The sequence below is a fragment of the Dinoroseobacter shibae DFL 12 = DSM 16493 genome, from assembly GCF_000018145.1.
Taxonomy (GTDB): Bacteria; Pseudomonadota; Alphaproteobacteria; order Rhodobacterales; family Rhodobacteraceae; genus Dinoroseobacter; species Dinoroseobacter shibae.
Genome location: NC_009952.1, coordinates 329,280 through 372,500, shown reverse-complemented (window position 1 = coordinate 372,500; position 43,221 = coordinate 329,280). Strand labels below are relative to the sequence as shown.

Sequence of the window (43,221 nt, the reverse complement as noted above, 5' to 3'; positions counted from 1 at the left end):
TGCATCCTCGACGGCGCGAAGGGCATCCTGATCACCGCGTCCGATACCTCGTCTATCACCGGTGCCGTGCAGCAGGCCCGCGATGCCGGGCTGGTGGTGATCGCACTCGACACCCCGCTGACCCCTGCGGATGCGGCGGATGCCACCTTTGCCACCGACAATTATGTCGCCGGGTTGCTGATCGGCCAATGGGCGCGCGCCCAGATGGGCGATGCCGCCGCCGATGCCAAGATCGCCATGCTCAACATCCAGGTGTCGCAGCCCACCGTGGGCGTTCTGCGCAACCAGGGCTTCCTCGAGGGCTTCGGCATCGACATCGGCGATCCCAACCGCTGGGGCGACGAGACCGATCCGCGGATCGTGGGCCAGGACGTCACCCAAGGCTCCGAAGAGGGCGGCCGCGCCGCGATGGAGAACATCCTCGCCGCCGATCCGATGGTCAACGTGGTCTATACCATCAACGAGCCTGCCGCCGCCGGGGCCTACGAGGCGCTCAAGGCGATCGGACGCGAGAACGACGTGCTCATCGTATCCGTCGATGGCGGTTGCCCGGGCGTGCAGAACGTGGCTGACGGCGTGATCGGCGCCACCTCGCAGCAATACCCGCTGCTGATGGCCTCGCTCGGGATCGAGGCGATCAAGACCTGGGCCGAAACCGGCGAGAAGCCCGCACCCACCCCGGGCAAGGACTTCTTCGACACCGGCGTGGCCCTGGTGACCGACACCCCCGCTGACGGGGTCGAGAGCATCTCGGTCGAAGAGGGCCGGAACCTGTGCTGGGGCTGACCTGACACTCCCGGGGCCGGGCACCCGTCCGGCCCCCCTCCGTCGCCCCGGCACCTGCCGCGGCCCGTCCCCTGACGACCCAACCGGAGACACCCCATGACCGAACCGCGCCCGCAAGGCCAGGACTACGAATCTGCCCTCAAGGACAGCGCCGCCGCGGTGGCCGAGTTCGACCATGGCCCCCAGGGCTTCACGCGGAAGTTCCAGCACGCCCTGCACCAGACCCCGGCGCTGGTGCCGCTGATCGTGCTGGTGGCGGCCATCGCGGTGTTCGGGCTGCTCCTGGGCTCGAAATTCTTCTCCCCCTTCGCGCTGACCCTGATCCTGCAACAGGTGCAGATCGTCGGCATCGTCGCCGCCGCCCAGAGCCTGGTGATCCTGACCGCCGGGATCGACCTGAGCGTGGGGGCGATCATGGTGATGAGTTCGGTGGTGATGGGCCAGTTCACCTTCCGCTACGGGCTGCCGGTCGAGGTCGCGGTCGCCTGCGGGCTGCTCTGCGGCACCTTGCTCGGCTTCATCAACGGCTGGCTCGTGGCCAAGGTCAAGCTGCCGCCCTTCATCGTCACCCTGGGCATGTGGCAGATCGTGCTGGCGGCCAACTTCCTTTATTCCCGCAACGAGACCATCCGCTCCCAGGACATCCGCGACCAGGCGCCCCTGCTGCAATTCTTCGGCACCACGCTGGAGATCGGCGGCGCGCGCCTGACCTACGGCGTGATCTTCATGGTGCTGCTGGTGATCGTGCTGGCCTATGCGCTCAGGCACACCGCCTGGGGACGCCATGTCTACGCCGTCGGCGACGACCCGGAGGCGGCCGAGCTGTCCGGCGTCCAGGTCAGCAGGACCCTGATCTCGGTCTACATGCTGTCGGGACTGATCTGCGCCTTCGCGGGCTGGGCCCTGATCGGACGGATCGGGTCGGTCTCGCCCACCTCGGGCCAGCTGGCCAATATCGAAAGCATCACCGCCGTGGTGATCGGGGGCATCTCGCTCTTCGGCGGGCGCGGCTCGATCCTGGGCGCGTTCTTCGGGGCGTTGATCGTCGGCGTGTTCACCCTGGGGCTGCGCCTGCTGGGCGCCGACGCCCAATGGACCTTCCTGCTGATCGGGCTTCTCATCATCGCCGCGGTGGCCGTGGACCAATGGATCCGAAAGGTGTCGGTATGACGGACACATCGCAACAACCGATCCTCGCCGGTCGCAACCTGGTCAAACGCTACGGCCGCGTCACCGCACTCGATCATTGCGACTTCGAGCTCTACCCGGGCGAGATCCTCGCGGTGATCGGCGATAACGGGGCGGGCAAGTCGTCGCTGATCAAGGCGGTCTCCGGCGCGGTCATCCCCGACGAGGGCGAGGTCTTCCTCGAAGGCAAACGGGTCAGGTTCCAAAGCCCGCTCGACGCCCGCGCCGCCGGGATCGAAACCGTCTACCAACAACTCGCCATGTCCCCTGCACTCAGCATCGCCGACAACATGTTCATGGGGCGCGAGCTGCGCAAACCCGGGTGGCGGGGCAAATGGCTGCGCCAGCTCGACCGCGCCGCGATGGAGAAATTCGCCCGCGACAAGTTGAGCGAGCTGGGCCTGATGACCATCCAGAACATCAACCAGGCGGTCGAAACCCTCTCGGGCGGCCAGCGCCAGGGCGTCGCCGTGGCCCGGGCGGCGGCCTTCGGCTCCAAGGTGATCATCCTCGACGAGCCGACCGCGGCCCTGGGCGTGAAGGAAAGCCGCCGGGTGCTGGAGCTGATCCTCGACGTGCGCGCCCGCGGCATCCCGATCGTGCTGATCAGCCACAACATGCCCCATGTGTTCGAAGTGGCCGACCGCATCCATATCCACCGGCTGGGCAAACGGCTCTGCGTGATCGACCCCAAAGACCACGACATGTCCGACGCGGTGGCCTTCATGACCGGCGCGAAAGAGCCCGAGAGCGCCGCGGCCTGACCCCCGCGTTCCGCCCCGAACGGCGCGACCAGAGTCCCCGGGACTGGCCCAGCCCCCGCGCCCCCTTCATCTGTGCCGAAATACTCCGGGGGGCGGCCCGACAGGGCCGTGGGGGCGGCGCCCCCGACCACGCCCCGCCAAATGACAAAAACCGCCGGGTGTCCCGCGGCGGCTTCGTCACTCGATGGCTGGTTCTGCGGCGGGGCTCAGCCCTGGCGTGCCTTGAACCGGCGCTGGGTCTTGTTGATGACATAGACCCGACCCTTGCGGCGCACGACGCGACAATCGCGGTGGCGCTGCTTGAGCGAGCGGAGCGAATTCTTGACCTTCATGGGTCTTCTCCTGATCGCGGCGCGCACTGCGCCAAGGTGGATGGCCTGCCCGAAGGCGAACCGGCATGGTGGGCGGTACTGGGATCGAACCAGTGACCCCTTCGATGTCAACGAAGTGCTCTACCGCTGAGCTAACCGCCCGATGATGGTTCCGCACGACCCCCGCACCCCACAAGCCGGTGGGCCGGGCGCCGCTCGGTTGGGGTGCTATAAAAGGAGTCGCAAAGGTGTTCAAGGGCTTTTGGCCCGCCCGACAATCGCGCTATCATATGCGCGATGATGCACACCGCGTATACCCTCGGGCTGCCCCAGCCCTGCACCACCTCGGTGATTTTCGCCTCGCCCCATTCCGGGCGGGCCTACTCGAAGGATTTCCTGCGCAGCACGGTGCTGGATACCCAGACGATCCGCTCCTCCGAGGACGCCTTCGTGGACGAGCTGATCGCCTGCGCCCCGCGCTACGGCGCGCAGACCATCGCGGCCACGGCGCCCCGGGCCTATATCGACCTGAACCGCAATGCCGACGAGCTCGACCCGGCGGTGGTCAGCGGGCTGCGCCGCGTGACCCACAACCCGCGGATCAGTTCCGGGCTCGGCGTGGTGCCCCGGGTGGTGGCCAACGGGCGCGCGATCTACCGCGGCAAGATGCACCTGAACGAGGCCAAGGCCCGGCTCGATGCCTATTGGCACCCCTACCATGACCAGCTCCGGCGCATGCTGGACGTGACCCGCAACGCCTTCGGGCAGGCAATTCTGGTGGATTGCCACTCCATGCCGCACGAGGCGATCGATGCCCTGCACCAGCATTCCGAGGCCCGCCCGGACGTGGTGCTGGGGGACAGGTTCGGCGCGGCCTCCGCGGCCCATATCGTCGACCAGGTGGAGGCGGCCTTCAAGAATGCGGGGCTGCGCGTGGCGCGCAACGCGCCCTTCGCCGGGGCCTTCATCGCCCAGCATTACGGGCGACCCTCGCGCAACCAGCATGTCGTGCAGATCGAGATCGACCGCGCCCTCTACATGGACGAGGAAACGATCTCCCGCGGGCCGCAATTCCGCGCCTTCCAGCGGCTGATGGAGCAGGTGATCTCCGAAGTGGCGGATTTCGGACGCGCCTCGCAGATGCCGCTCGCCGCGGAATAACGTACCGACCCCGCATCCCGCGCGCCCAAGGATTTTCGAAAATCCTTGTCAAAAATCTTACGCAAGATTTTTGCCCGCTCAGCGCAGCGCGCGGCCCTTCACGATCGCCGTCTCGCCGAACCGGGCCCGGATCGCATCCGTTGCCCGCTCCGCCCGCGCGCGCCGCACCGCGCCCGGGTCCAGCAGATCGCCGGACAGGTCCCCGCCATCCTCCGGCACCAGGTCGCTCAGCCCCACCCCCAGCAGCCGGTAGCTCTGCCCGTCGGGCACCGCACGAAACAGGGCCATGGCCTCGCGGAACACCCGGTCCGCGATCTGGGTGGCATCGCGCAGGGCATGGCGCCGGGTGATCAGCCCGTGATCGGACTTCTTCAGCTTCAGCACCACGACCCGCCCCGCCAGCCCCTGGGCCTTGGCCCGCCCCGCCACCTTCTCGGCCATGCGCCAGACATGCCCCTCCAGAAGGTCCGGATCGGCGGTATCCTCGGAAAACGTGGTCTCGTTCGAGATGCTCTTGACCGGGCTGCGCCCGGAGACCGCCCGCGCATCCTCGCCCCGCGCCAGGTGCCACAGCCGCAGGCCCATGGACCCGAACCGCGCCACGAGATCCGTCTGCTCCCAGCGCGCAAGGTCCGTGAAGGTGCGGATGCCCGCCGCCTCCAGCGCGGCCTGCCCCGCCGCCCCCACACCCCAGATCATCCGCACCGGCTTGTCCGCCAGGAAGTCCAGCGTTTCCGCCTTGCCGATCACCGCGAACCCCCGCGGCTTGTCGAGATCCGAGGCGATCTTCGCGAGGAACTTGTTGTGCGACAACCCGATCGAGCCGGTCAGACCCAGCTCGTCCTCCATCCGCTTGACCAGTCGCGCCAGCATCACCGCCGGCGGCGCCCCGTGCAGCCGCGCGGTCCCGCCCAGATCCATGAACGCCTCGTCCAGGGACAGCGGCTCCACATCCGGGGTCATCTCGTCCATCATCGCCCGGATCGCCCGGCTCGCCTCCACATAGGCCTCGAAACGTGGCTTGATCACCACCGCATCCGGGCAGAGCGCCAGCGCCTTGAACATCGGCATCGCCGAGCGCACCCCCTTGATCCGCGCCACGTAGCACGCGGTCGACACCACCCCGCGCCGCCCGCCGCCGATGATCACCGGCCGGTCCGCAAGCGCGGGATTGTCCCGCTTCTCGACGCTGGCAAAGAACGCGTCGCAATCCATATGTGCTATGGTGAGCGTGTCCAGTTCCGCATGGGCCACGATCCGGGGGCTGCCGCAACGGGCGCAACGCGCCCCTTGCAACGCACGTTCCTGGCAATCTCGGCACAAGCTGGGCATCTGGACGAACACCGTCTAAGCGGGGATAGTGACGGGTACAGGTTAAACGGATTCTTCTTGCCACAACAGAACCGAAACACGGATTTCCAGGGGGTGACGCTCGCTGCACTCCACGCGGACAAGGTGGCGGTCACCTGTCTGCCGCCAAAGGCGCGCCCCGACGCCGGAGGCCCGGTCTGGACCCTGCCCCAGCTCGACCGGACCGACGGCGAAAGCCCCGCCGACACCGCCCTGCGCCTGGTGCGCCAGACCCTCGGCTTCCCGCTGCCGGTGACCCGGCTGAACTGGCCGATCCTGCGGCTGGCCGAGACCGACGCGCCCGACCCGCGCCCGGACTGGTTCTTCGCCGCCTGGCTCAGCCCGATGGAATGGGAGGTGCTGTCGCGCGATGGCGGACCCCGCGACGCGCTCATGCTCAGCATCGAAAGCTATCTCAAGGCCCCCACCGCCATCGCCGCCCAGCAGGACAGCCTGCGCCACTACCTGCGCCAGAAAAAACGCGCCCCCGGGGCCTGAGCCACCGGGAGCGCACGCAGCACCGACCCCACCATCACGAAAAGCCGGGCTGCCGGGTTGCGCCACCCCTGTACCGAGGGGGGAGATTCCTCAAGCGGCGCAACACGTATCGAAACCGTCCCTAGGACAGAGCACAGCGCGGCCCCGCCACCTCCGGCGCGGGCACAGCCACTGCCATCGGGGCGATACCGGCGGTCGTGAAGTGCCGCCGCAACCGGGCCACCGCCCCCGCGATCCGACGCCGCGCCGCCCAGAGGCCGAGCCGACGGCCCGCCGCCGCCCCGAGCACACCGCCAAGACACAAGGCCAGCGCCGCGGCAGACCCGCCCAGACCCGCGGGGCCCAGCCCCCAAGCCAACGCCGCCCCGGCGCCCAGCACCGCGGCCGCCATCGTCTCCGCGCCCGCACGGCTCAGATACGCGCCGTCCAGCGCGCGCTGAACCGCGAGGGTGTCGTGCGGGGCAAGCCCCGGCACCTGAACGCTGAAACCCGCCAGCTTGCGGCGGCGCCCGCGCTGCAGGTCCTCTTCCAGGGCTGCCAGATCGGTTTGGGTCGCGAGAATGACGACGGGGCGGGACTCGGCCATGAATGCTTCCTTCGGCAAGGCACTGGCAGAATGGCCAGCGCGTCTTGCCTCCGGTCTAGAACCCGAGGTGTCAGCTTTCCGTTAAGGCACCGTGAGCCTGCCCCGCCCGCCGCCGAGTTTCCCGTCAGTCGTAGCTGCGGGTGTCCTCGATCACCAAGCCGTCATTGGGCAGGCTGCCGGGGGCGACCACCTCGACCGCGCCCTTGAGCTTCAGATGCGTGGCGACCGAGGCGGCATAGGCCGCCGCGTCGCCGCCTGGGCTCTCGATCAGTACGCGCATCGTGTCCATCTCTCCGTCCCGACCCGCCACCACGCGGGCGCGTGTCACCTCCCCATGGGCGGCGACGAGCGCCGCGACCTGCTCGGGGCGGACGAACATGCCCTTGATCTTGGTGGTCTGATCCGCGCGCCCCATCCAGCCCTTGATGCGCTGGTTGGTGCGCCCGCACGGGCTCTGCCCCGGCAGCACCGCCGACATGTCCCCGGTGGCGAAACGGATCAGCGGATAGGCGGGGTTGAGCGAGGTGACGACCACCTCCCCCACCTCCCCCTCGGGCAGCGGATCGCCGGTGCCCGGGCGCGCGATCTCGACGATCACCCCCTCGTCGACGATCAGCCCCTCCATCGCCGGGGATTCGTAGGCGATATTGCCCAGATCGGCGGTGGCATAGGCCTGCAGGCAGGTGATACCCCGCTCCGCATAGGCCTGCCGCAAGCTGGGAAAAAGCGCCCCACCGGACACCGCCGCCTTGGCAAAGCCCAGGGTCACGCCCATCTCGTCGGCCTTGTCGAGGATCACCTTCAGGTAATCGGGCGTGCCCGCATAGGCGGTGGCGCCCAGATGGGCCGCCGCCTGGACCTGCAACTCGGTCTGGCCCGTGCCCGCGGGCAGCACCGTGGCGCCGACCGCGCGCGCGCCGCTCTCGAACATGATGCCCGCCGGGGTCAGGTGATAGCCGAAGCAGTTCTGCACCAGGTCGCCCCGCCCGATCCCCGCCGCATGGAGGAACCGGCCCAGCCGGAACCAGTCCCCGTCGATCCCGCCGGGCTCGTAGATCGGGCCCGGCGACTGGAACACGTGGGAGAACCCGGTGACCGGCCCGGCGAACCCGCCCAGCGGGGTATCGGGTGTCTGCGCGCCGGTCAGAGCGGATTTGCGCAGCACCGGCAGGTCCGTCAGCGCCGCGGCCGAGGTGATCGCCGCCGGATCGACCCCGGCCAGGCTGTCGGCATAGCCCGGCAGGGCCTGCGCCCGGGCGATCTGCACCGGCAGGTCGCGGGCGAGATCGGCGGCGCGCTGCGCGGCATCGCGGGTTTCCAGGGCGTCATAGGGGGAGGGGCTCATATCGGTCCTGCCTGTTCGTTCAGGGGCGCGGAGGGCACTCAAACGGAGCGCCTCCGGCGCGTTGTCGGGTTCTGCGCCCTTCGGGCGGTGGGGGCGCTGCCCCCGGCGCAAAGCGCCTCCCCCGGAGTATTTTCGCACAAAAGAAAGGGCGGCGGATCAGCTCAGCCAGCGTTTGCGGCGGCGGTAGGAGCGCACGTCGCGGAAGCTCTTGCGCCCCTCGTCGGACATGCCGAGGTAGAATTCCTTCACGTCCGGGTTCTCGCGCAACTCGGCCGCCGGGCCTTCCATGACCACCCGGCCGGATTCGAGGATATAGCCGTGATGGGCAAAGCGCAGGGCGACATTGGTGTTCTGCTCTGCCAGAAGGAAGGACACGCCTTCGCGTTCGTTGAGGTTCTTCACGATGGTGAAGATCTCTTCCACCAGCTGCGGCGCCAGCCCCATGGACGGCTCGTCCAGCAGGATGGTCTCGGGGCGCGACATCAGCGCCCGGCCGATGGCGCACATCTGCTGCTCCCCGCCGGAGGTGTAGCCCGCCTGGGATTTGCGGCGCTCCTTGAGGCGCGGAAAGTAGGTGTAGACCAGTTCCAGGTCATCGGCGATCGCCCCGCGTCCGTCGCGCCGCGTATAGGCGCCGGTCAGCAGGTTTTCCTCCACCGTCAGATGCTCGAAGCAGTGGCGACCTTCCATCACCTGGATGACCCCGCGCTTGACCATGTCCGACGGGCTGAGGTCCTGCACCCGGTCGCCGCGGTAGCTGATGGTGCCCTTGGTGACCTCGCCGCGCTCGGAATGCAGCAGGTTCGAGATCGATTTCAGCGTCGTGGTCTTGCCCGCGCCATTGCCGCCCAGCAGCGCGGTGATCCCGCCCTTGGGCACGGTCAGGCTGACGCCCTTGAGCACCAGGATCACGTGATTGTAGATCACTTCGATATTGTTGACCTCGAGGAGCGTTTCCTCGGTCCGGCCTGTATCGAGCATGGGCTCTCTCCCTTGCGACGATCCCGGCCCGGAGCAACGCGCCCCGGGCCGGGGTTTCGGTATCAGTTACACCGCGTCTCGATGTTGTTTTCGGCGGCGAAAGCCTCGCTGTCGGCGGTCACGAGCGCGTTGATCACCTCGGCATCGGGGGCGATCCAGTCGGAGATCACGGTCCAGGTCTGGGTGTCGGCATCCCATTGCTGGATCTTGGCCGCGCCGGAGCCGCCGTGATCCTCGCAGCTGACCGAGAAGGCCGGGCCGAAATCGGGCATGCCCAGTTCGGCCATGCGGGCCTCGGTGATTTCCAGGGCCTCCATGCCGTCGCGCATCATCGCCGGGGTGATGTCCGCGACCCCGTGGATCTCCTGCGCCTTGCGGGTGGCCTCGGCCGCGAGCATCGCCGCATAGAGCCCGCGATTGTAAAGCACCGTGCCATGCTGGTCCCCGGCGCCGGCCGCGAGGCCCTTGTCGAAGACATGGGTCTTGAGGTCCTCGTAAATCGGGAAATCATCGCCCACGCTGTGCATCGCCAGCGACTTGTAGCCATCGGCGGCCATGCCCGCGGGGATCACGTCGTTCTCGGACCCGGCCCACCAGTTGCCGATGAAGTTCTCCATCGGGAAGCGGATATTGGCGGCTTCCTGCACCGCGACCTGGTTCATCACGCCCCAGCCCCACATCACCACGTAATCGGGCCGCTCCCGGCGGATCTGCAACCACTGGGATTTCTGCTCCTGGCCCGGGTGATCCACCGCGATGGTGGTCAGCTCGAACCCGTGCTTGGCGCTCAGCTCTTCGAGGGTCCGGATCGGCTCCTTGCCATAGGCGGAGTTGTGGTAGAGCAGCGCGATGGTCTTGCCCTCCAGCGACTCGTACTCGCCTAGAAGGTGGTTCACCGCCACCGAGGCCGCATCCCAGTAGTTCGCCGGGTAGTTGAACACGTGGCTGAACACCGTGCCATTGGCCGCAGAGGTCCGCCCGTAGCCCATGGTGTGCAGCGGGATGCCATCGGCGGTGGCCTTGGGGATCAGCTGATAGGTGATGCCCGTGGACAGCGGCTGATAGACCAGCGAGCCCTCGCCCTTGGTGCTCTCATAGCACTCCACCCCCTTCTGGGTGTTGTAGCCGGTCTCGCATTCCAGAACGCGGGTCATCACGCCACCGATCCCGCCATCGCGCTCGTTCAGTAGGGTGAAGTAATCCGCGTAGCCATCGGCGAACGGGATGCCGCCCGCCGCATAGGGCCCGGTCCGATAGGACAGGGACGGGTACACCAGGTCCGCCATCACGGGTGCGGCCACCATCGTGGCGGCCACGGCCATGCTCGTCAGGGTCTTCTTCATGCGATTTCCTCCCATTGGTTCTCGCGTCTCGTTGTCTTGTCTCGCCCGCTCAATGCGGGAACGGCCACAGCCGCAGTTTTTCCTTCGCCAACTGCCAGAGCCGCGCCAATCCATGCGGCTCCACGATCAGAAAGAAGATGATCAGCCCGCCCAGCACCACGAACTCGAAATGCGCCGCAATCGCCGTGTCCCAACCCAGCGAACCCACCATCACGTTCTTCAACAGCACCGGCAGCAGCACGATGAAGGCCGCGCCCGCAAGGCTGCCGAAGATCGAGCCGAGCCCCCCGATGATGATCATGAACAGCACCAGGAAGGACTGGTTGATCCCGAAGGCCTCGCCGACCTCCACCGCACCCAGGTAGACGCTGAAAAACAGCGCGCCCGCCACGCCCACGAAGAACGAACTGACCGCGAACGCCGTCAGCTTGGCCTTCAGCGGGTTCACACCGATGATCTCGGCGGCGATATCCATGTCGCGGATCGCCATCCAGCTGCGCCCGATGGTCCCGCGCGTCAGGTTCCGTGCCAGCCAGGCGAGTACGAACAGGAACGCAAGGCAGAACAGGTATTTGGGCGCCGCATCCGCGTTCGGCCCGGTGATCGCGTAGCCGAACATCGTCCGCTCCGGCGCGTTGATCTGCCCCGAGGCCGAGTAGTTGTAGAACCACGGCACCTTGTTGAAGAGCCACACCAGAAAGAACTGCGCCGCCAGGGTCGCCACCGCCAGGTAGAACCCCTTGATCCGCAGGGACGGCAGGCCGAACAACACGCCCACGGCAGCGGTGATCACCCCGCCCAGCAGCACGCAGATCGCGATGTTGAGGTCCGGAAACGCCGTCATCAGCTTGTAGCAGGCATAGGCCCCCACGGCCATGAACCCGCCCGTGCCTAGGCTCACCTGCCCGCAGTAGCCGGTCAGGATGTTCAGACCGATCGCCGCGATCGCCCAGATCAGGAAGGGCACCATCACGGCACTGGCCCAGTAATCATTGATCACGAAGGGAATGATCCCGACCGCCACGGCCAGAACCAGGTAGTACCGCATCCGGTCGAACGCGATGGGGAAGGTCTGGCTGTCCGCGACATAGGACGTCTTGAAGTCCCCGGCCTCACGATAGAACATGATGTGCTCTCCCCATGGGCGCGGGGCAGCCCCCCGCGAAAAAACGAACGCCCGCGCGGCCCCGACGGGCCCCACGGGCGGTGATGCGAATGGTCATGTCTGCGCGGGCCTGTGCCGCCCGGCGGGGCGCGGTCAGGAGTGTACCTGCTCCGCGTAGGGGTCCTCGCCCTGCGTCGGCCGCACATGCAGCCCCTTCTTGATATCGTGGGTCATGGCGTTGATCTGCATCCGCGCATAGGTCCCGAGACCCAGCCCGACCATCGCGATGATGGTGCTGGTCCAGTCGAAGGGCCGCTCCCCGAGCATCGCAGCCAGGGCCAGGAATCCGAAGATCCAGAAGGCGGTGAACGCAATCACGCAGGCGATTGCCCAGAACTTTTTCATCATCGGTCGTCTCCAAACGGGGGCCGCAGCCCTGTCGGGCGCGCATGTCTGCTGCATAACAAAGCGCATTTTCGGGCTGCGTCAATATGTATCTCGCAGCCTGAATATCCCCGGTGCGGCAAATACTTGGCCCGGCCCAGATGGTTCTGCACCGCGGCAAGGCCCGGCGCGCAGGCCGCGCGCCGGTCGCAGTTTCGCCACATCCCCTTGCGAGAGTGGCGCGCACACCACCGCAGAGAGGCGCCATGACACTTGCCAGAGAACTCGAAGACATCGAAGCCCGCCGCGCCGCCGGCACCCTGACCGAGGCCGATGCGGCGCTAGCCAAGGACGCGCTGTTGCGCGGGGCCGACCCCGCACCGCGCCGCGGGCGCAACCCGGTGCTGCTGGCGGGGCTGTTTTCCAACCTCATGCTCACGTTGGTGATCCTCTGTGGCCTCGCGGCGGCGGTATTCATGTTCGTGCCGCTCACCCTGGCCATGCCGATCATGATCGTGCTGGCGCTCTGCCTGCCCGTGATCTGGTTCTGGGACTGGTTTACCGACCTGTTCTGAGGGAATCCGGGCACCGCTAGACCCTCTCGATGATCTTCTCGCCGAACAGCCCCTGGGGCCGGAAGACGAGGAACACCAGGGCCAGCACATAGGCGAACCAGTTCTGCGTGGCCCCGCCCAAGTAGGGCTGCCCGATCAGAAACTCGAAAAGCTGCTCGCCCATCCCGATGATCAGCCCGCCGACGATCGCCCCGGGGATCGACGTGAACCCGCCCAGCATCAGCACCGGCAAAGCCTTCAGCGCGATCAGCGACAGCGAGAATTGCACCCCCGATTTCGCGCCCCACATGATGCCTGCGACCAGCGCCACGAAGCCCGCGATGGACCAAACCAGCACCCAGATGAAATTCAGGCTGATGCCTACCGACAGGGCCGCCTGGTGATCGTCGGCCACCGCCCGCAGGGCCCGGCCCTGTTTTGTGTATTGCGAGAAGATCACCAGCCCCGAGACCAGCACCGTGGCGATGATCGCCGCCGAGATATCCAGGTTGTCGATGAAGAACCCGTAGCCGAACAGGTTGAAGGTGGTCTCGTCGATGGCCTCGTTGAGCCCCTGGGGCAGGCCCACATCCAGCTTCTTGATCTCCGCGCCCCACATCAGGTCCGCGGTCCCTTCCAGGAAATAGGCCAGCCCGATGGTCGCCATGAACAGAATGATCGGCTCCTGGTTCACCAGGTGGCGCAGCACGAAGCGGTTCACCGCCCAGGCGAAGCCGATCATCACGAAAACCGTCAGCAGGATCGCCAGCAGCGCCGGCACCTGCCAGCCGAAATAGTGGATATTGGTGCCGAAAATCGCGTTGATCAGATGGGCGAAGGGCACCTGCCCGTTCTGGATCCCCACCAGCGTCATCGCCGCAAAGAGCGCCATGACCCCCTGGGCGTAGTTGAAGATGCCGGAGGCCTTGAAGATCAACACGAAGCCCAGGGCCACGAGCGCATACATCACCCCCGCCATCAGCCCGTTGAGCGTGACCTCCATCGCGAAGAGCAGTTGATCAGGCATGGTCGCGCCCCTCCCCAAGGCCGTGGGCCGTGCCGCGCGGCGGCGGGCCCAAAATTCCTGACAGTTTTACGAGGCATACACTTGCCCGACACTTGCCCGACGTTTTGCCGACGCCGATCCGACCGCCGAAAGACGCCCTTTTTTCAGTCATGGGCCACCCCCAGATAGGCGTCGATCACGTCCTGGTTGTTGCGCACCTCGTCCGGCGTGCCGTCCCCGATCTTCTTGCCGTAATCCATCACCACGACCCGGTCGCTGAGGTCCATCACCACCCCCATATCGTGCTCGATCAGGGCGATGGTGGTGCCGAATTCATCATTGGTATCAAGGATATAGCGGGACATATCCTCTTTTTCCTCGACATTCATACCCGCCATCGGCTCGTCCAGCAGCAGCAGCTTGGGCTCCGCGGCCAGCGCGCGCGCCAGCTCCACCCGCTTCTTCAGCCCGTAAGGCAGGCGTCCAACGGGCGTCTTGCGGATGTTCTGGATCTCCAGGAAGTCGATGATTTTCTCCACTTTTTCCCGGTTTTCCGTCTCTTCTTTCTGGGCTTTCCCCCACCAGATCGCCTGGTCGAGCATGTTCGATTTCATATGGGTCAGACGCCCGGTCATGATGTTGTCGAGCACCGACATCCCCTCGAACAGCGCGATGTTCTGAAACGTCCGCGCGATCCCCTGCCGCGCCACCTGGTACGGCTTCATCTTCGGCCGCGGCGCCCCGCGAAACATCACCTGCCCCTCCTGCGGCACGTAGAACCCCGAGATCACGTTCAGCATCGAGGACTTGCCCGCCCCGTTCGGCCCGATGATCGCCCGGATCTCACCCTCGCGGATGTCGAAGGAGATGTCCTTGATCGCCGTAACCCCCCCGAATTTCAGGGTAATATTGCGCATCTCCATCAGGACCCCGCCGATCTTGCGGCCGTCCTCGGTGGTGTAGCCCTCATGGGACATGTCGTTCATGTCTGCTCCTTTCGTGCCCTGCGCCCGGCGCGAAACAGCAACGCCCCGATCATCCCGTACGCGCCCAGAACCACCAGCGTCAGCAACAGCCCGTCATGCAGAACCGCCGGCATCCCGAACAGCAATCCGCCCACGCCGCACAGCGCGATCGACAGCCCCTGGGCGATGTCGCCATACTTCCCGATCCGCCGCCCGATCACGTAGGACGCCGCGAAGCCCAGCCCGAAAAAAAGCACGCCGATCAAGGTCATGTGCGCACCCCCCGCGGGATGGCGGGCGGGGCGACAGCGTCAGCTGAGCGCCGCGCGATCATTCCGCCGCCACCGCCTGGGGCGCGGCCGCGACCACGCGCACGTCGCGGATCTCCAGCGTCGCCTTGATCGACCCCTTGCGCCCGTCCTCATAGGTCACTTCCGTCTCCGTCGAGACCCGGGGCGAGCCGTCATAGAGCGCGGTGACCAAGTCGGCATATTTCTCCTCGATGATCCGGCGGCGCACCTTGCGGGTCCGGGTCAGCTCGCCATCATCCGCGTCCAGCTCCTTGTGCAGCACCAGGAACCGGTGCACCTGGCAGCCCGACAGCATCTCGTCCTGCGCGACGCTCTCGTTCACCTCGGCGATGTGTTTCTGAATGGTGTCCAGAACCTGCGGATGCCCCGCCAGTTCCTGGTAGGAGGCATAGGCGATGTTGTTGCGCTCCGCCCAGTTGCCCACCGCCGTCAGGTCGATATTGATGAAGGCGCAGCACATCTCCCGATCCGCGCCGAAGACCACGGCCTCCAGGATGTTGGGAAAGAATTTCAGCTTGTTTTCAACGTATTTCGGCGCGAAGAGCCGCCCATCGGCCAGCTTGCCCACATCCTTGGCCCGGTCGATGATCCGCAGATGCCCGGTCTCCGGCTCGATGAAGCCCGCATCCCCCGTGGCCACCCAGCCCTCGGCATCCTTGGTCGAGGCGGTGCTCTCGTCGTTCTTGTAATACCGCACGAACACCCCCGGGGAGCGATAGAAGACCTCGCCATTCTCGGCGATCTTCAACTCCACCCCCGGCGTCGGCGTGCCCACCGTGTCGGCGCGCACCTCGTGATCCTTCTGCTGGGTGATGAAAACCGACGCCTCGGTCTGGCCGTAGAGCTGTTTGAGGTTGATCCCCAGCGAGCGATAGAAATCGAAGATTTCCGGTCCGATCGCCTCGCCCGCGGTATACCCCACGCGCACCCGGCTCAGCCCCAGCGTGTTCTTCAGCGGCCCGTAGACCAAGATGTTGCCCAGGGCATATGTCAGCTTGTCCATCGCCCCCACGGGCTCGCCATCGAGGATCTTCGGCCCGACCTTGCGGGCATGGGCCATGAAGGTGTCGAAGAGCCATTTCTTGATCCGGCCCGCATCCTCCATCCGGATCATCACCGTGGTCAGCTGGGTCTCGAAGATCCGCGGCGGCGCGAAGTAATAGGTCGGCCCGATCTCGCGCAGGTCCGTCATCATGGTCTCGGCGCTCTCGGGGCAGTTCACGCAGAACCCGGTCCAGTAGGCCTGGCCCACGGAAAAGATGAAATCCCCCACCCAGGCCAGCGGCAGGTAGGCGAGGATGTCGTCGTCCTGGCGCAGGTGATCGAACTCGCCGGAGTTCTTCGAGGTCAGGATGATGTTGTCATTGGACAGCACCACGCCCTTGGGCCGCCCGGTCGTCCCCGAGGTATACAGCATCACGCAGGTGGTCTGACCGTCCTGGCGCGCCAGCCGGGCCGCCATTTCCTTCTCCAGCGCCGCATGGGCGCCGCGCCCGATGGTTTGCACGTCGGAGAAGAGGCGCAGGTGGGTGTGGTCGTATTTCCGCATCCCCCGCGGGTCGAGATAGATCACCTCCTCCAGCGTGGGCAGGCGGTCCTTGACCTCGATCACCTTGTCGACCTGCTCCTGGTCCTGGGCGACCACGAAGCGCGCGCCGCAATGGTCCAGCACATAGGCGATCTCTTCGCCGACACTGTCGTGATAGAGCGGCACGGGCACGGCGCCGCACATCTGCACCGCCACCATCGTCCAGTAGAGATGCGGCCGGTTCGGCCCCAGCAGCGCGACGTGGTCGCCCTCGGCCAGGCCCATTTCGAGCAACCCGTAGGCCAGCGCCTCGATCTCGGACTGGGTTTCTGCCCAGGTCCAGCTTTGCCAGATGCCGAACTCTTTTTCGCGATAGGCAGGCTTGTCGCCGAATTTCTGCGCATTGCGTGCGAGCAATTGCGGAAACGTCTCGAGCCGGCGCACCGACGCCGCATCCACCATACGATTGTCCTCCCTGACCGGACCCCCGGTTTGCCCGCTCTATCCGGCGAGTCTCGACAATAGTGTGATGGCTTGGCGCAGCAGGTCAATTCTTTTTTTTGAACGACCGTTCATATAATGTGACAGGACCCTGCCGGGCCGGGGTCATCGGCGCATGACGTCGGCCTCTGCCTCGGTCACATCGACCCCCAGGGCATCGAGACCGCTTTCCAGGTAGTCCGCCAGAAGCGGTTGATTGGAAAGGTATTCCTCCGTGGGCGCAGAGGCTTCGGCGAGCGCGGTCCGCTTGGCCTCGGCCAGATCCTCGGGATCGAAATCCTCCCGCCCGATCCACATCACCGCCACGAGGGAGGCCTGTTCGTCTTCGTTGAGATTGGCGATGAACCCGTGCAGTTGCCCCTCGGCCATCTTGCCCTCGCGAGACAGCATGATGACCTGGGCGATTTTCGCATTGCTGATGTCGAGCATGGCGGCCTCCCTTCAACCTGGAAGAGAGTGTTTCCCAGGTTGCGCCCGCTGGCAAGGGTGCGATGCGTTCAGGACGGTCGTGCCGCACCCTGCGGCGGTCTCAGGCGAAGATCCGGTAATAGGCCCAGTCGGGCAGGAACTGGCTGAGCCGGAAGAAGCTGGCGAAGACCGTGGGGAAGCTGCGCTTGAAGCTGTCGGTCAGCATCAGTTCCACCATCTCGCGGGCGGCGTCCTCGGGTTCCATCAGGAAGGGCATGTTGAAATCGTTCTTCTCGGTCAGGCGGGTCCGGATGAAGCCCGGGTTGGCCACCTGCACATCGACGCCGGTCTTGCGCAGGTCGCAATGCATGGCCTCGGCCATGGCCATCACCCCCGCCTTGGACGGACCGTATCCCGACGCCCCAGGCAGGCCGCGAAACCCCGACAGCGACCCGGTCAGCACGATATGGCCCGCATCCCGCGCCACCATGCCCGGCAGCACCGCACCGACGCAGCGCGCCGCCCCGGTGAAGTTGATGTCGCACATCGCCTCGACCTTCTCGGCGTCCCATTCGGTCGCCTTCAGCGGCCAGTAGACCCCGGCGAGAAAGACCATGCCGTCGATCTGACCCGCGGCCTCGGCGGCGGCGGTCACGCTGGCGGTGTCCGAGATATCCACCGGCACCGCATGGGCCTTGCCCGGCAGGCTCTCGGCCAGTTCCTTCAGCCGGTCCTCGGACCGTGCAGAAAGCACCAGTTCGACGCCCATCCGGCTCAGATGCTCCGCCAGGGCCCGGCCGAGCCCCTCGCTTGCCCCGACCAGCCAATAGCGTTTTCCCGTCAGTTCCCGCACGATCTTGCCTTTCCGTGATTATTCCGCAGCTTCCAAACGCGCGAGCTTGGCATCCGGTTTCCTGCGCATGGTCGCCACCAGTTCCGCCACCGGCAGGCCGAACTTGCGGAACTGGCTGCGATTGATGATCGCGCCGTTCTCCATCAGGTACATCCAGTCGGTCACATCCAGCACATGGCCGCCTGCGTCCTCGGTCAGCCTGATCCGGTAGTTGAGCAGGACGCTCGCCCCGGTCTGCCGTCCGCTGCCGGCCCCCACGAGGTCGTCGGCCTCGGCCCGGATCCGGCCGTCGCCGTCCAGGGTCAGGCGCCATTCGCGGGTTTGCGTCGTGCCGCTGTCATAGCGGAATTCCTCGCGCATCACGCCCGTGTCGCCGTCCCAGCTGGCCTCGAAATCCGCCACGAAGCGCGAGGTCACGCGGCCCGTGGGGCCGTAGATCACGCCCTCGCACAGGATCGGGCCGTTGAGTTGTTCGCGAATGTCGAAATCCGGGCCGCGGTCGGCATAATCCTCGGGCTGCTGGGCGGCAAAGCTGAACTTGGCCCGCCACAGGCCAAACAGGGCGAGGGTCAGGAGCACGCCCAGGAGGGTGTAGAGGATGGGTTCCATCAGTCGTCTTCCTCCAATCGGATGGCGGTCAGAAGGGTGATCGCCACCAGTTTCAGAACACAAGGCACCACCGCATACAGAATGGTCAGCATGCGCAGCGCTTGCGGGTCGTTATCGGGACCTGTCGTAAATCCGGTCGTCTCTAGGAGCGGAAGTAGAGCGACCGCCGCAAAAGCCAGAGTAAACTTGGACACCAGCGACCACAGGCCGAAGCCTTCGGCCGCCGTGGGCGCGATCCTGGCCATGCGGCGGGCGAAAATCGCGGGCAACAGCGTCAGATCCGCACCCAGTGCCGCCCCCGAGCCGAGGCAGACCAGCGCAAAGAGCGCGGTGTCCCCCGCCCCCAGCAGGGCCGCGCCCGCGAAGGCCACGATGGACAGCACCATGCCCGACAAGAGGCTGCGCTTGGCCCCGAACCGCGCCGCGGCCCTGCCCCAGAGCGGGGCGGAGGCCGCCGCGGCCAGAAAGAACAGCAGCAGCAGCGGGCCTTCCATGCCCGGCGCGTCCAGGCGGCTTTCGACGAAGAACAAAAACAGGGTGGAGCTGACCGCGACCGGGGTCGCGTTGACCAGCGCCAGCACCAGAAGCCAGCGCGCCGTGGGGTCGCGCAGCACGATGCGAAAGCCGCTCTCGGGGGACGTGGGCAGTGCGACCGCACTCCACTGTCCGCGCATGGCCCAAAGCGCCCCGCCGCACAGGATGGCAAAGCCCAGCGCGAAGGCCGTGAAGGGCGCCTGGGTGCCCATCAGGAGCGTCGGCGCCACGGCCGCCACGCACACGCCCAGCAGAGCGCCGGTCTCCCGCCAGCTGGCGAGCCGCGTGTGCCCCTTGGGCCCGAGACTGTCGGCGGCCTGCACGCCCTGGGCGTAAAAGCTGATGGTCAGGAAGCTGAAGGCCGAAAAGAGCCCGGTCAGGGTCAGGGCGAACCACCACAGGGGCGCGATCGGCGGCGCGACCGCGAACAGCCCCAGCATCGACAGGGCCAGCAGCGCCACCGCCCCCGTCACCATCGCCGCGCGGGCCTTGCGCGTGCGCTCCGACAGCCAGCCCAGCAAGGGGTCCTGCGCGAAATCCAGCATCCGCAGCACGAACAGAACACCGCCAAGCGCCGCAAGGCTCACCCCGTAGGTGTCCACGTAGAATTTCGGCGCATGGATGTAGATCGGCAACCCCGCCGCCGCGATCATCGCCGCGAAGACCGCAAAGCCCGGAAGGCGCGGCTTGTCCGCTGCGATCACCGTGGCGGCTGCATCGGTCACCTGGAGATGTCCTCCACCGGCGGTTCCGGGCGGCTGCGATAGATCGCGCCTTTCCACCACAGCTTGAGCGCCTGCCAATGGATGAGCCCCAGCACCCGGCGCGAGCCCAGCGGGCGCCGCAGGCAGGCCTTGAGGATGCCCAGGCTCGTCATCGGCTTGCGCATTCCGGTCAGCGTGGCGATCAGACCCTCGTTGCCGGTGGTGTAGTCGATCCAGACCCCGACACGGTCGGGCCGCATGTCGAAGCGGAAGGTATAGCTGCCCTCGACGGGCTGGAACGGCGAGACATGGAAGATCTTCTGCGCGCTCAGGATGTCCGAGCGGGTGATCGGCGCCAGGTCGTCGCGGTGACAGAGATAGCAATGCCGGTCCCCGAAGGTGTTGGAGACCTCGGCAATGACCACCCGCAGCGCCCCGTCCATGTCATGGCACAGCCAGAAGGAGACCGGATTGAACACATGGCCGAGGATACGCGGCTGCGCCAGCAGCAGGATCTGGCCGTCCGCGACCTCCAGGTCCTGGATATGCAGCAGGTCGCGCACCCAGTTCGCCCCGGTCCCCTGCCCCGGTGCCCCGCCATGGTCCCGGTCCCGCAGGGAGGCGAGATTGGCCCGGTTGCGCGAGAAGAAAAACGGCGTCTTCGGCTCCGCCTCCGGGTCGATCAGCAGGTAGTCGATGGAATAGCGGAAATCGTTCTCCACACCGCCCCGGCGCCCGTGAAAGGTCTGCGCCTCGATATGGTCGAGCACGCTCATGCCGCGGCCACCTTGTTCGGGGCCCGGTTGCGCGCGTTCAGGACCGCGACCGCGTCCACGGCACTGGCGAACCCGTCCTCATGGAAGCCGTTGCGCATCCAGGCGCCGCAGAAATAGGTGTTGCGCATCCCCTGCATGGACCGCAGCGCCTCGCGCGCATGCTGCGCCGGCATGTCGTAGACCGGGTGGTGGAAGGTCACCGTGTCATAGATCAGCGCGTCGCGGATCGGCCTGGTGGTGTTGAGCGTCACGAAGAGCGGATCGTCGTTGGGGATCGATTGCAGCTTGTTCATCCAGTAGGTCAGGTCGATCCGGTCGGCGGTCTTGCCGCGTTCTTCGACATAGTTCCAGGCGGCCCAGATGTTGCGGTGCTGCGGCATGGTGCTGGCATCGCCGTGCAGGATCGCCTCGTTCGCCTGGTACTTCACCGCGCCGAGCGCCGCGCGCTCTGCCTCGGAGCTGTCGGCGAGCATGCCGAGGGTCTGATCCGAATGGGCGGCGAAGACCACGTCGTCGAACGGCTCCCAGTCGCCGCCTTCGACCTTGACCAGCACCCCGTCCTCGATCCGCTGCACCGCGGTGACCTTCGCCGGGGCGCGCATCTCCACCCCGGCCTCGTTCAGCGAACGCGACAGGCGCGAGACATATTCGATGGAGCCGCCGTCGACCGTGTACCACTGGTGCTGCCCGGTGGCGCCCAGCAGGGCGTGGTTTTCGAAGAACTGCACCATGGCGCGGGCCGGGAAATCGAGGATCTTCGACACCGGCGTCGACCAGATCGCCCCCGAGAGCGGCGTGATGTAGTAATCCCGGAACCACGGCCCGGTGCCGAGCTTGTCCAGGAACTGCCCGATGGTGATCTCCGGGTCGTCGGCCACCTCGACCGCGCGGCGGTTGAAGGTGGCGATATCCTTGATCATCCGCAGATAGGCCGGTCTGAACAGGTTACGCTTCTGTGCGAACAGCGTTCCGAGCGTGCGCAGCCCGTATTCCAGCCGCCCGCCGTCGATGGAGGCCGCAAAGCTCATGTCCGACTTCTTCACCGGCACGTCGAGTTCGTCGAAGAGTTTGGTCAGGTTGGGATAGTTGGCATAGTTGAACACGATGAAGCCCGTATCCACCGGCTGGTCCCCGAAGCGCCCGGCCGTGACCGTGCGCGCGTGGCCTCCGAACCGGCTCTCGGCCTCGAACACCACGACGCTGTGATCCTTTGCCAAAAGATGGGCCGCGCCCAACCCGGATATACCCCCTCCGATCACCGCGACTCGCCGCGATGCCCCTCTTGTCGTCTCGAATGGCATGAACTGGTTCCCTCGTGTCCTGTCTGGTTGACATACGCACTGACAAGCGCGTTGGATTTGTCTTTCTTCCAAAGATGCCAAAAAAACCGTCAGGACCAGCCTTCGGCGGGATTTAACTTGCGGTCCACACGGATATTTTTGGTGCATAGCCGGGGATCGCTCTCTAAAGTGTGCCGGTGGGACGGAAGCGGTCAGGAAAGGACCCGGGTGGCACTGGCGCACAAGACGACGATGGAGCGGCCCCTCGACATGGAATGGGTCTCGGTCATGCTGGCCATTCGCGACCGGCAGGATACGGCTGCATTCGCGCGCCTGTTCCGGCACTTCGCGCCGCGCATCAAGGCCTTCCTGATCAAGTCCGGCGCCTCCGACACCCTGGCCGAGGATTGCGCGCAGGACGTCATGACCACGGTCTGGCAGAAGGCGCATATGTTCGATCCCAGCCGCGCGAGCGTAGCCACCTGGATCTTCACCATCGCCCGGAACCGCCGGATCGACATGCTCCGCAAGGAACGCCGCCCGGAACCAGAGGAGCTTCCCTGGGGTCCGGAACCCGAGCCCGACCAGGCCGATGTCCTCATGCTTCAACAAGAAAGCGAAAAACTTCAGGCCGCACTGATCCAGTTGCCCGAGAAGCAACGTATACTTGTTGAACGTTGCTATTTCGGGGATATGTCCCACAGCGAGATTGCAACCCAAACGGGTTTACCCCTTGGCACGATCAAGTCGCGACTTAGGTTAGCGCTGGACAAGCTGAGGCATGAATTAAAGCAGTAGAACGCCATGACCGGTATCAAGCACCACCTGAACGACGCACTCCTGATGGCGTATTCCGCGGGCACCTTGCCCGAGGCGTTCAGCCTCGTGGTCGCAACCCATATCTCCATGTGCGATGACTGCCGCGCCGCCCTGGCCGCCCATGACGCGGTCGGCGGGGCGCTGCTCGAGGATACCGCCGAGGTCGAGCTGGCGCCCGAGGCGCTGGACAAATGCCTTGCCGCGATCCAGGCGCTGCCGCCCAAAGGGCCGATCAAGCTGCCCAAATCCATGACAAACGGGTCCGCGCCGCGCAGCTCCGTCTTCCCCAGCCCGCTTGCGGAATACGTGAAGGGCGATGTGGAGGATGTGAATTGGCGCTCTGTGGGTCTCGGGGTGCGACAGGCGATCCTGCCGACCTCCAAGGAAGCGTCCGTGCGGCTGCTCTATATCCCGGCCGGGGCCGAAGTGCCCGATCACGGCCATCACGGGACCGAGCTGACCCTGGTGCTGCAAGGGGCCTTCCGGGACGAATTCGACCGGTTCGGCCCGGGCGACATCGAGGTGGCCGACCCGAATGTGGAACACACCCCGGTGGCCGAAGCGGGGGAGGCCTGCATCTGCCTCGCCGCGACCGACGCGCCGCTGAAATTCCGCAGCATCCTGCCGAAAATCGCGCAGCCCTTCCTGCGCATCTGACACGCCCGGCCCGCGACCGGGGCGGTCAGCGCGATGGATCCGCCACCGAGATCAGCTGCGGTCCGTCATTCTGTTCGTCGAAATCGAAGCTCTCCAGCCGCCCCGCGCGCTTGCCTGCGCGCTCGGCGGCCGTGGTGATCCCGTCGAGGTCCTGGCGCGCCTGGTTGAAATGGGTGTCGAGCTTCGCCACCCGCTCCAGCACGATCTCCACATCCCGGTGCAGCATTCCCAGGGTCTTGCGGATCGCCCCCGCCTGCTCGCGCATCCGCGCATCCTTCAGCACCGCGCGCATGGTGTTCAGCGTCGCCATGCAGGTGGTGGGCGACACGATCCAGACCCGGGCCGCGAAGCCCTCGCGCACCACCTCCGGCAGGGAGGCGTGCAGTTCCGCATAGACCGCCTCGGACGGCAGGAACATCAGCGCCCCGTCCGCGGTCTCGCCTTCGATGATGTAGCGCTCGGCAATCGCCTTGATATGGGTGCGCACCGCGGCCTTCATCTCCCGCAGGGCGAGCGTCTGCTCCGCCGGGGTGCCGGCGGCGCGCAGCTTCTCGTAGGCCTCCAGCGGGAACTTGCTGTCGATGACGATGGGGCCCGGCGGGTTCGGCAGCCCGATCAGGCAATCCGCGCGCTTGCCGTTGCTCAGCGTCGCCTGCATCGCATAGGCATCCGCCGGCAGCGCCTTGGACACGATGTCATGGAGCTGGATTTCCCCGAACGCGCCGCGGGTCTGCTTGTTCGACAGGATATCCTGCAGGCTCAGCACATCGCCCGACAGCTTCTCGATATTGGTCTGGGCCTTGTCGATCGTGGCCAGCCGCTCCTGCAACTGGGTCAGGGATTTCGTGGTTTTCTCCGAACTGCCCGACAGGGTCTCGTTCATCCGCGTCTGCATCTCCGACAGGGCATTCGCGGATTTCAACGCATTGGCATGGAGCGTTTCGGTCATCTGCTGCTGCACATGGGCCAGGCGGGCCTCCATGGTCTGGACCATGTGCATCTGCGCCGTGGCCTGGGCGTCCGACACCGATTTCAGCCCCCCCGACAGCGCGTGCTGCCCTTGGCCCAGCGCCTCGACCGCGCGGCCCAACGTGTCGACCTGCACCACCAGCGGCTCGGTCGCCCGGGCCGAGCGTCCGGCGGCCCGCACCGCCACCACCAGCAGGATCAGCATCGACAGCAGCACGATGCCCAGCGCCGCCGCCCCGGCCAGCACCAGTTCCTGTTCGCTCCAGACCCTGCCCGCGATCTCGATCATGTGCGCCCGAAGAGCCGCTCGATATCGGCCAGTTTCAGCTCCACATAGGTGGGCCGCCCGTGGTTGCACTGGCCCGAATGGGGCGTCGCCTCCATCTGGCGCAAAAGCGCGTTCATCTCCTCCCCGCTCATCCGCCGCCCGGACCGGACCGAACCGTGGCACGCCATGCGCGACAGGATCGCCTCGATCCGCGCCTGCAGCGCATCGGTCTGGCCCAGGTCCGAAAGCTCGTCCAGGATATCGCGCAACAACGCCTCGGCCTTCACCGGCCCCAGCAGCGCCGGTGTCTCACGCACGGCCACCGCACCGGGCCCGAAGGGCTCGATCCGCAAGCCCAGCGCGGCAAGTTCTTCGGAACGGTCCAGCAGGGTCCGCGCGTCGGCCTCCGACATCTCGACGATCTCGGGGATCAGCAGGGCCTGGGACGGCACGCCGTTCTCCGCCATCAGCGCCTTGAGCCGCTCATAGACCAGCCGCTCATGGGCCGCGTGCTGATCGACCAGCACCATGCCGGTCTCGGTCTGGGCCACGATGTAATTCTCGTGGAGCTGCGCACGCGCCGCCCCGAGGGGCCGCGCGATGGCCTCGACGGTCTCGGCAGGCTCCACCCGGGCCGACGGCGCCTCGGCAAATCCGAAGCCCTGCGCCGCGGTCTCCGGGGCCTGCCAGGCGGTGCTGCGCCCCAGGGCCGCCGCAGAGGGTCGGTCCATCTGGTAGATCCGCGCGCCGCTCCCGACCGCGTCCGGCGCCCGGAACGCGCCCAGGGTGGCATCGGCCACGGTGCTCGACGCCCGGTGCCCGGCCTCGGCCAGGGCATGGCGCAGGGCGGTGACGATCAGCCCGCGCGCCACCCCGGGCTCGCGGAAGCGCACCTCGGACTTGGCGGGATGGACGTTCACATCCACCCGCTCCGGCGGGCAGTCGACAAAGAGCACCGCCGCCGGATGCCGGTCCCGGCTCAGGAAATCCGCATAAGCCCCGCGCAGCGCGCCCACCAGCAGCTTGTCGCGCACGGGCCGCCCGTTGACGAAGAGAAACTGCGCCACCGCCGCGCCGCGCGAATAGGTCGGCAGGGCCGCATATCCGGACAGGCGCAGCCCCTCCCGCTCCCCCTCGATCCTCAGCGCATTCTCGGCGAACTCCGAACCCAGAACCCTGCCCAGCCGCCGGTGCAGCGCGTCGAACAAATCACCCTGCTCCGGCGCCACGCGGAAGGTCACCCGCCCCTCGCCGCCCCCGGAGACATCGCGCAGGGTGAAGCCCACGGACGGCTCGGCCATGGCGAGGCGGCGCACGACCTCGCCGATCGCCTGCACCTCCGCCCGGTCCGAGCGCAGGAATTTCAGCCGCGCGGGCGTGGCGGAAAACAGATCGCGCAAGGTGACGACCGTGCCGCGGTTCAGCGCCGCGGGCCGGACCGGGCCCATGCGCCCGCCCTCCACCGTGACCTCCGCCGCCTCCGCACCCGCCGCGCGCGAGGCGATGGTCAGCCGCCCGACCGCGCCGAGCGACGGCAGCGCCTCGCCCCGGAAACCGAAGGTATGGATGTTCAGAAGATCCGCGCCGTCGATCTTGGACGTAGCGTGCCGCGCCAGCGCCAGCGGCAGATCCCCGGCGGCGATCCCGATGCCGTCATCGGTCACCCGCAGCAGGGTCTTGCCCCCGTCCGCATAGGCAATCTCGATCTGCCGGGCCTGGGCATCGAGCGCGTTCTCCACCAACTCCTTGACGGCGGAGGCGGGGCGTTCGATCACCTCGCCCGCGGCGATGCGGTTGATGGCGGCCTCGTCGAGCTGCCGGATCACCGGGCGCGCCGCAAGATCCGGGTGCGAAGGCATGATATTGGGGTTGGGCGCGGACATGCCACCGGATGTAGCATGACCGCGCCGAGTCGCCTAGGGCTAGTTGGAGGCCTCCAGCCCCTCGGGCATCCCCACCACCACGAAGCGCAGATCCTCCGGCCGCAGCAGCCGCGCCGCCACGCGGGCGATATCCTCCAGGGTCACCGCGCGCACCTTGTCGTTGCGCGTGGGGATGTAGTCGATGCTCAGATCGTCCTGCTGCATGCCGACAAGGATGCTGGCGATCCGCCCGTTCCCGTCGAAACGCAGCGGATAGGCCCCGGTCAGGTAGACCTTCGCCTCGTCCAGCTCCTCCGCGGTCACCCCGTTGGCGGCGATATCGGCCCATTGCTCGCGGATCACCGCAATGGCCTCGGCGATGCGGGTGTTGTCGGAACTGAACTGCCCGATATAGAGCGCCGCGTCGTCCAGCGGCAGCAGGTAGGAGCCGATGCCATAGGTCAGGCCCCGCTCCACCCGCACCTCCTGCATCAGGCGGGAACTGAACCCGCCCCCGCCGACGATCTGGTTGAGGATGAAGGCCGGGAAGAAGTCCGGGTCGTCCCGCGCCAGCCCCTCATGGCCGAACCGCGCCACCGATTGCGGCGAGGCGAAGGGCACCACCGTTACCCCACCGGTCAGCGCGACCTCGGTGTCTTCGGGCAGGGGCGCGCCGGTCTCCGGCAACGCGCCCAGAAGCGCGTCGAGCACACCGCCCAACTCCTCGGCGGTGATATCGCCCGCCGCGCCGACATGGATCCGGTCGCGGGCGAGAATCGCGCGGTGCGACGCCACCAGGTCGTCGCGGGTCAGCCCCGCGACACTCTCGGCGCTGCCCTCGTAGGGTGTGCCATAGGGGTGATCGGGAAAGGCCAGCGCATCGAACCGCGCGCCGACGATGGCGTTGGGGTCCTGCGCGTCCGAGGCGATGACCGACAGGATCTGCGCCCGCACCCGCTCGATCGCCTCGTCGTCGAAACGCGGCTCCTGGATGGCCAGGCGCAGATGCTCCAGCGCCTCGTCCCGGTTCTCGGTCAGAAACCGCGCCGAGATCGCCAGGCTGTCGTCGGAGATGTCGAACTCGAAACTCGCCGCCAGCGCCTCGGTCCGGGCCGCGTAGCCGCGCGCGTCATACTCCCCCGCGCCCTCTTCGAGCAGCCCGCTCATGAAATAGGCCGCCCCCCGCTTGCCCTCGGGGTCCAGGGCGGCCCCCCCCTCGAACCGGATCTCCAGCGCGGTGAAGGGGATCGAATGATCCTCCACCAGCCAGGCCTCGATCCCGCCGGGGGAGGTCACCTCCTGGATGTCGACGATTGCCCAGGCCGGAACGGCCCAGAGGATCAGCGCGGCGAACCCGCCCAGAATACGGCTCATTGCATCAGCTCCTCTTCCCCGTCGCGCATGAGCCAACCGGTCACCGCCTTGCGTTTGTCGAACACCATCTCGGCGGCCGCCTTGATATCCTCGGCCGTCACGGCGGCCAGCACCTTGGGCCAGGCCTGCACGTCCGCCACGGTCAGCCCCGAGGTCAGCGCCGTGCCGTATTCCCGCGCCCGCGCATCCACGCTGTCGCGGCCGTAAATCTCCGCCGCGCGCACCTGCATCTTGATCCGGTCCAGCGCTTCGGCGTCGATCTCGGAGGCCATGAACTGCTCCAGCACCCGGTCGAGATCGGCCTCGGCTTCCGCAAGGCTCACATCCTCGGCGGGCACCACGATCAGCCCGAAGGTCGTGTCATCCAGCGACACGCCGGAATAGAAGGCCGAGGTATAGACCGCGCGGCTTTCCTCGAATTCCAGCTTCTCGCCCAGAAACGACGTGGCACTCGACCCACCCAGAAGCTCTGCCAGCAGGGTCAGCGCCGCGGCGGTCTCCTGCGCGCCGCTGTCCCGCTCCGGGGCCAGGTAGGTCCGGATCACGTAAGGCTGCGCCACCCGCGGGTCCGCATAGGCGATGCGCCGCTCGGCCACCTGCGGCGGCTCCACCGGGCGCACGCGCGCGGGCAGGTCCGGGTTGGCCGGGATCGGGCCGAAATACTGCTCCGCGAGCCGCTTGACCTCCTCGGGCTGCACGTCGCCCGCCACGATCAGGATGGCGTTGTTGGGCGCGTAATAGGTCTCGTAGAAATCCAGCGCGTCCTGTCGGCTCAACTGCTCCATCTCGTGCCGCCAACCGATGATCGGGACGCCGTAGGGATGGTTGAGATACTGCGCCGCGCGCCGCTGCTCGCCGAAGATCGAGCCCGGCGAGCTGTCGACGCGCTGGCTGCGCTCCTCGAGGATCACGTCGCGCTCGGGCAGAACGATCTCCTCGCTCAGCTCCAGGTCGACCATGCGGTCGGCCTCCATCTTGATCATCAGCTCCAGCCGGTCGGCGGCCACGCGCTGGAAATATCCGGTGTAATCCCAGGAGGTGAACGCATTGTCGGACCCGCCATTGGCCTGCACCGTGGCCGAGAATTCCCCCGGCGCCAGCTCGTCGGTGCCCTTGAACAGCAGGTGTTCGAGGTAATGCGCAATGCCCGACTTGCCCGGCGGCTCATCGGCGGCACCGGTGCGGTACCACACCATGTTGGTCACTGCGGCGGCCCGGTGATCCTCGATCACCACGATCTCCAGCCCGTTGTCCAGCGTGTAGGTCGTCACGTCCTCGGCGGCTTGGGCCGGGGCAGCGACCGACAGGGATACTGCCAGCCCGGCCGCGGCCAGGCGCGGAAAAAACCATCGCGTCATTCGCGTCTCCATCCTTGGTTGGCCTAAAGGTACGTGCGGAACGCCCAGGTTCAAGGCATGGTGGCGCGGACGTGAGCGCCCGGTCAGCCCCCCGGGGTGGGCGCGGGCGGGGCCGAGACGTTGCGCACCCCGCCCCGGCGCAGGCGTTCGAGCTCCGCATCCTGGTCGAGCGATTGCGGCTCGTAGGCATCGAAATAGACATTCGCGCTGAACCACCGCTCCAGCAGCCGCCCGTTGTTGCGCTGCCGGAATTCCAGGTCTTCGGCGGCCAGCGTGGCGCGAATATCCCCGCCAAAGCCGTAGCGGTTGGCATAGGCCAGCAGGCCCCGGTCGCTGCTCGGCACGTCGCCACCGGGCGCGGCCCGGTCCGGGCGCCCGCCCAGGGCCGCGATCGCATCGGCCCGGGGCGAGGGGTCGGTGCGGTTGGCCGCCCCCGGCGTGGGCGCGGGCAACGACGACAGGTTCTGCGGGATCTCCAGCGGCTTGTTGGGCAGGATCGCGAACTCGTCCGGCCCGGTGGTGGTCGAGCGCACATTCATCAGCACCGGCGCCTCGTCGCCCGAGCCACAGGCGCTGAGCACGATGCAGGCCAGCAGCACGGTGCCCAGGCGTTTGGCTGTCGCGTCCATCTCGATCTCCCTACCCGGTCGCGTTCCCGACTTAGCGTATCTCGCCCCCGGGGTCACGAGGGGTTTTCATCCGTCTTGCCGGTGAACAGCACCAGCCCCAGCGCCCCGGCGAAAATCGCCACATCCGCCAGGTTGAAGGTGAACGGGTTGCGGATGCCGCAGCAGCTCACGTTGAGGAAATCCGCCACCGCGCCGTAGATCACCCGGTCGAGCACATTGGCCAGCGCGCCACCGACCAGCAGGCCCGCGCTGACCATCACCCGCGTCCCGCCGCCCTCGCGCCGCACCCAGATCACCACGCCCGCGCAGATCGCCAGCGCCAGCACGATCAGGGCCCAGCGCATCGCCTCGCTGTCCGAGCCGAACAGGCCGAAATTCACCCCGTGGTTCCACCCCATCCGGAAGTTCAGGACAGGTGGAAGCACGTCGATCGCCCGGATCTCCTTGAGGTTCAGCCAATGCACGACGACCAGCTTGCTGAGCTGGTCGATGGCGAAGGCGACAACCGCCGAGAGGGCCAGCGCGCGCATGGGCTCAGTGCCGGAAATGGCGCATGCCGGTGAAGACCATGGCCAGCCCGGCCGCGTCGGCCGCCGCGATCACCTCGACATCGCGCATCGACCCGCCCGGCTGGATCACCGCCGTGGCCCCGGCCTCGGCCGCCGTCAAGAGCCCGTCAGGGAAGGGAAAGAACGCATCCGACGCTACGACCGAGCCCTGGATCAGCGGCGTCTCGAGGCCCAGCGCCTCGGCCATGTCGGCGGACTTGCGCGCGGCGATCCGGGCGCTGTCCACCCGGCTCATCTGGCCCGCGCCCACACCCACGGTGGCGCCGTCCTTGACATAGACGATGGCGTTGGATTTCACATGCTTGGCGACCTTCCACGCGAACAGAAGGTCCGCGATCTCCGCCTCGCTCGGCGCGCGCTTCGTGACCACCTTCAGGTCGTCCCAGCCGATATTGCCGTTGTCCTTGTCCTGCACCAGGTAGCCGCCCGACACCTGCCGCACGGTCAGCGCCGGGGCCTTGGGGTCCGGCAGGCCCTCGGTCGTCAGCAGGCGCAGGTTCTTCTTGGCGGCGAAGACCGCGCGCGCCGTCTCATCGGCCCCCGGGGCGATCACCACCTCGGTGAAGATGCCGGAAATCGCCTCGGCCGTGGGGCCGTCCAGTGGCCGGTTCAACGCGATGATTCCACCGAAGGCCGAGGTCTGGTCGCATTGGAACGCCTTGGTATAGGCCTCCGCCAGGGTGGCACCCCGCGCCACGCCGCAGGGATTGGCGTGCTTGATGATCGCGCATGCCGGCCCGTCCTCGGGCGCGAACTCCGCCACCAGCTCGAAGGCCGCGTCCGTGTCGTTGATGTTGTTGTAGCTCAGCTCCTTGCCCTGGTGCTGCACCGCCGTCGCCACCCCGGGCCGGTCCGAGCCGTCCACGTAGAACGCCGCCCCCTGGTGCGGGTTCTCGCCATAACGCAGGGTCTGCGCCAGCGTGCCCGCCACCGCCCGCCGCCGCGGCGCCACCTCGGCCAGCGCATCGGTCATCCAGCCCGACACCGCCGCGTCGTAGGCCGCCGTGCGCGCATAGGCATTGAGCGCCATCTTCTGCCGGAACGGATAGCCGGTGGCCCCCTCCCGCGCCTCCAGCTCCCCCAGCAGGGCCTCGTAATCCTCCACATCCGTCAGCACCGTGACGAAGCTGTGATTCTTCGCCGCCGCCCGGATCATCGCCGGCCCGCCGATGTCGATATTCTCGATGCAGGCCGCGTAATCCGCGCCCGCCGCCACGGTGGCCTCGAACGGGTAGAGGTTCACCACCAAAAGGTCGATCGCCCCGATGCCGTGCCGCTCCATCGCCGAGACATGGGCCGCGTTGTCGCGCAGCGCCAGAAGCCCGCCATGGACCTTGGGATGCAGGGTCTTGACCCGCCCGTCCATCATCTCGGGAAAGCCCGTTACATCGGACACGTCCACCACGTCCAGCCCGGCCTCGCGCAAGGCCTTCGCCGTCCCCCCGGTGGACAGCAACTCCACCCCCCGCGCGGCCAGCGCCTGACCCAGGGGCACAAGCCCGGTCTTGTCGGATACGGAAAGCAGCGCGCGGCGCAGGGGCACGAGATCGGTCATGGTCGGTCCTTCGACAGGGAGGCAGCGATTTTGCGCGCCCTATACCCCGTGTGCCGGGCAATGGCCACACTGAGCGCGACGGGGACCACACCGGGACCACACCGGGGCCGCACCGGCGCACGGGCCCGCTGTCCCAGCGCGCGGGGCCGTGCTAGGACCGGGCCATGACATCCCAGCTCGACACCGTGTTCGCGGCCCTCGCGGACCCCACGCGCCGCGCGATCCTCACCATGCTGCTGGAGGACGACATGGCGGTGACGGACGTGGCCGAGCCCTTCGCGATGTCGCTGGCCGCGATCTCGAAACATCTCGGCATCCTGACCCGCGCGGGCCTGATCAGCCAGGAAAAGCGCGGCCGCGTGAAATGGTGCAAGCTGGAGCCGGACGCCCTGCGCGATGCCTCGATCTGGATGCAGAGCTTCGGGCAGTTCGAGGCGGTCCATCTCGACGCGTTCGAGAGGTTTCTCGAGGCCGAGTTGCCCGCAGGCCCGGAGCCGGACTAGGATCAGCCCCCGGGCGTCTCCGGCTTCAAGAGCAGCACGAGCGCGAGACAGGTCAGCCCGACACCCACCAGAACCCAGGGGTCCGGCACCGCCGCGCCCAGCGCGATCTGCCACAGGATGACCCAGCTCGGCACCAGATAGGTATAGGCCATGACCTTCGCCGACGGCAGCCGCAACGTCGCCGTCTGGAGCAGCACGATCGTCGCCGCACTGGCCCCCAGCGTCAGGTAGCCCAGGGTGATCCAGACCAGCGGCCGCAGGCTGGCCCAGTCCGTCGCCTGCACGTCTCGCCAGCCGTAGAGGAACAGCAGCACGCAGCCCGCGGTCAGGATCCCGAAGGCAAAGCCCGCGGTGCTCTCGCCCCGGTTCAGGTGCCGCGCCATGGGCGCATAAAGCGCATGGGCCACGCAGCCCACGAAGAAGATCGCCTCCCCCCGGCCGATATCGAAGGCCAGAAAGGCCGCCAGCGAGGCGTCGAAGATCACCCAGAGCGCCCCGGCCGCCCCCACCGACAGCGCGAGCGCCATGCGCGGGGTCGTCACCTGCCGCATGAGTATCCAGCCGAACCCCGCCGCCATGACCGGTGTCAGGGTGAAAACGGCGGCGGTCGAGACCGGATCGGCGGTCTTCAGCCCCTCGAACATGAGCACGAAATAGACCGCAAAGACCCCGCCCAGCAGCGCGAACCGCCAGGGCGCCCGCAGCAGGTCGCGGCTCAGCCCGCCGGTGGCCCAGGCGACCAGTCCCACGATCCCGCCGGCGATCCCGAACCGCACGGCCGTCAGGGCGGCGGGGGCGATCTCGTTGGCGATCTGCCCGCCCAGGGCGAAGGACCCCGCGACCAGGGCCGAGAAGAGCAGCATCGCCAGGTGCCCCTGCGCCGGGCCGGACATTGCGCGCAGACGCGTCATCGGCTGTGGCCCGCGCGGGCCGGTCGCCCGCTTCAGGGCCATGCCTTCGCCGCAGCCTTGAGCGAGCCGGTGAAGCTCTGCACCTTGGCGGTGCGGTGCAGGTCCACATGGGTGATCAGCCAGATCCGGCTCGACCAGGCGTCGATCGGATCGCAAAGACGCACGACCCCGGGGTACTTGTCCGCCCACCAGACCGGCAGCAACCCGGCCCCGACCCCCGCGACCACCGCGTCCCCCGCCCCGCGGATGTCCGAGGCGCGATAGACGACCCGCTCCGCGGGCATGTTCTCCTGCATCCAGATGTTGAAGGGCGCGCGCGGCTCGTCGAGCGTACTGCCCACGATCCGGTGCCCGGCATAATCGCCGCCGATCTCGATCGGCCCGTGGGTATCGAGGTACTCCGGCGTGCCGAAAAAGGCCATCTTCTGGATATAGAGCGGCTGGACGATGTTGTCGGGATCCTCCGGTTTGCGCCCGGCCCGGATCGCCACATGCGCCTCGCCGTATTCCAGCCGGAAGACCCGCGCGTCGGTGATCAGTTTCACCATCACGTCGCGGTGCTCGCGCTGGAATTCGGCCAGCACCGGCGCGATCAGGGGCGACAGGATTTCCAGCGAGGTGATGACCAGCTCGCCCGTCACCTGCGCCCCGTGCCCATGCAGACGGCCCGAAAGCTGTTCCAGCTGGTCGGCGGTGACCTGCGCCACCTGCAGCAGGTCCTTGCCCGCATCGGTCGCGGTGTAGCCCCGGGCGTGGCGCTGGAACAGCTTGACCCCGAGCCGCCCTTCCAGGCTGTCGATATGGCGGATCACGGTGGCATGATGAACGCCCAGTACCTCGGCCGCGCCACTCACCGTGCCCAGACGGGCCACCTGGAAAGCCGTGCGGACCTCGTCCCAATTTTCGATCGGCATTTGTGCACCTACTCACAGTTCCTGTTCAATATGCGGAATTGTGTTCGTTTTCGCAATGCTCAATTCTTGGTGCACACACCGAATACCGGGCGCGGTTTTCGCCCTCCCCCCAACACACAGACAGGATCGCTCCCATGACCTCCGTTCTCCGCATCGACAGCTCCCCCCGCAGCACCAGCTCGGTCTCCCGCCAGCTCGGCGACCGCATCCTCGCCCGGCTCGGCGCGGCCCAGGTCGTCTCCCGCGACATCACCGCCGGGCTTGCGGCGGTGGATGCCGACTGGATCGGCGCGAACTTCAGCGCACGGCAGACCAGCGCGCGGTGCTGGCGCTGTCCGACAGCCTGGTGGCCGAACTGCAGGCCGCCGACACGGTCCTGATCACCCTGCCGATCTGGAACTTCGGCATCCCCTCGACGCTGAAAGCCTGGATCGACCAGGTGGCGCGGGCGGGCGTGACCTTCCGCTATACCCCCGACGGCCCCGTGGGGCTGCTGGAGGGCAAGCGCGCCATCCTGGCCGTGGCCTCCGGCGGCACCGAGGTCGGCAGCGCGATCGACTTCGCCACGGACTACCTGCGCCACGTGCTGGGCTTCATCGGCATTCACGAGGTGGAAATCGTCGCCGCCGACCGGCTGATGGTCGATGCAGATGCGAGCCACGCCAAGGCCGACGCCGCCATCGACGCCCTGGCCGCCTGAGCGTCCCGCCCGCCACCGGGCCAAGCGGTTTCGAAACCGCTTGGTCGCACCCGGGCGGCCACCGAAGGACACCGGGCCCCTGGGTCCGGCGTCGCGCCGCGCCCGCCACTGGCGCGACGCTGCGGGCCGGGGCCCAAGCGGTTTCGAAACCGCTTGCCCGCGCCCGGCAGCCTTGACTCCCGCCCCGCAACAGGCCATACGCCCGCCAAACCCCCGGAGAGCCTGCGCCCTCCGGTCCCTTTGCCCCTGTGCAGGGATCGCCACCCGTCAGCGCGTTGCGCCCACGGGTGCCTTTCCGCTTTGAGCATCGGGATCCCCGCCCTGGGCCGCCCAGACCCGAGAGACCGACAAGACCGACAAGGAAGACCGCGATGTTCGAAAATCTCTCCGACCGCCTCTCCGGTGTCTTCGACCGGCTGACCAAGCAGGGCGCGCTCTCCGAGGCCGATGTCGCCACCGCCCTGCGCGAGGTCCGCGTCGCCCTTCTGGAGGCCGACGTCTCCCTGCCTGTGGCGCGCGACTTCATCAAGGCGGTCCAGGAAAAGGCCACCGGCCAGGCCGTCACCAAATCCGTCACCCCCGGCCAGCAGGTCGTCAAGATCGTCCATGACGAGCTGGTCCATGTCCTGCAGGGCGACGAAGACCCCGGTGCGCTGAAGATCGACAACCCGCCCGCGCCCATCCTGATGGTCGGCCTGCAGGGCGGCGGCAAGACCACCACCACCGCCAAGATCGCCAAGCGCCTCAAGGAGCGTGACGGCAAGAAGATCCTGATGGCCTCGCTCGACGTCAACCGCCCCGCGGCCATGGAACAACTCGCCATCCTCGGCGCCCAGATCGGCGTCGACACCCTGCCCATCGTCAAGGGCGAGGACCCGGTCGCCATCGCCAGGCGCGCGAAAACCCAGGCCTCCCTGGGCGGCTACGACGTCTACATGCTCGACACCGCCGGGCGCCTGTCCATCGACGAAGAGCTCATGGCCCAGGTCGAGGCCGTCCGCGATGTCGCAAACCCGCGCGAGACGCTGCTGGTGGTTGACGGGCTCACCGGCCAAGACGCGGTCACCACCGCCGAGAACTTCGACGACCGCATCGGCATCACCGGCGTCGTGCTGACCCGGATGGACGGCGACGGGCGCGGCGGCGCGGCGCTCTCGATGCGCGCGGTCACCGGCCGCCCGATCCGCTTCGTGGGCCTGGGCGAGAAGATGGATGCGCTGGAGACCTTCGAGCCCGACCGCGTCGCCGGCCGCATCCTCGGGATGGGCGACATCGTGGCGCTCGTAGAAAAGGCCCAGGAAACCATCGAGGCCGAGCAGGCCGAGCGCATGATGAAGCGCTTCCAGAAGGGTCAGTTCAACATGAACGACCTGCGCGGCCAGCTCGAACAGATGGAAAAGATGGGCGGGGTCGAAGGCCTGATGGGCATGATGCCCGGCATGTCCAAGATGAAGGGCAAGCTCGACGAGGCCGGGTTCGACGACAAGGTCATCCGCCGCCAGATCGCCCTGATCCAGTCCATGACCAAGAAGGAACGCGCCAACCCGCAGATCCTGCAGGCATCGCGCAAGAAGCGGATCGCCAAAGGCGCGGGGATGGAGGTCTCCGACCTCAACAAGCTGCTGAAAATGCACCGCCAGATGTCCGACGCCATGAAGAAAATGGGCAAGATGGGCAAGAAGGGGATGATGAAATCCCTTGGCGGGATGCTCGGCGGCGGCAAGGGCGGCATGCCTCCGGGGATGCCCGGCGATCTCGCGGGCATGAACCCCGCCGACCTGGAAAAGGCCGCCAAGGCCATGGGCAAGATGCCCGGCGGCGGCCTGCCCGGCCTCGGCGGCGGCGCCCTGCCCCCCGGCCTGTCGGGCTTCGGCAAGAAGAAGTAATGACCGGCACCACCGTCCATATCCCCACGCTCACGACAGAGCGTCTGACCCTCCGCGCCCCGAGGCCCGAGGATGCCGTCGCCTATGGCGCGTTCCTTGAAAGCCCCCGGTCCGCAGGCGTGGGCGGCCCTTACAAGGCCGCGGACGCGTTCGACCGGATGTGTAACACCGTGGGCCACTGGCATCTGCGCGGCTATGGCCGCTGGATCATCGCCGACCGCGACACGGATGCGGCCCTTGGGATCTGCGGGCCCTACTATCCGGTGGACTGGCCCGCCCCCGAATTCGCCTGGACGGTCTTCGGCGACGCCGAGGGGCGCGGGATCGCCTTCGAGGCGGTGACCGAGGCCCGCCGCTGGGCCTATGACACGCTCGGCTGGGACACCGCGATCAGCCTGATCATCGAGGGCAACACCCGGTCGTTCGCGCTGGCCGAACGGCTCGGTTGTCGCCGCGATGGCACCTATGACAGCCCGTATTACGGCGCGATGCAGATCTGGCGTCACCCCTCCGCACAGGAGCTCGCCGCATGACGCTCCTGACCACCGACCGGCTGATCCTGCGCCCGCCCGCGGCGCGAGACTTCCCCGGCTACCGCGATTTCTACATGTCCGACCGGTCGCGCCACGCCCATGGCCCGCTGAGCGAAGATCAGGCGTGGTACGCCTTCTGCGTCGAGATGGCCCATTGGCCCATGCGCGGCTTTGGCATGTTCACCCTGCTGACCCAGGCCGATCCGGAAACCCCAATCGGCCTCGTCGGCCCGTGGTTCCCCGCCGACTGGCCCGAGCGTGAAGTCGGCTGGCTGCTCTGGCCCGGCGCCGAGGGCCGCGGCTATGCCGACGAGGCAGCCCGCGCCTGCCTGACCCATGCCTTCGGACACCTGGGCTGGGACACGGCCGTCAGCTATATCGCACCCGAAAACGCCCCATCCGCCAAACTGGCGGAGAAACTCGGCGCGCATCCGGACCCTGACGCCAAGGCCCCCAAGCCGGGCCTCGATGTCTGGCGCCACGACCCGGCCCTCTGGCACGAGGCCGCCTGATGGGACATCGCGACATCCCCGTGCTGGAAACCCGGCGCCTGGCCCTGCGTGGCCCCGTGCCGGAGGATTACCCGAACTTCAAGGCAACCTTCGCCTCCTACCGGTCGCGCTTCATGGGCGGGCCGCTGAACGCCTACGAGACCTGGATGCTCTACGCCGCCGAGATCGGCCATTGGGAGATCCGCGGCTTCGGCATGTGGATGATCCACGACAAGGCGACCGACGAGACCTATGGCATGGCCGGGGGCTGGCAGCCCGCGAAATGGCCCGAGCGCGAGATCGCCTGGATCATCTGGCCCGAGAAATCCGGCCACGGCTTCGCCCTGGAGGCGGTCCATGCCTGCCGCCGCTACTATTACGACCAGCGCGGCTGGGACGGGGCGGTCAGCTATCTCGACCCGATGGATCTCGACAGCATCCGGCTGGCCGAGCGGCTCGGCGCGGCCAAGGACAAGGCGGCGGCCACGGTGACGGGCGACGACGTGGTCTATCGCCACCCGGCCCCCGCCGCCCTGCGCGGCAGCCAGCTCGCCCACGGCATCGAGATGGAGATCGGCCATTACGCCGACCCGCTGTTCAAACCGAAAGGATACGCCCTTGACTGACCGGACCCGGACCCGCGGTCGGGCGGTTTTGCCCGACAGGTGCCATACACTTGCCCGACACTTGCCCGACACTTGTCCGACGCCGGTTTTGGGCGGTTTTTCGGGCTGCGGAGGACGCCCATGACCGACGCCGTTTCCCGCGCCGCCCAGGTGCTGGCCGAGCACCGCGACAGCATCGACCGGCTGGACGCGATCCTCGTCTTCACGCTGGCCGAGCGGTTCAAGCACACCCAGGCCGTGGGCCGACTGAAGGCCGAGCACGCCCTGCCGCCCTCGGACCCGACCCGCGAAGAGAGCCAGATCAAACGCCTGTCGGAGCTGGCCGAAATGGCCGATCTCGACCCCGACTTCGCCAAGAAATTCCTGAACTTCATCATTCAGGAAGTCATCCAACACCATAAGCAACACCAATCCTGAGCCCCGGCTCAGATCAGAAAAAAGCCAAGGAGAACAAGACAATGGCAATGAAAATCCGGCTCGCCCGCGGCGGCTCCAAGAAGCGCCCCTTCTACCGTATCGTGGCCGCGGACAGCCGCATGCCCCGCGACGGACGCTTCATCGAGAAGCTCGGCACCTACAACCCGCTCCTGCCCAAGGACAGCGAAGACCGCGTGAAGATGGACCTGGAGCGCGTGCAGTACTGGCTGGGCGAAGGCGCCAAGCCGACCGACCGCGTGGCGCGGATGCTGGAGGCCGCCGAGGTGCTGCCCAAGACCGAGCGCAACAACCCCAAGAAGGCCGTGCCGGGCAAGAAGGCCCAGGACCGCGCCGAGGAAAAGGCCGCCAAGGCCGCGGAAGCCTCCGAAGCGCCCGCCGATGAGGCCCCCGCCGAAGAGGCCGCTGCCGAGTAATTCGGACGGTTTGGCAAGGGATTAGCCCATGCGCAGCTTCACGCCCGCGTTCCGCGCGGAACTGACGGAATTGATGCGGTGGCGGCGCGATGTGCGCCGCTTCCGCACCGATCCGGTGCCCGACGCGGTGCTCGCGCGCTGCCTCGACAGCCTGCGCCTGGCCCCCTCGGTGGGCCTGTCCGAGCCGTGGCGCGTGCTGCGGATCGACAGCCCCGCGGCCCGCGCCGCGGCGGCGGCGAATTTCGCCGAGACCAACGCGGATGCCCTTGCAGGGCAGCCGGGCGACAAGGCCGCGGATTACGCGCGGTTGAAACTGTCGGGCATGGACGCCGCCCCGATACAGCTGGCGATCTATTGCGACACGGATCCGGCCAAGGGGTCGGGTCTGGGCGCGGCGAGCATGCCGCAAATGCGCCAGTACTCGGTCGTGTCGGGGGTCACCATGATGTGGCTGACCGCGCGGGCCGAGGGGCTGGGGCTCGGCTGGGTCTCCATTCTGGACCCGGACCGGCTGGCACGGGACCTCGCGGTCCCGGCCACATGGGACCTGATCGGTTACTTCTGCCTCGGCTGGCCCGAGGACGAGGCCGACACCCCGGAATTGAAGCGTCTGGGTTGGGAAGCCCGGGCGGAGGCATTGGAACTGGAGGTCCGCTGACATGGCGCGGTACTGGATCGGATTGGCCGAGCGCGACAGCGTGCAGGCGGCTGTTGCAAACGGGGTTTGCTTGTTCTCGGGCGGCAAGGCGGCGGCCGTGCGCAAGCTCGCGCCGGGGGATTGGGTGCTCTATTACTCGCCTCACGAGACCGCCGATGGCGCGGCACTGGAATGTTTCACCGCCGTGGGCGAGGTGATCGACGACACGCCCTGGACCCAGAACTGGACGCAGCTTTGCGCGGGCGGGCCGTCCTGGACCTTTGGCACGGGCCGGGGGTCGGGCCAGACCTGGGTGCGCAAATGCGCCTATGACGCGGTGGGCGAGGTGTCGGTGCGGCCCCTGCTCGGCGCGCTCGACTTCGTGGCCCGGCCGCGCCACTGGGGCCGGACATTCCGGCGCGGGCAGATGGAGATCGGGGCGGCGGATTTCTTCGCCATCGCGGACCGTTTGCGTGCGGTGGCCTGAACGGGGATGGGCAAGACCGTGATCCTCCTGGTGTTCGGCGCAAGCGTCTATATCGGCATGCAGCTGGAACGGCGGCTGGCCGAGGAACGCTGCCTCTCCGCCGGGGGCGCGCCCGATGCGCGCGGCGTCTGCACCGGGGTGGCCGCGCCATGAGCGACCGGGTCTGTGTCGGCGCGGTGGCCGGGGCCTTCGGGGTGCGCGGGGAGCTGCGGATCAAGAGCTTCTGCGCGGTGCCCGAGGATATCGCCAGCTACAACCCCCTGAGTTTCGAGGATGGGCGCGAGACGACCCTGCGCCTGACCGGGCAGATCAAGAACGGCCTGTCGGGGCGGCTGACCGGCGTGAGCAACAAGGAGGCCGCCGACGCCCTGCGCGGCGCGCGGCTCTATGCGCCGCGGGACCGGCTGCCGCGTCTGCCCGATGACGAGTTCTACCATGCCGACCTGATCGGTCTGGCCGTGCATGACACGGGCGGCACCCTTCTGGGCAAGGTGGCGGCGGTACACAATCACGGGGCGGGCGACCTGCTGGAGCTGCGCGGGCCGGGGCTGAAGGGAAGCGTCCTGCTGCCCTTTACCCGGGCGGTGGTCCCGACCGTGGACCTGGACGCGGGCCGGATCGTCGCCGACCCGCCCGAAGGCTTGTTCTGAGCCCGCAGCCCGCAGGCAGTCAGGCCGCCGCGAGGCGTGTGGCGGTCTTCTGCAATTGCAGAAGCCTCTCCTGCTGAAACGCGGAGCGTTGGGAGGCCACCGCCGGCAGAGCCGCCCAGTCCTGCAGCACCCGGCAGCGGCACAAAAACGCAAGACAGGCATCCTGCGACAGATCCCGGCCGTAGCCGTCCGACAGCGCGGCCAGATCCGCCGCGGGCAGGCCGCAAGTCGCCTCCGGCGCCGCGTCGCCGGAGAACCGCGCGCCCAGATCGACGATCAGCCGCGCCATGTCGTATTGCACCGGCGCGCTCCTGTCCTGGGCGAAGTCGATCAGGGTCGCGCGCTTGCCCGACACGATCAGGTTGCGCGCATGCAGGTCGCCGTGTTGGGCCGCGACGCGGACCGGCTGCCCGGCCGCGGTCTGCGCCGCCGCCTCCAGCCCCTCGGCCAGCACCGCGAAGAGATCCGGATCCGCGAGGGTGAGATCCCCGCTCAGCGCCCGGCGGCCCAAGGCACGGATATAGTCCAGCATGGTGGCGGGGTTGAAGGGTTTGTCGCCCTCCGCCGTCGCGCCGTGAAAGGCGGCGAGAAAGCGGCCCGCCCGCTGCAACACCTGTGCGCGCGCGCCCGGTTTGTCGAACCGCAGCAGCATGTGGTCCTGCAGGGTGCGGCCCGGCACGAAGTCCTGCACGGTCGAGAGGGTCTCGGCATCCTCGGCCAGGATCGCGGGCGGCACATGCACCGGATCGCGCATCAGCGCCCGGACCGCGCGCCGCTGCCCGTCGAGGGCCTCGGCCCAGCGACCCCTGTCCTGCGGCTGAAATACCCGTTTGAACACCAGATCCTGCCCCGCCCCCCCGCGCATTCGCAGCACGATCCGGACCTGGCCCGGATCCTCCCGGCGCCAGAGCTCTTCGGCCTCGAACGCCGCCGGATCGAGACCGGCGAAGGGCGCCAGCCGGGTCCAGCTGCCCAGGGCCGAGGCCATCATCCGATCGCCGGGTGTCATCGCAATCTCCGTGCTTGCCTGTGGCTTCGCGGTCCGTGTCGTGGTCAATTTGCCTTGCAGGTTGCTAAACAATGATTAAACCGCGAGCCCATGACAACGCCTCCCAACCGCTCCCACGGCCGGAAATCCATCTCGGCCACGCTGACGCCTCAGGATCTGATGGCGGCGCGTCCCCGGCTGAAGGGGGCGTGGACCGCCAAGGTGCTCACGCTGTTTCCCAAGGCCTTCCCGGGCGTTCTGGGCGAGAGCCTGACGGGCAAGGCGCTGGACGAAGGGCTCTGGGCGCTGGAGGCGATGGATCTGCGCAGCTTCGGGGTGGGCAAGCACCGCAATGTGGACGACACGCCCGCAGGCGGCGGGGCGGGCATGGTGCTGCGCCCGGATGTGCTGGGCCGGGCGATCGACGCCGCGCGCGCAGGCACGCCGGAGGCGCCGGAGGACTGGCCCATCGTCTATCTCAGCCCCCGGGGCGCGCCCTTTACCCAAGCCTGGGCGCGGGCCTGGTCGCGGGCACGGGGGGTGACGCTGCTATGCGGGCGGTTCGAGGGGGTGGATCAGCGGGTGCTCGACCACTACCCGATCGAGGAGGTCAGCCTGGGGGATTTCGTGCTCACCGGCGGCGAGTTGGCCGCACAGGCCATGATCGACGCCACGGTGCGGCTGCTGCCCGGGGTTCTGGGCAACGCGGCCTCGACGGAGGAGGAAAGCTTCTCCCGGGGCCTGCTGGAGCATCCGCAATACACCCGGCCCGCGGTCTGGAAGGGCCGCGCGATCCCCGAGGTGCTGATGTCCGGGCATCACGGCCAGATCGAGGCCTGGCGCCGGGAGCAGGCGGAAGCCCTGACCCGCGCGCGGCGTCCCGACCTCTGGGCTGCGCGCAAGCCCTGAGCCGCGGGTGGCACGGCGTATGAAAGGCTCTTGATCCGGGGGCCATTCCCTCCTATACGGCGCGAGTCCGGTCGGGCACGCGCCCCGGACCCTGATCGCCGTGGCACTTTCTTCGGTACCAGACCCTCGGCGGGACGGATGCAACATACAAAGACGACCCTATCCTCTGGCGGGCGGTGTATCCGGACCCGGTGAAGACACAGAGCTCTTGGATCGCGACATCACCGTGGGCAAACCACGCGCA

At 67.6% G+C, this 43,221-nt stretch carries 48 protein-coding genes, 1 tRNA gene and 1 pseudogene (1 of these 50 cut by a window edge); 21 read left to right on the top strand and 29 right to left on the bottom strand.

Translation table 11 applies throughout. From position 1 onward, the window contains the following. The 3 genes from DSHI_RS01960 to DSHI_RS01950 all read left to right on the top strand — a co-directional run. Positions 1 to 786 carry the 3' portion of a sugar ABC transporter substrate-binding protein gene (locus DSHI_RS01960; RefSeq protein WP_012177069.1) on the top strand. It extends 228 nt beyond the left edge of the window, so only the last 786 of its 1,014 coding nucleotides appear in the window; its start codon lies off the left edge, out of view; the stop codon is at positions 784 to 786. A 96-nt stretch (positions 787 to 882) separates the two neighbouring features. Next, positions 883 to 1,956: an ABC transporter permease gene (locus DSHI_RS01955; RefSeq protein WP_012177068.1), complete on the top strand. Its 1,074-nt coding sequence runs from the start codon at positions 883 to 885 to the stop codon at positions 1,954 to 1,956. Beyond that, positions 1,953 to 2,738, top strand: coding sequence for an ATP-binding cassette domain-containing protein (locus DSHI_RS01950; protein WP_012177067.1), 786 nt, complete (start codon positions 1,953 to 1,955; stop codon positions 2,736 to 2,738). The genes DSHI_RS01955 and DSHI_RS01950 overlap by 4 nt, the downstream gene beginning before the upstream one ends. A gap of 206 nt (positions 2,739 to 2,944) precedes the next feature. Here DSHI_RS01950 and ykgO read toward each other — a convergent pair whose 3' ends face one another. After that, complete coding sequence (ykgO, locus tag DSHI_RS01945) at positions 2,945 to 3,070, bottom strand: type B 50S ribosomal protein L36 (protein ID WP_012177066.1); 126 nt, start codon at positions 3,068 to 3,070, stop codon at positions 2,945 to 2,947. Between the two features lie 66 nt (positions 3,071 to 3,136). Then, positions 3,137 to 3,211: transfer RNA gene (locus tag DSHI_RS01940), tRNA-Val, on the bottom strand. A gap of 135 nt (positions 3,212 to 3,346) precedes the next feature. On the opposite strand from DSHI_RS01940, the gene DSHI_RS01935 reads away from it, so the two are divergent. Beyond that, positions 3,347 to 4,210 (top strand): N-formylglutamate amidohydrolase, encoded by an 864-nt coding sequence (locus tag DSHI_RS01935; RefSeq protein WP_012177065.1) that lies wholly within the window; start codon positions 3,347 to 3,349, stop codon positions 4,208 to 4,210. Positions 4,211 to 4,288: 78 nt separating this feature from the next. Here the strand turns inward: DSHI_RS01935 and DSHI_RS01930 are convergent, their stop codons facing one another. Next, positions 4,289 to 5,542, bottom strand: coding sequence for a DNA polymerase IV (locus tag DSHI_RS01930; protein WP_012177064.1), 1,254 nt, complete (start codon positions 5,540 to 5,542; stop codon positions 4,289 to 4,291). A 57-nt stretch (positions 5,543 to 5,599) separates the two neighbouring features. On the opposite strand from DSHI_RS01930, the gene DSHI_RS01925 reads away from it, so the two are divergent. Further along, entirely contained in the window at positions 5,600 to 6,058 is a 459-nt protein-coding gene (locus tag DSHI_RS01925) for an NUDIX hydrolase (RefSeq protein WP_012177063.1), read from the top strand. Positions 6,059 to 6,179: 121 nt separating this feature from the next. On the opposite strand, the gene DSHI_RS01920 is transcribed toward DSHI_RS01925, so the two are convergent. The 6 genes from DSHI_RS01920 to DSHI_RS01895 all read right to left on the bottom strand — a co-directional run bounded on the left by DSHI_RS01920 (position 6,180) and on the right by DSHI_RS01895 (position 11,823). Continuing rightward, a complete protein-coding gene (locus DSHI_RS01920) occupies positions 6,180 to 6,644 on the bottom strand; it encodes a hypothetical protein (protein WP_012177062.1) in 465 nt (154 codons plus the stop codon). Between the two features lie 124 nt (positions 6,645 to 6,768). Beyond that, the gene (locus tag DSHI_RS01915; RefSeq protein ID WP_012177061.1) at positions 6,769 to 7,989 is read right to left on the bottom strand and encodes a phenylacetate--CoA ligase family protein; all 1,221 of its coding nucleotides are present in this window, start codon (positions 7,987 to 7,989) and stop codon (positions 6,769 to 6,771) included. A gap of 156 nt (positions 7,990 to 8,145) precedes the next feature. Then, a complete protein-coding gene (locus DSHI_RS01910; protein ID WP_012177060.1) occupies positions 8,146 to 8,970 on the bottom strand; it encodes an ABC transporter ATP-binding protein in 825 nt (274 codons plus the stop codon). Between the two features lie 62 nt (positions 8,971 to 9,032). After that, the gene (locus DSHI_RS01905; protein ID WP_012177059.1) at positions 9,033 to 10,313 is read right to left on the bottom strand and encodes an ABC transporter substrate-binding protein; all 1,281 of its coding nucleotides are present in this window, start codon (positions 10,311 to 10,313) and stop codon (positions 9,033 to 9,035) included. Positions 10,314 to 10,362: 49 nt separating this feature from the next. After that, entirely contained in the window at positions 10,363 to 11,439 is a 1,077-nt protein-coding gene (locus DSHI_RS01900) for a branched-chain amino acid ABC transporter permease (RefSeq protein ID WP_012177058.1), read from the bottom strand. A gap of 132 nt (positions 11,440 to 11,571) precedes the next feature. After that, positions 11,572 to 11,823 carry a hypothetical protein gene (locus DSHI_RS01895; RefSeq protein ID WP_162017699.1) on the bottom strand — a complete coding sequence of 84 codons (252 nt, stop codon included), beginning with the start codon at positions 11,821 to 11,823 and terminating at the stop codon, positions 11,572 to 11,574. Between the two features lie 245 nt (positions 11,824 to 12,068). Here DSHI_RS01895 and DSHI_RS01890 point away from each other — a divergent pair, with 245 nt between their 5' ends. Next, a complete protein-coding gene (locus tag DSHI_RS01890) occupies positions 12,069 to 12,377 on the top strand; it encodes a hypothetical protein (protein WP_012177056.1) in 309 nt (102 codons plus the stop codon). A 16-nt stretch (positions 12,378 to 12,393) separates the two neighbouring features. On the opposite strand, the gene DSHI_RS01885 is transcribed toward DSHI_RS01890, so the two are convergent. The 10 genes from DSHI_RS01885 to DSHI_RS01840 form a co-directional block, all read right to left on the bottom strand. Beyond that, positions 12,394 to 13,383 carry a branched-chain amino acid ABC transporter permease gene (locus tag DSHI_RS01885; RefSeq protein WP_012177055.1) on the bottom strand — a complete coding sequence of 330 codons (990 nt, stop codon included), beginning with the start codon at positions 13,381 to 13,383 and terminating at the stop codon, positions 12,394 to 12,396. Between the two features lie 143 nt (positions 13,384 to 13,526). Continuing rightward, positions 13,527 to 14,348, bottom strand: a complete 822-nt coding sequence (locus DSHI_RS01880; RefSeq protein ID WP_012177054.1) for an ABC transporter ATP-binding protein — start codon at positions 14,346 to 14,348, stop codon at positions 13,527 to 13,529. Beyond that, positions 14,345 to 14,599: a hypothetical protein gene (locus DSHI_RS01875; RefSeq protein WP_012177053.1), complete on the bottom strand. Its 255-nt coding sequence runs from the start codon at positions 14,597 to 14,599 to the stop codon at positions 14,345 to 14,347. The genes DSHI_RS01880 and DSHI_RS01875 overlap by 4 nt, the downstream gene beginning before the upstream one ends. Positions 14,600 to 14,657: 58 nt before the next feature. Further along, positions 14,658 to 16,628: an AMP-binding protein gene (locus DSHI_RS01870; protein ID WP_012177052.1), complete on the bottom strand. Its 1,971-nt coding sequence runs from the start codon at positions 16,626 to 16,628 to the stop codon at positions 14,658 to 14,660. A 144-nt stretch (positions 16,629 to 16,772) separates the two neighbouring features. After that, entirely contained in the window at positions 16,773 to 17,096 is a 324-nt protein-coding gene (locus DSHI_RS01865) for a DUF3775 domain-containing protein (protein WP_012177051.1), read from the bottom strand. A 100-nt stretch (positions 17,097 to 17,196) separates the two neighbouring features. Next, on the bottom strand, positions 17,197 to 17,928 hold the full coding sequence (locus DSHI_RS01860; protein ID WP_012177050.1) for an SDR family NAD(P)-dependent oxidoreductase: 732 nt from the start codon (positions 17,926 to 17,928) through the stop codon (positions 17,197 to 17,199). An 18-nt stretch (positions 17,929 to 17,946) separates the two neighbouring features. Next, positions 17,947 to 18,537: a DUF3833 domain-containing protein gene (locus DSHI_RS01855; protein ID WP_012177049.1), complete on the bottom strand. Its 591-nt coding sequence runs from the start codon at positions 18,535 to 18,537 to the stop codon at positions 17,947 to 17,949. Continuing rightward, positions 18,537 to 19,796, bottom strand: coding sequence for an MFS transporter (locus DSHI_RS01850; protein WP_340214023.1), 1,260 nt, complete (start codon positions 19,794 to 19,796; stop codon positions 18,537 to 18,539). The genes DSHI_RS01855 and DSHI_RS01850 overlap by 1 nt, the downstream gene beginning before the upstream one ends. Continuing rightward, the gene (locus DSHI_RS01845; RefSeq protein ID WP_012177047.1) at positions 19,793 to 20,551 is read right to left on the bottom strand and encodes a DUF1365 domain-containing protein; all 759 of its coding nucleotides are present in this window, start codon (positions 20,549 to 20,551) and stop codon (positions 19,793 to 19,795) included. The genes DSHI_RS01850 and DSHI_RS01845 overlap by 4 nt, the downstream gene beginning before the upstream one ends. After that, the gene (locus DSHI_RS01840; protein ID WP_012177046.1) at positions 20,548 to 21,852 is read right to left on the bottom strand and encodes an NAD(P)/FAD-dependent oxidoreductase; all 1,305 of its coding nucleotides are present in this window, start codon (positions 21,850 to 21,852) and stop codon (positions 20,548 to 20,550) included. The genes DSHI_RS01845 and DSHI_RS01840 overlap by 4 nt, the downstream gene beginning before the upstream one ends. Before the next feature lie 231 nt (positions 21,853 to 22,083). Between DSHI_RS01840 and DSHI_RS01835 the strand changes: the two genes are divergently transcribed. Then, positions 22,084 to 22,629 (top strand): sigma-70 family RNA polymerase sigma factor, encoded by a 546-nt coding sequence (locus DSHI_RS01835; protein ID WP_044028236.1) that lies wholly within the window; start codon positions 22,084 to 22,086, stop codon positions 22,627 to 22,629. A 6-nt stretch (positions 22,630 to 22,635) separates the two neighbouring features. Beyond that, the gene (locus DSHI_RS01830) at positions 22,636 to 23,307 is read left to right on the top strand and encodes a ChrR family anti-sigma-E factor (protein WP_012177044.1); all 672 of its coding nucleotides are present in this window, start codon (positions 22,636 to 22,638) and stop codon (positions 23,305 to 23,307) included. Between the two features lie 25 nt (positions 23,308 to 23,332). On the opposite strand, the gene DSHI_RS01825 is transcribed toward DSHI_RS01830, so the two are convergent. The 7 genes from DSHI_RS01825 to purH form a co-directional block, all read right to left on the bottom strand. Then, on the bottom strand, positions 23,333 to 24,565 hold the full coding sequence (locus DSHI_RS01825) for a DNA recombination protein RmuC (RefSeq protein WP_012177043.1): 1,233 nt from the start codon (positions 24,563 to 24,565) through the stop codon (positions 23,333 to 23,335). Next, complete coding sequence (mutL, locus tag DSHI_RS01820) at positions 24,562 to 26,427, bottom strand: DNA mismatch repair endonuclease MutL (RefSeq protein WP_012177042.1); 1,866 nt, start codon at positions 26,425 to 26,427, stop codon at positions 24,562 to 24,564. The genes DSHI_RS01825 and mutL overlap by 4 nt, the downstream gene beginning before the upstream one ends. Positions 26,428 to 26,466: 39 nt before the next feature. Next, positions 26,467 to 27,780 carry a M16 family metallopeptidase gene (locus DSHI_RS01815; protein ID WP_012177041.1) on the bottom strand — a complete coding sequence of 438 codons (1,314 nt, stop codon included), beginning with the start codon at positions 27,778 to 27,780 and terminating at the stop codon, positions 26,467 to 26,469. Beyond that, positions 27,777 to 29,138: a M16 family metallopeptidase gene (locus tag DSHI_RS01810; protein ID WP_012177040.1), complete on the bottom strand. Its 1,362-nt coding sequence runs from the start codon at positions 29,136 to 29,138 to the stop codon at positions 27,777 to 27,779. Before DSHI_RS01810 ends, DSHI_RS01815 begins: the two co-directional genes overlap by 4 nt. Before the next feature lie 83 nt (positions 29,139 to 29,221). Next, positions 29,222 to 29,767 carry a DUF3035 domain-containing protein gene (locus DSHI_RS01805; protein ID WP_012177039.1) on the bottom strand — a complete coding sequence of 182 codons (546 nt, stop codon included), beginning with the start codon at positions 29,765 to 29,767 and terminating at the stop codon, positions 29,222 to 29,224. Between the two features lie 53 nt (positions 29,768 to 29,820). Further along, positions 29,821 to 30,297 (bottom strand): signal peptidase II, encoded by a 477-nt coding sequence (gene lspA, locus DSHI_RS01800; RefSeq protein WP_012177038.1) that lies wholly within the window; start codon positions 30,295 to 30,297, stop codon positions 29,821 to 29,823. 4 nt (positions 30,298 to 30,301) lie between these two features. Then, positions 30,302 to 31,891, bottom strand: a complete 1,590-nt coding sequence (gene purH, locus DSHI_RS01795; RefSeq protein ID WP_012177037.1) for a bifunctional phosphoribosylaminoimidazolecarboxamide formyltransferase/IMP cyclohydrolase — start codon at positions 31,889 to 31,891, stop codon at positions 30,302 to 30,304. A 164-nt stretch (positions 31,892 to 32,055) separates the two neighbouring features. On the opposite strand from purH, the gene DSHI_RS01790 reads away from it, so the two are divergent. Then, entirely contained in the window at positions 32,056 to 32,394 is a 339-nt protein-coding gene (locus tag DSHI_RS01790) for an ArsR/SmtB family transcription factor (protein ID WP_012177036.1), read from the top strand. Between the two features lie 2 nt (positions 32,395 to 32,396). Here the strand turns inward: DSHI_RS01790 and DSHI_RS01785 are convergent, their stop codons facing one another. Together DSHI_RS01785 and DSHI_RS01780 are read right to left on the bottom strand one after the other, a co-directional pair. Then, complete coding sequence (locus tag DSHI_RS01785; RefSeq protein WP_012177035.1) at positions 32,397 to 33,287, bottom strand: DMT family transporter; 891 nt, start codon at positions 33,285 to 33,287, stop codon at positions 32,397 to 32,399. 50 nt (positions 33,288 to 33,337) lie between these two features. Then, positions 33,338 to 34,213, bottom strand: coding sequence for a LysR family transcriptional regulator (locus DSHI_RS01780; RefSeq protein ID WP_044028233.1), 876 nt, complete (start codon positions 34,211 to 34,213; stop codon positions 33,338 to 33,340). A gap of 140 nt (positions 34,214 to 34,353) precedes the next feature. On the opposite strand from DSHI_RS01780, the pseudogene DSHI_RS01775 reads away from it, so the two are divergent. The 11 genes and pseudogenes from DSHI_RS01775 to rimM all read left to right on the top strand — a co-directional run bounded on the left by DSHI_RS01775 (position 34,354) and on the right by rimM (position 41,080). Next, positions 34,354 to 34,919: pseudogene (locus DSHI_RS01775) on the top strand (FMN-dependent NADH-azoreductase). A 371-nt stretch (positions 34,920 to 35,290) separates the two neighbouring features. Further along, the gene (gene ffh / locus DSHI_RS01770; protein WP_012177032.1) at positions 35,291 to 36,805 is read left to right on the top strand and encodes a signal recognition particle protein; all 1,515 of its coding nucleotides are present in this window, start codon (positions 35,291 to 35,293) and stop codon (positions 36,803 to 36,805) included. Next, entirely contained in the window at positions 36,805 to 37,338 is a 534-nt protein-coding gene (locus DSHI_RS01765; protein WP_012177031.1) for a GNAT family N-acetyltransferase, read from the top strand. The genes ffh and DSHI_RS01765 overlap by 1 nt, the downstream gene beginning before the upstream one ends. Then, a complete protein-coding gene (locus DSHI_RS01760; protein ID WP_012177030.1) occupies positions 37,335 to 37,850 on the top strand; it encodes a GNAT family N-acetyltransferase in 516 nt (171 codons plus the stop codon). The genes DSHI_RS01765 and DSHI_RS01760 overlap by 4 nt, the downstream gene beginning before the upstream one ends. Continuing rightward, positions 37,850 to 38,455 (top strand): GNAT family N-acetyltransferase, encoded by a 606-nt coding sequence (locus tag DSHI_RS01755; RefSeq protein ID WP_012177029.1) that lies wholly within the window; start codon positions 37,850 to 37,852, stop codon positions 38,453 to 38,455. The genes DSHI_RS01760 and DSHI_RS01755 overlap by 1 nt, the downstream gene beginning before the upstream one ends. Positions 38,456 to 38,575: 120 nt before the next feature. Beyond that, positions 38,576 to 38,872: a chorismate mutase gene (locus DSHI_RS01750; protein ID WP_012177028.1), complete on the top strand. Its 297-nt coding sequence runs from the start codon at positions 38,576 to 38,578 to the stop codon at positions 38,870 to 38,872. A gap of 41 nt (positions 38,873 to 38,913) precedes the next feature. After that, positions 38,914 to 39,306 carry a 30S ribosomal protein S16 gene (rpsP, locus tag DSHI_RS01745; RefSeq protein WP_012177027.1) on the top strand — a complete coding sequence of 131 codons (393 nt, stop codon included), beginning with the start codon at positions 38,914 to 38,916 and terminating at the stop codon, positions 39,304 to 39,306. Positions 39,307 to 39,334: 28 nt separating this feature from the next. Further along, a complete protein-coding gene (gene bluB / locus DSHI_RS01740; RefSeq protein WP_012177026.1) occupies positions 39,335 to 39,964 on the top strand; it encodes a 5,6-dimethylbenzimidazole synthase in 630 nt (209 codons plus the stop codon). Position 39,965: 1 nt separating this feature from the next. Then, the gene (locus DSHI_RS01735; protein WP_012177025.1) at positions 39,966 to 40,430 is read left to right on the top strand and encodes an EVE domain-containing protein; all 465 of its coding nucleotides are present in this window, start codon (positions 39,966 to 39,968) and stop codon (positions 40,428 to 40,430) included. Positions 40,431 to 40,436: 6 nt separating this feature from the next. Beyond that, a complete protein-coding gene (locus DSHI_RS22195; RefSeq protein ID WP_012177024.1) occupies positions 40,437 to 40,583 on the top strand; it encodes a hypothetical protein in 147 nt (48 codons plus the stop codon). Beyond that, positions 40,580 to 41,080 (top strand): ribosome maturation factor RimM, encoded by a 501-nt coding sequence (gene rimM / locus DSHI_RS01730; protein ID WP_012177023.1) that lies wholly within the window; start codon positions 40,580 to 40,582, stop codon positions 41,078 to 41,080. The genes DSHI_RS22195 and rimM overlap by 4 nt, the downstream gene beginning before the upstream one ends. 19 nt (positions 41,081 to 41,099) lie before the next feature. On the opposite strand, the gene DSHI_RS01725 is transcribed toward rimM, so the two are convergent. Beyond that, positions 41,100 to 42,089: a phosphotransferase gene (locus tag DSHI_RS01725; RefSeq protein ID WP_012177022.1), complete on the bottom strand. Its 990-nt coding sequence runs from the start codon at positions 42,087 to 42,089 to the stop codon at positions 41,100 to 41,102. Between the two features lie 90 nt (positions 42,090 to 42,179). Here DSHI_RS01725 and trmD point away from each other — a divergent pair, with 90 nt between their 5' ends. After that, on the top strand, positions 42,180 to 42,977 hold the full coding sequence (gene trmD / locus DSHI_RS01720; protein WP_012177021.1) for a tRNA (guanosine(37)-N1)-methyltransferase TrmD: 798 nt from the start codon (positions 42,180 to 42,182) through the stop codon (positions 42,975 to 42,977). The last annotated feature ends 244 nt before the right edge of the window (positions 42,978 to 43,221 follow it).

Coding starts and splice junctions, on each gene's coding strand:
- DSHI_RS01955 (WP_012177068.1), top strand. CDS start 883: ATGACCGAACCGCGCCCGCAAGGCCAGGACTACGAATCTGCCCTCAAG.
- DSHI_RS01950 (WP_012177067.1), top strand. CDS start 1,953: ATGACGGACACATCGCAACAACCGATCCTCGCCGGTCGCAACCTGGTC.
- ykgO (WP_012177066.1), bottom strand. CDS start 3,070: ATGAAGGTCAAGAATTCGCTCCGCTCGCTCAAGCAGCGCCACCGCGAT.
- DSHI_RS01935 (WP_012177065.1), top strand. CDS start 3,347: ATGATGCACACCGCGTATACCCTCGGGCTGCCCCAGCCCTGCACCACC.
- DSHI_RS01930 (WP_012177064.1), bottom strand. CDS start 5,542: ATGCCCAGCTTGTGCCGAGATTGCCAGGAACGTGCGTTGCAAGGGGCG.
- DSHI_RS01920 (WP_012177062.1), bottom strand. CDS start 6,644: ATGGCCGAGTCCCGCCCCGTCGTCATTCTCGCGACCCAAACCGATCTG.
- DSHI_RS01915 (WP_012177061.1), bottom strand. CDS start 7,989: ATGAGCCCCTCCCCCTATGACGCCCTGGAAACCCGCGATGCCGCGCAG.
- DSHI_RS01910 (WP_012177060.1), bottom strand. CDS start 8,970: ATGCTCGATACAGGCCGGACCGAGGAAACGCTCCTCGAGGTCAACAAT.
- DSHI_RS01905 (WP_012177059.1), bottom strand. CDS start 10,313: ATGAAGAAGACCCTGACGAGCATGGCCGTGGCCGCCACGATGGTGGCC.
- DSHI_RS01900 (WP_012177058.1), bottom strand. CDS start 11,439: ATGTTCTATCGTGAGGCCGGGGACTTCAAGACGTCCTATGTCGCGGAC.
- DSHI_RS01895 (WP_162017699.1), bottom strand. CDS start 11,823: ATGAAAAAGTTCTGGGCAATCGCCTGCGTGATTGCGTTCACCGCCTTC.
- DSHI_RS01890 (WP_012177056.1), top strand. CDS start 12,069: ATGACACTTGCCAGAGAACTCGAAGACATCGAAGCCCGCCGCGCCGCC.
- DSHI_RS01885 (WP_012177055.1), bottom strand. CDS start 13,383: ATGCCTGATCAACTGCTCTTCGCGATGGAGGTCACGCTCAACGGGCTG.
- DSHI_RS01880 (WP_012177054.1), bottom strand. CDS start 14,348: ATGAACGACATGTCCCATGAGGGCTACACCACCGAGGACGGCCGCAAG.
- DSHI_RS01875 (WP_012177053.1), bottom strand. CDS start 14,599: ATGACCTTGATCGGCGTGCTTTTTTTCGGGCTGGGCTTCGCGGCGTCC.
- DSHI_RS01870 (WP_012177052.1), bottom strand. CDS start 16,628: ATGGTGGATGCGGCGTCGGTGCGCCGGCTCGAGACGTTTCCGCAATTG.
- DSHI_RS01865 (WP_012177051.1), bottom strand. CDS start 17,096: ATGCTCGACATCAGCAATGCGAAAATCGCCCAGGTCATCATGCTGTCT.
- DSHI_RS01855 (WP_012177049.1), bottom strand. CDS start 18,537: ATGGAACCCATCCTCTACACCCTCCTGGGCGTGCTCCTGACCCTCGCC.
- DSHI_RS01845 (WP_012177047.1), bottom strand. CDS start 20,551: ATGAGCGTGCTCGACCATATCGAGGCGCAGACCTTTCACGGGCGCCGG.
- DSHI_RS01840 (WP_012177046.1), bottom strand. CDS start 21,852: ATGCCATTCGAGACGACAAGAGGGGCATCGCGGCGAGTCGCGGTGATC.
- DSHI_RS01835 (WP_044028236.1), top strand. CDS start 22,084: ATGGAGCGGCCCCTCGACATGGAATGGGTCTCGGTCATGCTGGCCATT.
- DSHI_RS01830 (WP_012177044.1), top strand. CDS start 22,636: ATGACCGGTATCAAGCACCACCTGAACGACGCACTCCTGATGGCGTAT.
- DSHI_RS01825 (WP_012177043.1), bottom strand. CDS start 24,565: ATGATCGAGATCGCGGGCAGGGTCTGGAGCGAACAGGAACTGGTGCTG.
- mutL (WP_012177042.1), bottom strand. CDS start 26,427: ATGTCCGCGCCCAACCCCAATATCATGCCTTCGCACCCGGATCTTGCG.
- DSHI_RS01815 (WP_012177041.1), bottom strand. CDS start 27,780: ATGAGCCGTATTCTGGGCGGGTTCGCCGCGCTGATCCTCTGGGCCGTT.
- DSHI_RS01810 (WP_012177040.1), bottom strand. CDS start 29,138: ATGACGCGATGGTTTTTTCCGCGCCTGGCCGCGGCCGGGCTGGCAGTA.
- DSHI_RS01805 (WP_012177039.1), bottom strand. CDS start 29,767: ATGGACGCGACAGCCAAACGCCTGGGCACCGTGCTGCTGGCCTGCATC.
- lspA (WP_012177038.1), bottom strand. CDS start 30,297: ATGCGCGCGCTGGCCCTCTCGGCGGTTGTCGCCTTCGCCATCGACCAG.
- purH (WP_012177037.1), bottom strand. CDS start 31,891: ATGACCGATCTCGTGCCCCTGCGCCGCGCGCTGCTTTCCGTATCCGAC.
- DSHI_RS01790 (WP_012177036.1), top strand. CDS start 32,056: ATGACATCCCAGCTCGACACCGTGTTCGCGGCCCTCGCGGACCCCACG.
- DSHI_RS01785 (WP_012177035.1), bottom strand. CDS start 33,287: ATGTCCGGCCCGGCGCAGGGGCACCTGGCGATGCTGCTCTTCTCGGCC.
- ffh (WP_012177032.1), top strand. CDS start 35,291: ATGTTCGAAAATCTCTCCGACCGCCTCTCCGGTGTCTTCGACCGGCTG.
- DSHI_RS01765 (WP_012177031.1), top strand. CDS start 36,805: ATGACCGGCACCACCGTCCATATCCCCACGCTCACGACAGAGCGTCTG.
- DSHI_RS01760 (WP_012177030.1), top strand. CDS start 37,335: ATGACGCTCCTGACCACCGACCGGCTGATCCTGCGCCCGCCCGCGGCG.
- DSHI_RS01755 (WP_012177029.1), top strand. CDS start 37,850: ATGGGACATCGCGACATCCCCGTGCTGGAAACCCGGCGCCTGGCCCTG.
- DSHI_RS01750 (WP_012177028.1), top strand. CDS start 38,576: ATGACCGACGCCGTTTCCCGCGCCGCCCAGGTGCTGGCCGAGCACCGC.
- rpsP (WP_012177027.1), top strand. CDS start 38,914: ATGGCAATGAAAATCCGGCTCGCCCGCGGCGGCTCCAAGAAGCGCCCC.
- bluB (WP_012177026.1), top strand. CDS start 39,335: ATGCGCAGCTTCACGCCCGCGTTCCGCGCGGAACTGACGGAATTGATG.
- DSHI_RS01735 (WP_012177025.1), top strand. CDS start 39,966: ATGGCGCGGTACTGGATCGGATTGGCCGAGCGCGACAGCGTGCAGGCG.
- DSHI_RS22195 (WP_012177024.1), top strand. CDS start 40,437: ATGGGCAAGACCGTGATCCTCCTGGTGTTCGGCGCAAGCGTCTATATC.
- rimM (WP_012177023.1), top strand. CDS start 40,580: ATGAGCGACCGGGTCTGTGTCGGCGCGGTGGCCGGGGCCTTCGGGGTG.
- DSHI_RS01725 (WP_012177022.1), bottom strand. CDS start 42,089: ATGACACCCGGCGATCGGATGATGGCCTCGGCCCTGGGCAGCTGGACC.
- trmD (WP_012177021.1), top strand. CDS start 42,180: ATGACAACGCCTCCCAACCGCTCCCACGGCCGGAAATCCATCTCGGCC.